Genomic DNA, 56,007 nt, shown 5'->3' on the forward strand with positions numbered 1-56,007 from the left:
TAACGCGAGACTTAATAAATACCTGATAATAGCTGTGTCAGAGATAATGAAAAAACAGTACATTTTAGGGTTTTTACTTTTACTTACTTCTACCATTGGTATGTTGCCTAGTGGCGTTTATGCAAATGAAGAAATTGATACTGATGGTGATGGGGTTCCAAACTCTATTGATTTTTGTCCTAATCTATTAGAAGACTATGATCCACAGTATGGCAATAATATTGACGGCTGCCCAGCTGATTTCGTTCCTTGGTATGATGTTGATTATGATGGAATTCAAGATCACATTGACAGTTGTCCAACAGTAAAAGAAACTTACAATAGATTCCAAGATGAAGACGGTTGTCCTGATTTGTCTCCTGATGTTGGAAAGGTAATTGCTGATACTGATAATGATGGCTATCCAGATTACATGGATTTATGTCCAAACCAACCTGAAACATTCAACGGTGTTGATGATAAAGACGGCTGCCCAGATAATGCTTCTAATTTAAGAGATACTGACAGAGATGGCATATCTGATACATTAGATGAATGCCCACTTGAATCTGAAACTTACAATTTTTACTTGGATGAAGACGGCTGCCCAGATACTGTAGATGATGCATATTCACCATATAATTTTCCAGACACCGACGGTGATGGTATTGATGATAGGTGGGATCAGTGTTTAAATGAGCCTGAAAATTATAATGGCTATCTGGATTGGGATGGATGTTCAGATGTAATTGGTGCATCATCTAATGGATTAATTGACTCTGACTATGATAGTATACTAGATTCAGTAGATATGTGTCCACTAGAACGTGAAAATTTTAATGGATTCCAAGATGATGACGGCTGCCCAGATGAAGTTGAATATGCAATATCTGGAGATACTGACGGTGATGGAATATTAAATCAATTTGATGTTTGTCCATACAATAAAGAAACATACAACAAATTCCAAGATGAAGATGGATGTCCTGATTTTATAGGAGACAATTCTTCTACATATGATAGCGATGGTGATGGAATTGTTGATAATTTAGATCATTGTCCAAACCAACCTGAAACTTACAATGGTATTTTGGATTCAGACGGCTGCCCAGATAAACTAAATACTACACTTGATTCTGACATGGATGGAATCCCAAATACTTTAGATGATTGTCCATTTGAACCTGAAACTTATAATTTTTTCAAAGATGGTGACGGCTGTCCTGATACTACAGATCCAACCATTTCGTCATATGTATTTCCAGATGCTGATGGTGATGGTATAGATGATAGATGGGATGCATGTCTTGATGAACAAGAAAACTATAATGATTACTTGGATAAAGACGGCTGCCCAGATGTTCCAGGAATATCAAAATCTGCATTATCTGATATTGATTATGATTTGATTCCTGACATATTTGATGAATGTCCAACAATTGCTGAACGATATAATGGATTCCAAGATGAAGACGGCTGTCCAGATACTATAGCATATGACTCATTTGGTGATTCTGATTTTGATGGGATTCCAGATAATATTGATCAATGTCCAAATGCTAGAGAAACTTACAATAGATTCCAAGATGAAGACGGCTGTCCTGATACCATTTTTGATAATAAACCAACAGCTGATTCTGACGGTGATGGAATTGTTGACAATATAGATTCATGTCCAAACCAACCTGAAACATTTAATGGATTCCAAGATGAAGACGGCTGTCCCGATAATTATCATTCAACTCTTGATTCTGACAGAGATGGAATTATTGACGTGTCCGATACATGTCCACTAGAACCTGAAACCTACAACTATTATCAAGATGAAGACGGCTGTCCTGACGCTACTGGTTCAAATGTGTCATCATTTACTTTCCCAGATACTGACGGTGATGGCATTGATGACAGAAAAGATGCATGTATTGATGATCAGGAGAACTTTAATGGATATTTGGATTGGGACGGCTGCCCAGATGTATTAGCTGCTCAATCCACAACACCAACAAGAATTGATTCAGATGGAGATGGCTATCATGATGGAATTGATTCCTGTCCAACTGAGCCTGAAACCTGGAACAAGTATAATGATTATGACGGCTGCCCAGATATTGCTCCTGAACAACAGAGATTTGTCCATGATGATGATCTTGATGGCATAATCAATGATAAGGATTTATGTCCTCTAGATCCTGAAGATTATGATGGTGATAGAGACACTGATGGCTGCCCAGACAATTAATGCTAAATTTAATTCACACATTTTAATAGTAAATATATTGATGCTCTAAAGTTATCATATGCTTCCAAAATTTTCTAGTAGGGCATTTCTAGCTCCCATGGCAGGAGTGAGTGATCCTGCTCTTAGATTACAATGCAAAAAAATGGGAGCTGGATTGGTTGTCACCGAATTTACAAATATTCACAGTATTATTGCAAAAGAAAAGCAACTTAAGGAAAATATGCAAACAATACAAAATTTTATTGAATACTCTGAGGAAGAACGTCCTTTATCGATTCAGTTATTTGGTTCTGATCTTGTTGCATTAGAAAAAGCTGCAAAAATTGTAGAGCCCTATTTTGATATAATTGATTATAATATGGGTTGTCCTGCACCGCACATTACTCAACAAATGGCCGGCGGTGCTCTCTTACAAGAAGTAAACCTTACTCAGCAAATTTTTAGTACTTTAGTTAATGCTGTGAAAAAACCTGTAACGTTAAAAATTCGTTCTGGAGTAACAAATGCAAGTCAATTTCTATTTAGAGACATTGCTGAAATTGCAGAAGATGAGGGTATTCAGATGATCACTCTTCATCCCAGAACTGTTAGTCAAGGATATTCTGGAAGCGCTGATTGGAAAATGATCAAAGAACTCAAAGAAATTTCTAACATTCCAATAGTTGGGAATGGTGATATTACTACCCCTGAAGATGCTAAAAATATGATTGACGAAACTGGTTGTGACTATGTAATGATAGGTCGTGGCGCAATGGGAAATCCCTTTTTATTTGAACAAATTAATGATTATTTTAAAACCAACTCTTATCATGAATACTCTTTCAAAGATAGATTGGATTCCTTTTTTGATTATCTTCATCTAACTGTTAGATACAAAATCAAATTTGCAAATATTAAGAGTCAGGCAATGAGATTCACCAAAGGAATGAAAGGAGGTTCTAAATTACGTTCCAAGATCACCATTTCAAAAAACATTGCCGAATTAGAAAAAATTATGACCGATGCGTATTTTGAGTCTTAAATTTATAAAATTATAGTGTTTTCTCTTACGTTTGTTTATGATTTCACCTAAATTAGTATTGAATTTTTAAGTATTTTTGACTATTCTTATATATTTCATAATGTCATTTTATGTATGAAAATTGGAGTTGAATCATAATGGCAACAGCTTATGTTCTCATAAACTGTGAGCTTGGTTCTGAAGAAGCAGTGATTTCAGAATTAAAATCCATTGAAGGTGTTAAGGAAGTACATGGAACTTTTGGTGCGTATGACATTTTGGCCAAAGTTGAATCAGGACAAGTAGAAGCATTACGTGAAACTATTACATGGAAAATTAGAAAAATTCCAAAGATACGTTCAACTCTTACATTAATGGGAATTGAAGGACAACAATAGAATCAAAATCATTTGCTTTTATACTTAAATTGCAATATAATGTATCCCTTCAAAAAACATGTCCCCCAAAGGGATCCCACACTGAGAGGTTAAGATCCTCTCAGTAGTCCATTTCAAATAAAAAATTTTTTTATTTTATAAAAGAAAATAATTAGAGGGCTTCAGAACCACTCTTTTTGGTTGCTATGTTCGTAACATTTTCAACATTTGATACAACAATAATTCCATCTCCACCTTTTCCGGTAAAAGCTGCATCAGTAATTGCGTTTGAAACCTTTTCTACATCTGTATCATCAACAATTGTACTTACAGTTGCAACTGAATTGTAGTCTTTGGTGATTGAACCTGTTCCTCTACCTGATCTGACTTGTTGTCTTATTCCGGAACCTCTACCTTTTCCTTCAAGAATGGTAAATCCTCCTACAAGGTCATTTATTGCCTCAGTGACAGCTCCTATCTTGGTAGCTTGAATAGTTGCCTCAATTCGTTTCATTTTCATTTGTTTTTAACTATTGTTTAAAAAAGATCATATGTTTTTATCTTAATTTTATGATACTATGGAATTATTGGTTATTTCATTATCCACTTGGCTTTTTAATATTAGAATAAATCAAAAATATGAAAAATGACGAAAGAAGATCTCACAGACTCAATTATCTTTTAAAATATTATCTGGTGAATCCCAAAGAAAGTGATCTTTTTTTGAGGGCCAAACAGATGGGCATATCTGATAATACTGCCAAGGACTACATCAGAACCGTAATTATTCAAGCCCAAAAAATTCATTCACAATAAATTCTAAAATTTTCTCTAGAAACAAACTGTATATTTTCATGAAAGAATTCCATAGAAATCTTAAACAAGGTATTCATAAATAATCAATAGGAGGGAAAATACACATGAATGATTCTTTACTTGATGACGTCAAGGCACTTTTAGATAAAGATTTTGGAGATGATAGAATACTCAAGCAAATTTACCGAGCTTGTGAAAATAACGAAGTAATTAGTAATTATGAAAGAACCTATGTTCAAAAACTTGCAGAAAAACATTTAGGAAAAAGGCCCGAAATACTTCGAACACCAACAATAGAACAAAAACCAATAACTCCTGATGTGGCGATACCCCAAACTCAATCTATCCAAAAAATGCAAACATTTCAACAAGAACCACCACGAAAATCCTATTTGAAATCAAAAAATTCGAAAATAATGTTGGGCATTACGGGTCTTGCATTGATAATAATTATCGGAGTTGCAGCATCATTTAGTTTTGATATGTCTCCAAAAGTAGAAACACCAACCACTACTGTTCCAGTTACATTGTCCATTCAATCTGATTTATCATCTTATAACAAAAAAGATTTGATTTCAATTAGTGGTGTGTCCAACACTTCTGGGACTGTAAATCTCTCAATAGAAAATCCAAACAATGAGCTTGTATGGGCAGAACAAGTGTCCCTAAAAAGCAATGGAGCATACTCCACATTAGCTATTGCTGGAGGACAAGGATGGGAAAATTCTGGTACATATACAATCAAAGTAGATAATGGCAAAGAAACAAAATCAATTACATTTGCATTTAAAGCGTAATTTTTTCAAATTCATTCCAATGTGAATCTACCAAATCTCTTAGTTTTTCTACACTAATTTCTTCCATGTATTCACGATAAACAATGTATTTATTTTGTTTATTCTCCTCACTGTAAATATCGATAGTATTCTTAGGAATGATCCCGTCTCTCCATTGACTCATTTCAAAAACCCATACTGTTGAATCTGGATTTGAAAAATCAATGTCGTCACATCCAACAACATAAAGATAGCATTTTGTGGTTTGATTTAATTTCTCATGCAATTTTTCATAAGCAATCATTTGTCCTTTTGCAATGTTGATTTTATCATTATGAAATCCCTTGAATTCTAAGATGACAAACCCTCCTTTGTGCTCTATGAGCCAGTCAATATCCGTTCCACCTGAGGCAATCATTCCATGAACAATTAGATTACCTAATACTTTTCTTCCATGTGTAAATTCTGACTCATCAAAAATCTGGTATTTTGCCTTTGGACTTTTACGAATAATTTGTTGAGATATGTGCTCAGACTGAATTGAATTATCTTTTTTATATAGTGTATCAATTAAATCACTAGTATCATTGGCCATAAATTTTCAAGTTTTTAACTGAATGATAAGCGGATTTGTAAAATTTAGTACAGTTGATGATTTATCTGCATAAAAATTCCTCTCCAGCTCCTTTATACAATACAAAGTACTCTTCAGGATTTTTTCTATCTTTTTTGGCATTTAGTGCATCTTGATACATTTCAAAATGTTCCACCAAGTATAACTGATTACCAGGCTCTGCAAAATAATCAATACTAACCAAATTAAATCCTGTGTCTGGGGTTAATTTTCTCTTCTCATTATCAAATCTATCTTCAGACAATTTCAAAAATATGTGAATTTTGAATTATTGATCATAAATCATTAGATTTTTTTCTTCTAATAAAGCATGCAAATTATGCACTGAACGATAAACATCTGACTCTTTTTTTGCACCAGTACACACTAATTTTCCAGATGCAAATAACAATATCACTGTTTTTGGATCAAGCATTCTATGTATTAGTCCTGGGAATTGTTCTGGTTCATACATGCTTCTTGGTAAAGTTCTTGCCGCTTTTTCTAAGTGAATTTTTCCTCCAAGATTAATTGCGGCAACTATGTTTTGAACTGTAATGACTGCGTCTTTTTTTATTTTGATTTTCCCCTTTCTTAATTTCTGAACAACTGTGTTTACAGCTTTGATTGCCATCTCTTCTGATTTTGCACCAGTACACACCATCTTTCCTGTTCTAAAAATCAATGTTGCAGTTCTAGGACTCTTCAATCTGAAAACCAGTCCTGGAAATTGTTCAGGATGATATTCTGTATCTGGAAATTTTTCTGTAATATCATTAAGATCAATTTTTTGATCTACTGATGCTGAAGCAACAACATTTTCAACACTAACAATTGGTTTTGTTTGAGGCATAACGAGGGACTTTAAATAGCGCCTTTATATATACTAGTCAACTTTTTGAAAAACTTTGAGTCTTAATGATGTCCAATCCATTGGTAACGATATTCTTCATCGATAATCTCTGACACTATCTCTGTGTTTTTGATTTTTGTTTTAGGGATATCTACATCAAAGAATCCTAGTTGGCCTTTGCATGTAATTGGAATTCGCAATGATTTTGCATTTTTCAATCTAAATCCAAAAGTTTTATCATGAAAATTTTTTGATGCTAAATGGAATTTTTGATCCATTTTTATTTCTCTAATTGAATTGTATTTTTTTACATCATAAATTTCAGCTTTTCCAATAATTGCTCCTGTTACAAATTTCTTATTCATCTTTAATCTCTTGCAATCTTCTACTCTAATTTTTAATGGTGCGTGAATCAAAAATTCACCACGAAAATTAGTGTTCCATTTTCGTAATTCGATAGTTTTTTTTCCTGAAATAATTAAATCCGCAAATGGTTGAGAAACTGAAAGACATTTCAAGATTTATTCAGTAGCTGCTTTAATGAATTCACCTGGATTTTTGCCTCTACCTGCAGGCAAATTTGTTATTCCTCCATTCAAACTTTGAGTGATTATTCCTTTACTTGCTAGTACCTGTGCAGTCATGAGTGAGGTATTTCCAGCCATACACACTAACAACGATTTCCCTTTAGAACCGTCTAGTTCTTTATTTAATTCATCTGGGATTTGCTGTGTTGATAATAACTCGTTGATGGTTCTTGCTTTAGGTACAGAAATTTTTGATTTATCCACACCTAATGATTTTGCAAGCATCTCAATTCCCTCTTCTTTAGGAGTGTATTGTGTATGCACCCAGATAATTCTATCATAGTCATTCACTGTTGATGATGCATCTTCTAAAGAAACGGTCATTGGAATCTTATTTTTTGAAATTTGCTCAAAATTCTTTCTGTATTTTCCAATTCCGTCAGCTACTATTATTACAAACTTTTTATTAATTCCTGAACTTGCCATTTGCATTGCAGCGAATAATTCTAGTGCTGTACTTTCACCTATGTCGTGACCCTTATCTACAAAAAACTTCAAAAGGAATTTTGCCTTTTCAAAATCAATTTCATGCTCTGCGGCATATGTGTCTGGTTTGTATAATGACAAGCCTGCAGCTTTTGCCTTGGTTCTAATTCCTGCGACATCTTGACCTGGACTAGGAAAGACAACATGTATTGATTTTTTTTCATATTTTTCAGCCATGTATTGACTCAAACCTCCAGATGTACCACCAGTTCCAAATGAACAAATAATTTGATAATTTTCCAATGAATCTCCACTTTCATGCAATTGTTGATCAATCTCTTTCGCAGTTACAGTTCTATGGATATCGATATTCAATTCGTTATCATATTGTTCTGGACAGAATAAATCATAAATTTTTGCAAGAAACCTTGCCAAATTTATGATGTCTTGTTTTGCCAATAATTTCTCAATTTCTTGAATATTTATATCAAAAATTTCTGGATTAAATCCTAGTTCTGATAACTGTGATCTGATGTTTCCTGCAGTTGCTTTTGCAGCTAACTCATCTGCTTTATTTTCCATTCCTGGTGCTGGACAAATATCCATATCTAAATCCATAATTCGAATATTTTCGTTTCTTAATTCCTTGAATACTCCTTCTTGTAATTTTCTTGATACAAGTGCAACTACTTTCATTCCGATCTTTGATAATTGTCCAAGTGCTATTCCAAAATTTCCTGAAGTAGCTTCAATCACCGTTTGATTTCCTTTTAGTTTTCCAGAAATTATTGCATCATGAATGATATGAGCCGCAGCTCTTACTTTGATTGAACCACTTAGTAATGTAGAATCAAATTTACCATAAACTTTCAAATTATCCCCAAGATCTAATTTGTAGACACTTTTGGCACATTCTTTGAAATCTTCTGTAAGATCAACTAATGGTGTTGGGTTGACAACCTTTGTTTCTTCTATGTGAGGTATTTTATTCCATATTTCTTGTTCAAATTTTTGCAGTAGTGTATTGTCAACGTTATTACTTTGATTTTCGTTCAATTTTCTCTTCAATCTGTTTCGTCTGTAATCTCATATAAAATATCTCATAGGAAAAATAGTGGGAATTCAATTTTTCATTTATACATTTAAAATTCCAATTACCTTACTTGGAATATCTTTTAGTCTACTTACAGCCATTGTTTTTTCATAACCCAAATGTTTTAGATTATTTGCTATTGTGGTCGCTCTTACAGTATTCGGACCTAGACCTAAAGAAACCATATTGATGCCCAATCCTTTGAATTGCTTTGTCATAATTCTGACTGCATCTGGATCTGAAGGCTCTCCATCTGTTAATGTCAAAAAAATATCTGGCCTTTTTGACTGTAAAATTGGGAACATTTTATCATAAACTTCTGCTAGTGGCGTTGAACCATTGGCAACTATTTGAGCTAATCTTTTTGCGGTAATGCTATTCCATTTAACATTATCTGGTTTTACAGACCAGCAAACTACCGATCTGTTTTCTGTACTAAATGCATAAACTGCAAACTTTACTTTAAGATAAGATAAAACTTCACAAAGGGCTAATGTTGCTTTTTTATATTCTATAGCATCTGATGCAATACTTGAAGAATGGTCCAATAATATTACAATTTTTGTTTTAATGGATTTTTTTTCATCTGTAAAAAATGGTTCATTCCCATCAATGTAATTTTCTTCATCAAATTCATCTCCAGTTCTTAGATGTTGTTCTTTCCAACCTGTTTTCCATTCCTTAAATCTCATTTTTAATCCATTTATCAAACTCATGTCAAAAATTACCGTTTCATCTACATTTTTTGTAGAAGGCGTTTGAACTCCTATTGGTTCTGGATTCAAACCTTTGTTTTCTGTTTTTTTATTTTCATCTAGTAATACTTTGTATTCATCATAGACATTGTCGCCTTTTATTATTGATGCCGGATCAATTGAACCAAAATCACCTTCTTTGTTTTTTGAAATTATTTTTAAAACTTTTAACAGTTCTTCTTCTGAAAGTGCCATCCCTGCTTTCATAAAAGGCAATGAAATTGGAATTGTTAAGAGTGAATCAATATCTAAAATTTTAATTATTTCACTTATTTTCTCTTCAAGCCATTCAGTGTCATGGTTTTCTTCGATTGCCTTATTGACAATTTTTTTTCCAAATGCTGCTGCTTTTTTAATTTGTTCAAACTGACTTGATTGGATTTCGCCTTTTATTGTGCCAAACATGAAATATTGATAAAATGCCTCTACAATCCTTGCTTTTCCATAAACCGTATGCAGCTGAGGTCTTGCTACAAGCATGTATGTATAATTGAAGATGATTTCATCATCCATTCCTTTCCAAATTTTTCTACCTATTCTTTCAACTCTTTGTGTTTCCAATGTGTTTAGAATAAATCCAAATGCATGATCATTGCTGAGAATCTTCTTGCAAAACTTTATTCTCATTGCTTCATACCATAACGATGTTCTAAATTGACGATACGTTTGAAAATCATTGCCGATTCTTTTCTCAAGCGGAGTTAGGATTACTTTGTTCTCATTTAATCTAGTTCTTGTTTCTACTTTGTCTGAAATTTCAACAATTATGTTGTCTTTTTCAGACCATCTTCTTATAAGAAAAGTGGCAATCTCTACAATCGATTCTGTTTGGAGTTGAATTGCTTGCATTTAATTTCCAAACATCGACGTTATGATGTCACTTACTTTTTGATATTCTATATTTCCCCATTGTGTGTAAACATTTCCAAAAACAAATTTTGCTGCATCTTTACTGGACATTCCCTTGTCTAACAATTTTGCAAATGCAATTGTTTCCCTCAGACTAGGAGAATAAAACAATTCTTCAACTGCAGCTGCTTGTCTGAGTGTGTTTGCTAATTTTATTGCCTGAATAATTTCTGATTCATGTTTTCCAGAAACATGTTTTTTGACAATCTCTAATTCTATATCTTCTGGAGGATATTCTAATCTAATTCTTACTGGGAACCTGCTTAGTATTTGAGGTGGCAATTCTTTTGTTCCGCTGTGAGTTAATGGATTGATTGTTCCAATCACAAACCAGTTTTCTTTAGCTTTGATTAATTCCCCTGTTGATTCTTTTAGTACAATTTGTCGTCTATCATCCAATGCTTCATCCAGTCTAAGCAAAACATCTGCCTCTGCTGCATTTATCTCATCTAAGTATAGTGTATTTCCTTCTCTCATAGATTTTATCAAAACTCCTTCATCAAAAGTGACAGTTCCATCAGTGAGTGTCTTTGAGCCTACCAAATGACTCTCTCTTGTTCTTAGGCTGAAATTAATTGATTGTAAATTCATATTTTTGCTTTGAGCAAAATCTCTGACAAGCGATGTTTTTCCAGTTCCCTTGGGTCCTATAATGAGTACAAAAAGACCTGCTTCAAATGCCTTGTTTAAAATCTGGATTGAATTATTCCAATCAAGATATTGAACTTCTTCCAAAGTACGTTTTCATTGATTTAAACAATATTTAATATTAGATCTATTTTCCAAATGCTTCTACTTTTGTAAAAGCTTCATCAAGTCTTTGATGTAGTGTCTTATTCCATTCATCAAAACCAGACGGATCTTTTGGATAATTATGATAATGTTCTACTAACCATTGGTTTTGTTTTGATGTGTATCTTAATCCATCTGCAACTGTTTTGTTCATTGCACCTCTGATGATCATTCCAATTTTTCCTAATCCTGTAAAATCTGGATGTTCTCCTTTACTAATCGCTTCAACATCAAGATTTCCCAAAAAGTGTTTCATCCCATAACTGATCTGCTCATTAGTCATCTGTTGCACTAGTCTTCTAAAGAGTTCAAGACCTGCGGTTTTGTATCCATATTCTTTGATATAGTCAAGATTGTATTGCCAAAGGCTAGCTTCTGACACATCATTTGCTTGTAGTGCTTGAGCAACATTATTTCCCAAAATTGTTCCTGCAATTAATGCTGGTCCAATTCCTCCTGCATCAATTGGTTTTGGCATCCATGCAGAATCTCCAACCATCATATAGCCACCTGAAACCATACAATCATTTTGTCGTCTAACTGACACTTGGAAAACTCCTGAGCTATTGTTAATGTCTTGAGGATCTTCAGATAGTTTTGGATTTTTAATAGCTATATTTCTTGCAAGATATTCTTTCATTAATGACTCGACATTATCTTTTTTCCCCAATCTCTTGTTTCTTTTATCTAGTAGTGATTTCTCTACTCCTAAACCAATATTCACTTTGTTTTCTGCTTTAGGAAATACCCATCCATATCCTCCTGGCGCAATGTCCTGGTCTAAATGAATAATACAATAATTCGGATCAAATTCTGAGAGATCTTTCTGTCCTGGCTCAAAATACATAATGTATCTCCCTGTTGACTCTAAATCTCGTCTGTCGATTCTCTTTTCTACTTTGGTTGAGTTCTGAAGTCCATTTCTAAGCATAGATGTAACCCCTGTGGCATCAATTACAATTTTTGCTGTTTTTTTGAAAGGTTGTTTTGTTTTATTGTCAATTCCTTGAACTCCTACTACTTGTTGACCGTCATAAACTAGCCCCGTAAGATTAATTTCATATTGAAAATCAATTCCCATTTTTCTACATCTTTCATTTTGAATTTCAGGAAGTTTTTGACGATTTAGCATATATCCTGCACCATCAAATGGAATGGCAGTTTCTTTGTCTGGTGAAAATGCCATTACACCCTTTACGTCATGCTCAATTTCGGGTTTTGTCCACTTGACCTTGATTCGATCTGACATGTAATCTACAGCTTCTTTAGAACAAGCATCCCCACATACCCAACCTGCTAATGATTTTCTACCAGGTAAAAATTCGGTATTTCTATCAACAACCAAAATTTTTGCATTTTGATTCGAATAATGAGAAATAGCTTGGGCTGTAATTGTACCTGCAAGACCTCCTCCTGCAATTATGACGTCATAATCTACCACGATAATTCGGTCCGTCTATCCGTATTTAAAATAATACCATGATGATGTGTATGGATCTAATGTTGTTATATTTTTGATCGATTAAAATGGGGTCGGTTCGTCGCGGCGTCTTCATAGCTTTAACTCAGACTGGAGCGGCTGTTATTTCCTCATTCCCAAATTGAATTACTCCGTCATTCCTATTTAATCTAGGTGGCAATTTGAAAAATTTCTGTAAATGTTTTAACAGTCTCTTTTTTGTTGTAAATCGGCGTGTGAATTTTTATTTTTATTGTGTCTTTTTCTCTAATTACGACATTTCCTTTGATTAGTTCTTGTTTGTCTAATCTCATGTGAAATCTAGAATCCACTGTTCTTTCTTCAATCTCTTCAATTAACTCGTTGATTTGCTGATGAGAGAGCAGTCCTAAAAGTTTCTTCATGAAATTCTCAGCCTCTTTTTTTACAATTTTTGCATTTAACATGGTGATTGGATTCTCAAAGTATCCTGTGGTTTCATGAATTGTGAAATCTTCTTTTTTTAGATTTAGTAATTCAAACGCCTGGAATATTTTTGAAATATCCTCTGTTGCATGTACAATTACGTCGATTGTTACTTCAATTTTGTCAATCATAATTGTAAAAGAATTACTTGGGTTAATTATGCTTCAAGTAACACTGTTTCTTTATCTGCTGTTCTGATGAGTTTTACTTTCTCAAGACCCACATGTCTTACTCTGATAACTTTCTTAAATGCTGCCATAATATCCGAGTTGATCTTGCTATAACAAGTTGCTTGGACAAACTGCTCGATTGTCATTTCTGGAACTGTCTTGTTAATTACATCTCTTGCAATCAATCTAAGGGCGTGTTTTCTAGATGTGTTTAATTGTCTATGGGTTAGGGCAATAACCTTGATTCTAAAGATGTATCCGTCTTTTGTTTTAATATCTATAATGAAATTAATTTTTGATGAGCCACGTCTAACTAAACTTCGTAAAAATTCTTTTGAATATTCAAATCTCTTGAAAATTGTTGTTGCCTTATCACCATCAACCTTGTCAATTTGAAAATAAATCTTGTATTGGTGTTGTGATGGATCTCCTTTCAAAATATCATAGAGTGTAACTTCTAAAACTCTACCTGATGCATTTTCATCATCAGTAATTGGTACATAAGCAATTGGTACGTTGTTAAATGAATCTGGAGCATTAACAGTGATCCACCGTTTTTCTCTCCACTTGTCTTTTACTCGACCTTTTCTACGTGCCAATTATTATCGACCTTTGAACCCAAAATATAAGGGTATGTCACTAGATCTCTTTCTGATTTCCCATGTAACTCTGCAAAACATAAGGAATTTTGATGTGTCCATCTTTTGTTTGAAAATTCTCCATAATTGCTACCAAAATTCTAGTTGTAGCAATTAGAGTGCTATTTAGCGTGTGCAAATATTGAGTGTCTTCATTTGTTTTATCTCTAAATCTTATTTTCAATCTTCTTGCTTGATAATCCAAACAGTTTGAGCAAGATACGATTTCTCTATAGGCATTTTGTCCTGACATCCACGCTTCAATATCGTATGTTTTTGCTGAAACTTTTCCCATGTCTCCACTTGACAGCAGCATTACTCTGTATGGGATTTCCAAGCTTTGATAAAATTCTTCGGCAACTGATATCATTTTTTCATGTTCATTCCAAGAGTCTTCAGGTCTTGAAAAGACAAATTGTTCAATTTTGTCAAATTGATGTACTCTGAAAATTCCTTTCTGATCTCTGCCATGTGCTCCCGCCTCTTTTCTAAAACATGGACTGATTCCTGCATATCTTAAAGGTAAATCTTTTCCCTCTATGATTTCTTTTGAATGCATTGCTGCCATTGCATGTTCTGATGTTCCAATCATGTAAAGATCCTCATCTTCAACTTTGTAAATTACATCTTCGAAATCGTCTGCAATTACTGCCCCCTCCATTGATTCCCGATTAATCATATAGGGTGGCTGAACAAGTGAATATTCTTTTTTTGCAAGAAAATTCAGTCCATAGTGAATTAATGACTGGTTGAGTCTTACAAGATCGTTTTTTAGATAATAAAATCTAGCTCCTGCTACTTTAGCTGCCCTTTCAAGATCAACCAAATCTAAATTTTCAGAAATATCTATATGATCATTTACTTTAAAATTAAAATTCGGTATCTTTCCCCATTTTCTAATTTCTATGTTGGAACTTTCATCTATGCCTATGGGAACTGATTTATCGACAAGATTTGGAATAGTTAGTGCCAATTTTGAATAATATTTTTTAATACTTTCTTGTTCTGATTCTAATTCAGAAAGTTTAGCTGAAACATTTTTCATTTCTTTTAAAATTCCTGATGTGTCTTCACCTTTCTTCTTCTTTAGTGAAATCTCCGATGCTACTTGGTTTTTCTTTTTTCTCAATTCATCTGTTTTAAGGATAAATTCCCGCCTTTTTTGATCAGATTCTATCAATCCGTTCAAATCAAATTCTACTGATCTTGCTTTGAGCATATCTCGAATAATTTGAGGATTTTCTTTGATTAATTTTGGATCTAACATTATTCTATCACCTTTAATGATACTTGGATGTGCTCAACCACTTCATCAATTGTCCCAATAAGTTGTTTCATATTCTTCTTACTTTCAAAATTAAAAACTAGTTTGTTATCAATATTTTCAACATAAAGACTCAATCCTTCTGGAAAATTTACATTATCTGGTTCTAGTGCTTTTTTGATAGTTTCAGCCTTTTCTTTAGATATGTTATTGAGTACTACTTTTACTTGGCATGTTAACGACATTTACTTCTAAATAATTGAGAAATTCGTCCAATTTGTCTTTAGTTATTTTTGCGCCTGCTGCTGCATTATGTCCTCCTCCAATACCGTCAAATTTCTCCGCACCTGTTCTCATTATTTCGCTGAGATTGATATCTGAATTGCAACTAAACGATTTTCTTGATGAGAACTTTATTGTATTTTCTTCTCCCTTTGTTCTCAAAATTACAATTTTACCTGAATTTTTTGGAGAGCCTGCAATTAATGATGAAATAGTTCCAGTCATTGTTTCTGGTACTATATCTTCACCATTTACCATAACACAAGTCTCACTTTCAGAAATTCGCCACCTCTCATTTGATAATATGCTCATGTATTCTCTGATCATTTTTCTATAGTCTGTCAAAATTGATTCTCCTTCCCTTAGTATCTTATTTCTGTCTCCCATGCATATTGCCATGCCTACCCCAGAACGATTGATTCTTCCACAGGAGTTTAACATGGTGGAAAATTCCCTTCCGTCCCTCAAGAAACTTCTATTATCTTCTCTTGGAAATGTGTATGTATATCCAATTAATTCTGACATTATCTCAGTAGCATTTTTGCCTGATGTGAATTTGGTAATTGATTCGATTACCTGTCTTTTTTCCTCTTCGTTTAATTCTGCTGGAACTCTCCATCTCCCTCCCTCCTTTAACTTGATTCCTGATGAGTTTAGAAGAGAAAGACATGCATCTCTATTCCAGGTCAATCCTTCAATAAATGGCTGTGAAGTAAATGCAAGTGCATCCGGAAGAGGTCTAGTTTCTCTTCCTACTAATAATAAATCTAAATCAATATCTACCAAACCTAGTTCTTTTGCAGTATTTGAAATTTCAAAATTTTTACCAGTAAATGATTTTCTTTCTCCTTGATCTTGTCTATCCCCTAATGCTGAGACAACTGCAATTGCAGACAAGTCTGAATTTTTTTCATCTAGTGCAATTGATGCAAGATATGCCATTCCTCCTGCACAAATCTCTACCCCTCCATCAATTCCATATTTCCATGCATTAATGACATTTTGATTATCTATCTCTTTATCTGGAATTTGGTGATGATCTAAAACAATCCAATTATCTCCTAGTGTAGAATCTAGCTCGTTTGCAAAACCTCCTCCTAAATCTGTTACAACATGAAAATCCCTAGAGTCTTTTTTGAAAGATTCGACCACATTTTTACTAAATTCTTTTGATGTTCTGACAGTACAATTTGCACCTTCTCTGATTAGAGCTTTGGCAATAATGCTGCCCGATGTAAGTCCGTCGCAATCAATATGGGTTGTAACAAAAATTGATTTTTTAGATTTTATACAATCTGAAATTTTATCTTTGAAATATGAAAGTGACTCATCAAGCGATTTTGTCATTACTCTAATTGAGCAACTACGGATTTATATTTCCAGGTTTTAGGAATTCTTTCAATTCTTTTGTAGTAAACTGATAGTCTATGAACTTTGGCTTCTATTAGTTCCAAAGATCTTACATTTCTATTGTCACCCTTGTTTTCTTTTAGGTGCTTTTGAAGACCAACTGCTTTTTTAACCATATTTTCAAGATCTTCTGGCATTTCCGGCCTCAAATCATTTTCCTTTAGAATATCGCCCATACTTTTCTTGGTAATTGGTTTGATGAGAGGAATTGAATGCTGATCTCTTAATTTAATTCCAATTTGACTTGGGGTTAAACCATCTTTAGAATATTTTACAACTAATTCTTCTATTTCTTTAGGACTTTGTGTTATCCATGAAGGAGCACGCAATGTAGCTGGCCTGATGGAATGTGACTTTCCATGTCTATGAGTATGCATTCGTCCCATGATTTGGCTGATTAAAGTACCGAATTAAACGTTACTTTACTGATCTCGTACATTATGTCGAAAATTGGTGTTTAGAATAAAAGTTAAATAAGTCTCTGGCTTCAAAACGAGCAGGTAAACGGTATGAATACAAAAATACTATTAGCAGCATCCTTAGTTGCTGTCTTCACTATGGGATTCTATGCAGAAGATGCAATAGCATTTGCACAATACATGGGAAACGTTGGTAGTGAAGGGGAAACCGGATCTTACACATTAGAAGAAGCACTTGAAATTCAAAGAAGAAGAATCGAAGCTGCTGAAGCAAATCCCGCCTCTGGTTCAGGAACTCCATATCTTGACGCAAGTGGTGTAGTTGGTGCCTCAGTTATCGCAGGTGCAGTGTTCGGTGGTATTGCAGGAGCATTCTTCATTAGAGGAAGATCTGGCAAATACGCAGCAATGGGCAGAGGATAATCAAACCTCACTTTTCTCTTATTTTATTTTCTACGTCTCAGTGGATACTGATCTCGTACTTTCTGATAATAAAAGAAATGTATATATCGCACAAATAGAGCCAAATTATCATGACTCCTATCGTAGGAACTTTCCTAAGCATCCTGTCATCACTTACAGGACAACTGGGACCAAACTATGATCCATTATTCTATGATGTAATGATTTACATCTTCGGAACCATGATGTTCACAATATTCCTTCTAGGAATTATCTCATTCTGGTTACGTGTACACGGATGGGCTTACAAGGACAACCGTGAGAGATGGGTCGATGAGTTGGACAGACACTTTGAAAGAGAAGGCATTGGTCTGATTCCAGACAACGGCAAATACTGGTAAAATTACTACCTTTCTTCTTTTCATTATTTTTAATAATTTTAGAAAACTCTGTTTATTTTCTAAAGTTATGATTTTTTCTAGTTCTCAATTACTAATTTTTTAATTATGGGATTAATCACTAGTTTTCAATTCTGGAAGGTAATCTTTGTCTTTTGATGAATCATAATCTTTTGATGTAAATACTGCTTTGTAGTGATACTTGTCTTGTAATGGGGTTTTGAGACCCATCTCTGATAACCTGTCATTAACATAAATTTCTGTTTTTGACTCTTCCATATCTCTAATTTTAAACTTGGAAATGTATAGGAAATGTCCTATTTCAAAATTAGGGTTTTCAGTCCATTCTGCATATACCGTGCCATCATTAGAAAGCGTGTATATGGCCCTTTGACACCCTTCTGTGATTCCGATATTTGGTTGAACTTCGGCTTTCTGACCATCCAAAATCATTTCAAATGTGAATGATATTTTCCAATCAGTATCAATATTGTCAATACAAGCATTATGTGGTTGTCCACCTATCATTGGGTTTACTACGAAACTAGTAAGCAGTACTGCAATACCACCTATGATGGCACTTATCACAAGAAATTTTATTGTCTTATTTCTTTTGTAAGGATCTCCCATTCCAGGATATTTCATCATGATGATTTTAGACGGATTCCTTAAAGTCCTTTCTCTTACTCAAACATTATCTCAATAGTATCAAATTGATCTTGATGATCTGCAAGAAAATATGTGATTTCATCTGAGTCAATCTCTAGCCATTCTGATTCACCTTTGTAAGGGAGGTAATCTTCTACAAACAAATCATCTGCTCCCGTCATTCTGACAATTACTTTGTCATTTTTTGATTTTAACTCAAAGGGTAATTTGAGAACTTTACCTCGTCTCTGGTTTTGAATGTTAACTTTGAAAATATCTGAACGAAATTCAACTTCTCCAAAAAAATAACTCTGAAAAATATCTAGTTTGATTATTCTAAAACTTAGCACAATTTCAATACTATTTTCTAGAAGATAAAACTTGGTTTCAAATCGATACACTACTCATATGACTAATTATAAAATGAAAAGGAAAAGGTTGGGTTGTTTAGATTACTTGCCAGGGTCGTGTTGCAAACGTAATGACATAACCAACACCTATTATGATTGATTGATATGCGATGTTAGTATATGGGATTGGTTTGATGATTGGATCTCCTTCAACGACTACTGTTTGACCTGGACCAAGTCCTGGACCAACTTTTGCTACATTGAGTTGGGTGTGTACGTGGTATACACCTGCTTCAAGTGCTTTTGCAGATAATGAATAATCGACGACAGCGTTACCTGGAATGTCAAAGACGTTTCCTGGTGGATCTCTTGCTAGCATCTCCCATCTGTTACCTGCGTTGGTTGACTCTGTGAATATTGAGAGCCATCCTCTTAGGTCTCTTTCTACAAGGCTGACTAGTGTTCCTTGAACTGTCAAGGTTTCGCCAGTTTGTAGGGATTGTCTGTTAAAGGTTTCATCCTCAATTCTGATGAAACGACTCTGGAGTTGTGCTTGGACACCGTGTGCATCTGCAGTTGGAATTACGGATTCAACCCAGTTGAAACCTAATGTTCCTAGTGCAAGTACTACAGCTAGTCCAAATACGAAAATTCTTTTTTCGACCATAGTTATCCCTAATATTGAGGAGATAATACACATCGTTATATGTTTTACCTTCATTACGAGGATCGATGCTTGATATAATGTTAATCATCGATGTTATACAATGAAAATACTAAAAAAATAATAAAATTATTTTAATTTACTAAACAACTAATGTTATTTTTTTTAGAAAAAATCAATAACAATATAAAAATTCTAATAAAATTATTCAATTTTCAATCTCTTACTTTATATCCCGAATTCACACCTAGTCTAGCATGGCACAGATGCCCGCATTAATCCCAAAAGAAGTTGAGATTCAGAGACTTAAAAAAATCTGGCTCATCGTTATTGCTATGGGATCTACTGCAGCATCAGTCGAAGTTGATAACTTCGTTGATGGTTCTCTACATCAGACTTCTATCAGAGATAGTGCATTTACACCAGCACACTGGTGGTTGTATTCCCACTTCATCACATTACCACTTGGATGGGGAGCAGCAGCAATCTATGATAGAAAAGTACCAGTTCTTAGAGGTCCTAACAATTCAATGAACACAGGATTGAAGATGACCATTCTTGGTTACCTTGCAACAATGTTTACAATTGGGGTCAATGAGATGTGGCACTTCTGGTTTGTAGAGGAAATATTTGCGGTTCCAAATCACTGGATGTTTAACATGGGTGTAGTAGTTGCATTCATGGGTGCACTTGCATACGTAGTCAGAGTATATGCTAGACTCGTAGAATTAGGTGCAGAAACTCCTGGAGAGAACCCATATGTTGCAGAAATGTACAAGATGGCCTTAGAAGGCAAATTGTACAGCAGATCAATTCCATAGACAAATTGTGCAAAAGCACATTTTTTCTCTTTTATTATTTTAAAAAAAGACGTGGATCGTACTAACACTCCTGTTTAAGAAAGACTTAAAAGAATCTGATTTAGAATAATTCCAGAATGACTCTTCCTAAAGGATTCGGTTCTGGCGGCACTGGTGGATCATCAAGTGCTGATATAGAACGAATGATTGGACGACGCGTTGAAAATATGACTGGTATGATAACAGTTTCATTCTGGGCAGCATTATTGGCTACTTTTGGTGGTACTGCAGCTGGATACTTCTATTATCCATGGGCATATCCAACAGCAAGTGGACACTTTGCATTCATCGTACTCGCAATCATTGAGGCAATAGGTTACATCTTCTGTGTTAAAGTCATGGAAGAAGGTTCCAACAAAAACAGTAATGGTATAGTTGCCGCTAGTATTGCAGGCGCAACCGCATTTGTACTATTCGTATCACTGTACGTTGGTTGGTAATCGAACACTTCATTACACTTCTTTTTCATTTTAATTTTAAACAGCCCAGTTTTGATTACATTTTTTCCTATTTTCTAAAGTCAAAACAACGATCTCCTTCATACTCTAAAATTTTATATACTGACCGTTTCTTTGACATCATATGGTCTGGTTAAGACGATGTACACACTACTTATTCATAGTAGTAGTTGCAGTTAACTCAACACTGTTAACAATTAATGCAGGAGACTACATCTTCTACACTGACTGGGCTTGGACTTCGTACACGGTATTCTCAATATCGCAAACGTTGATGCTTATTGTAGGTGCAACATATTACCTAACATTTACAGGCGTTCCAGGCACAGCAACGTACTACGCTCTAATTATGACAGTATACACATGGATAGCAAAAGCCGCATGGTTTTCGTTAGGATATCCATATGACTTCATTGTAGTTCCAGTTTGGTTACCTTCAGCGATGCTGTTGGACTTAGTCTACTGGGCAACAAAGAAGAACAAGCACTCCTTGATACTGTTTGGCGGCGTACTGGTAGGAATGTCATTGCCATTGTTCAATATGGTAAACCTGATAACAGTAGCAGACCCACTAGAAACGGCATTCAAATATCCAAGACCAACATTGCCACCATACATGACACCGATAGAACCTCAAGTTGGAAAGTTCTATAACAGCCCAGTGGCTTTAGGTGCAGGTGCTGGTGCAGTATTGGCATGTACGTTTGCAGCGTTAGGTTGTAAACTTAACACTTGGACATACAGATGGATGGCCGCTTGGTCAAAGTGGGACTAAATCCAACCTTTTCCTTTTCATTTTATTAATCTCGCTTAGAGTATTCTCTAAATTTCTAAACTTGATTAAAAAATATTGCACAGCTTGTGATCTTTTATTGTCTCTTTTGACAATATGTAATCTTGTGATGATAATTATTGAAACAGCAATATGGTCAGATTCTAGTTACACCAAAACCATTTGTAAAATGGGCTGGTGGAAAACGTCAATTAATTCCAATTCTGAATGAAAATTTACCTAAAACATTTGGCACTTATTTTGAACCCTTCCTGGGAGGTGGTGCATTACTTTTTCATATGCTAACAGAACGAAATGGGCAAAAATGTAGCATTTCTGATCTTAATTCAGATTTGGTATTGTCATACATTACCATTAGAGATAGAATAGACGATTTGATTTCTTCTCTAAAAAGTCATGAAAAAAATTACCAAAAAGATTCCAAATCATACTATTATTCTGTTAGAGAAAGCAATCCAAGAAACGAAATTGAAAAAACATCCCGATTAATCTTTTTGAATAGAACCTGTTTCAATGGATTGTATCGTGTTAACAGCAAAGGTAAATTCAATGTACCTATAGGAAAATACACTAACCCAAATATTGTAAACGAGGATAATCTTCGTTCAGTAAGTAGCATATTGCAATCAAGCAAGGCATCCATCAAATGTCGTGATTTTGAGGCAGTTCTTAGAGATGCCAAAAAAGATGATTTGGTATACTTTGATCCGCCATATCAGCCAGTTAGTAATACAGCAAATTTCACCAGCTATACAAACAAGGATTTTACATTTGATGATCTAAACAGACTAGCAGAACTTTGCACGAAACTGGATTCAAAAGGATGTAGAGTTCTTCTGTCCAATTCCAACTCTAAAGAAGTTGCAGAAATATTTTCCAACGAACCTTGGAAAATAAGTAAGATTCAGGCAAATCGCTCAATTAATTCAAACTCTAAAAAACGAACCGGCCACTTTGAATTACTGATTAAAAATTATTAGAAGCTTCGAACGGGATCTGAACCCGCGACCTTTACATTACCAATGTAACGCTCTACCAGGCTGAGCTATCGAAGCACGAAAATTGTCTGTAGAAAATCCTTATAATTCTTCATTCTGAGCATTATTCTTCTAAACTATTAAATTTCACACAAATTTCTAGACTTTTGGAGGAGTAATCAAGCCTGGCCAAAGTAAGCATTATGTGCTTTTGGACATGCAGGACTTAAGATCAAATAATGGGTGATCCTGTCTCTCAGGAGTTCGTGGGTTCAAATCCCACCTCCTCCATTACTCTATTTTGGATGTTTTATTCCTCTAGAATTTAGGACTTCGTATACATCTGGTAATGAGAAAACAAAACCAACATGTACACAATCTTTTTCATCACATAACTGACAAAACAACTCGCCTTTTTGAACTGCAACTTCTGCGATTCTATTTTTGATATTGTCTTTTAGAATAACTCGATCATCATCTACAGAAATTTTTTCAATCTTGGGTGCATATCTTGCAAAAGTCTTGTCCTTTTGCATCATCTCTTCTAACATGTAAGTTACATAACCTGAAAAACTATTGACCCCTTTCATCGTAAGGTCGTCTTTACTATTTTGATAAACTTGATGGAATTTATCATAAACTGTTTCTGAAACTGTGATTGATTTGAATCCGGCTTTTGGCAATTTACTTTTCCTTACCGTACAATAAAGTACTCAAGTATTTAATGTTTTATTCCACGGGTGCTGTTACCTTGGTGGTTGATTTTACCCGTTGCAGATCAGTTGATGATAATCAAAATTGGATATTACCTAACTGATTATATTTGAGATTTGTATCAGTTTTAGTATGACCAGTCAATATGTAATAATTGGAATTGCAGTCGGTGTTTTCATTGCTGGGATAGGGGTAGGATATGGTGTTTTACAAAGTACATCAACTCCCAACTATATGCAGATGACACCTCAACAGATGCAACAAATGATGAATGATCCTAATATGATGAATCAATGGCATCAAACTATGATGAATGATCCTAATGCCATGAATCAATGGATGGGTATGATGATAAATGACCCACAAGCCATGACACAGATGCACAATACGATGATGGATAATAATCAGCACATGAGTACCATGATGCAACCAATGATGAACCACATGATGAATGATCCTGTAATGAGGGATCAGATGATGGGCATGATGATGAACAATCAGGGGATGATGAACCACATGATGAGTAATCAACAAATGATGAACATGATGGGAATGAACAACTCCATGATGATGGGTAACATGATGGGCAACAATATGATGATGCCTTAATCTTGACTTCTTTCACTACTTTTTCACAATCACCCCACACGTAAATGAAAATTAGTCTTTATACAATACCTGCATGCAAAAACACTATGGGTAAAGGCTATTCCACTGAATCAATTAGAGAAAAACTGATTTCATCTTTGGAAGATTCTGTTACTGGAATGTCTGGAGTAGAGCTTTCTAAAAAAGTTGGAGTCAATAGAATTACCATGTCCAAATATCTCAAAGTTTTTGCAGCTGAAGGATTGCTTCGACAGAAAAATATTGGAAATGTTACCTTGTGGTTTTTAGAACCAGGTCAAGAATCTTTTAATTTCCCTGATGATTATTTCAAAATATCTCCTATCTTCCTAGATTATTTAGTAAAGGGTACTGATGAGCAAACTCATTCTTTAATTCGGAATTGTTTACATTCGGGGGCAACCACTGATCGTTTAATTCTTGAAGTAATTTTTCCTGCAATTGATTATGTGCAAAATTTGTATGATGCTGGAAAAATCGGAACTGCAGAACTTAGTCTCTTAAAAACTACCATTTCAAAATCATTTCAAATTTTTAATCAAATTCCGATAGTATCTGATCCAAAAAAGAATGTGGTAGTAATTGCAGCTGATTCACAAAGTATCCTGATTTCAGAAGCTGCCTCTGCTGCATATCATTCAGATAGCTGGAAGGTTTCTCATCTGGGAGATATGTCTTTCGCAATTGATGTCTTGTTTGATTTAGATTTTCAAAAATTGATTGGAAAAATATGGAAACAAAAACCTGGAATGCTGTTAGTAGTTGTATTCTCAAATTCTGATGAAGGACTAAACTTTTTTGCAAATTCCATTAATCCAATTAAAGACAAATCTGGAAAACATATGAAATTAGCTCTTTGTGGTAAAATATCCAAAAAATCTAAAATTAACTCTGATCTTGTTTCTGAAAAACTTGATGATATTTTACAATGGTCTAAAACAGTTTCTCAAAATTTGAAATAATGAAAAATGGGCCCGATGTGATTCGAACACATGACCTTTCGATTATCAGTCGAACGCTCCAGCCAAGCTGAGCTACGAGCCCACGAACAAATCTCTAGGCAGCAGTCATTTAAGTTTAATTTTCTTTCCACTTGATTGAACAGCCGATTGACGGATCAAAGTCATTTTCAATTTTTTCACCCGCCAACAGTTTTTGTATATTGTTGATCATTGTCTTTTCAGTGGCAGTATCATCTGGTTTCATGGCATTATCAATTCTTCCATGAAAAACTAGTTGTTTTTGACTATTGAATAGAAATGGGTCTGGAGTACACATTGCGCCATACTTCTTGGCAATTTCTTGAGTCTTATCTACTAAATAATCAAACTTGAATCCTTTTTCTTTTGCAGTCTCTTTCATAGCTTCAAAACTATCTTCTGGATAATCAGTAGAGTCATTACTGTTAATTCCTATTATTGCAATTTCTTTTCCAAATTTTTCATACAGCTCATTTAATGCATCAGCTTTGGCTTTAACATATGGACAATGATTACACATGAAAATAACCAAAATTCCTTTGTAATTACTATAATCTGCCAATGAATGTTTTTTGTCATCAATTCCTAATAATTCAAAATCAGGCGCAATACTTCCTGTTTTTAGCTTTACTTGCGATTCTAAAAGTACCATGAACAAACAATCCTGTTTTCAAATAAAATTCTTGCCAAGAAGACAACAATTAAAATCCACACAATAATCAGTCTCCCTGTGGGCCGGTAGTATAGCCTGGTAGTATACCCGCCTTGCACGCGGGGGGTCACGGATTCAAATTCCGTCCGGTCCACTTCTTATTCATACGATCAGTGCTGAATTTCAGACTGCTGGATGGATTTAAATAGGATAAGTTTCCGTTTTTTCTTATGACAAGTGCAGCAGACGCATGGCCGGTATTTATTCCACTCATTGTCGGTTTGACTCCAGGTTTGATTTACTGGTTAGCAATTACCGCAAAGAGAAAATAAAATTACATCTATTTTTTAATCTCTTTTTATTATCTTTATTTTTAGTGTAAACTGGGTGAACTGATGTTACCTTTCTTGTTCACTATATGTTATGTTTAATGAAATTAATCTCAAAAATCAATGAAATTAAGCAATGAGACTTTTTCTACGTTTATTTTTGATTCTGCTTTTAGTTCCTTTCTCATATGCATTTTCAGCAGAATCTACTGACACTGCACCTACACTAACTGTATCTCTTCTGAATAAAACTCCTTTTGTTTATCAGGATTCAGAGGGTTATGCGGTTGTTGTAGGTCTTGTTGAAAATAATGATCCATTATCTTCTGTAACAAATATTCGAATTCAAGTAAAGTTTTTTGACGATTATAATCCTAATCCTTTAGAGATAGTTCAAGGAAGTACAACACTTGAAGTAATTTCAGCAAATGGAAAATCTCCATACTCTATTCGCTCTGAAACTCCAAATCCTAACATAACTCAGGCGTCAGTTTCCCTATTAGGATTTGATTCTTCAGTAGAAAAACAAAAGGGGTTATCCGTATATTCAAGTGATGTGTTTCTTGATTCATCTTTAAGATTTTCAGGAGTTTTGAAAAATACTGGAGCGCCAAATTCTGATACTAAAGTCTACCTTGCATTCTATGATGGTTTTGAACCATCGCGAATTATTGCAGTTTCTACCATTGAACTTGGAGATGTAGAGCCTAATACTGAGGTACCTTTTGAAATAAATGAAAAAATTAATCCTAAATCCGTAGGATTTTTGCTTTTCGCAGAATCCAATATTTTCAATTCTAATTTTGTAGATGTAAAAATTCCTCCTCCTCAATTAATGACAAAATTAGTTTCAATTTCTAATGTTTCTGTAAAAGATACTAAAGGAAACAATCTATCTGAAATTAAACTGGGTTCTACTGTAAACATAGAAAGTCAAACTCTTGTGGAATTTTCTGAGAAAGAAATTCCTGCAGAAACTCCCTATACGTATTATGTACAAATCAAAGAATCTGGAGAACTTCCTTATGTCGAGTTTGTTGGCAAGTTTGATGGTCGATTCATTGGAAATGGGCCTCAGTCTCAATCCATAGATTGGATTCCTGAAAAGAAAGGATTGTTTTTCATTGAAACATTTGTTTGGGATAGAAATAATGTTCCAATATCAGACCAGGGACCATTCGTTCTAATTCTAGTAAACTAGTAGATTTATTTTAAAAGAATTTTAAACATATGCATGTCAAAATATTCTCTTGTTGCAATGGGTGGTACTTTTGATATTATTCATAAAGGACATTTAACATTACTTTCAAATGCATTTGATATTTCTGACAAGGTAATAATAGGACTCACCAGTGATGAGCTTGCAGAAAAAAAGAAAAAAACTCTAATTAATAAATATGAAAAACGACTTGAAAATTTAACTACACTTCTTTTAAAAAAATACTCTCGTAGTTCTTTCCAGATTAGTAAATTGAATAATGATTTTGGACCTGCAGTGCTAGAAAAAGAAGTTGAAGCATTGGTTGTAAGTGATGAAACTAGTAATCAAGGAAATGTTTTAAATAAATTGAGAGAAGATATGAAACTTCCTCCTGTCCAAATTATCACTGTTCCAATGTTTTTGGCAAAAGATGGTAAAAGAATATCTACTACCAGAATAAAAAATTCTGAAATTGATGTTGAAGGAAACTTGCTTTCAATTGACAAGTAGCTTGTCTAACTTTGAGTAATTGTGATAAATCAAAATTTCTGAATTTTACTTCATGGCAATCATTAATCACATGATGAAAAAAATTGATACCGATGTATCAAATCTCAAACAGGGATTACATCCACAAAATCTCTCATATTGGTATGGTAAAATTATCAAGGAAACAATTGAAATGGCACCTCCATGGTTACAAGATAAAATCAAAGTCCATCAAGATCCTATACTTTCAATGAAATTCAATTTAGATATTTCAAAACGTGCAGTCAGATACTTTATGATTGTAGTTGACAATAATTTAGATGAGATGCCTTATTCAACCAAACTTTATTTTCTCAAAGTTCAAGAAATACTGTCCACTGAAATGGATAAATCTTTAGTTTAATATGATTTTTTTATTTTAGGCACAAATTCAAGCTCTAAGTATCTATAATCAATCAAACTTAATTTTGAATATAATGGAACTTTACAAATCAAAGTATTCTGATAAAAAAGATTCACGGAGAACATCAAAACGAGAAAATAACCCTTCTCGCTCTTTTAGAAATTCTAGTAATGACAGAAGCTCAAGATATTCACGAGATGACAAAAGAGGAGAATCAACAACTGTAACATGTGCTGATTGTGGAACTGAATGTCAAATTCCATTTGTTCCAAGAACCAACAAACCTGTTTACTGCAGTGATTGTTTCAGACAAAACAAACCACAAGATTCCAATAATGATCGATATTCACGAGATGACAGAAGCTCAAGATCTTACAATCATCAAGAATTCACTAGAACTGATTCTAGATCTAAAAAATCTAAAGGTGATAAATTCTTAAAAAAACAAGAGAGTTTCTATTCTGGTGGTTCAGAAAAATTCTATGCAACTCTAAAAGAAAAATTATTTGAAATTTTAGGTGGCAAGTCTTGCTCTAGTTGTGGATTTAAAGATGAAAGAGCTTTAGGAATCAGTCACATATTTGATGATTCTCCCGACAGTCTTGGACGTGGAGGGGCTGCTTCTTCATGGGGCAAATATATTTCTGAACCTGAACTTGCTAAAAAGGATCTGAGAGTTCTTTGCTTGAACTGTAATGAAATAAGACAACCTGTATCAAAACCTAAAGAAAATTCTTCAAAATCTAAACCTAAAAAGAGTAGATATTTTCCTAGATAATCCTAAAATCATTATTGATAATTTATTAACACTTTAATTATAATTATTTTAGAATCATATCATGAATGGCGATTTTAAAGCACTAGGAATTTCTTTGATAATCATGGTTGGCATAGTGGCACTATATACCGCGTTTGGCTCCTAGATTATTCTTTAACTATTTCTATAGTTAATCCATCAATTTTTGTAGAAATGATTTTGTGTTTTTTTTCAAGTACAGATTGAATAAAATCCGCAAATTTTTCAACACTCTCTTCATCTTTGAACATAATACTGTGAGCTGATTTATCTTTCAATAAAATAACTAATTCATTTTTTATAATATTCAGAATTGATGTGATGTATGTCTCTTTTCCCTCTTTGATAAAAATAAGACTGCCAAATTTTTGAACTTCATACTTATCATCAAATGTTATGCTGATTTTCATTTATTCTCTAAAAGAAATTCATGTATCTTGTCTTTTGCTTTTTCTCTTTTTTCCTGATGAATTGATAGAAAATCATTAATTTTCTCAATTAAAATCGCTTTTAATTCTCCTGAAAGTAATTTTCCAGACTTATAATCCTCATAAATCGCTTTTAATTTATTATCATCCGGTTCAAAAAATATTCTCAGATATTGATATGCGACATCAATATCTGGATTTCCACCAATCTTTCTATGTTGTTCAATATCTGGCTGGCCTCCAGAAAATGCATGCTTATTGATTTTCTTCTTTACTACATTTGGAGAATCAGTTGTGTATATTGTTCCATTATTATCTGACGCTGACATTTTACCACCTGGACCTTCTAATGAAGGAATCATTATGTTATGAATTAATGCTGGTTTTGGTTTTCCAATCTTTGGCGCAATATCTCGTGTTAATCTAAAGTGAGGATCCTGATCTACTCCTAATGGAATTAAAACTGGTTTATTCTCAATAAAACATGGTGCAGATTGTAAGGCTGTATAGAAAATCATTCCAATATTTGTTTCATTTGTAAATCCAAATGTTGCTTTTGTATTAGAAAAATTAATTTTTTTTGCAACTTGAGCTGCAATTGGATACAATGTTTGAATATTTTTTGTATTGATAATGATTTTTGTTTTATCTGATTTGAAACCTAACGCAATAAAATCAAGAGCGTTTTCATAAGCAAACTTATTCGTCTCCTCTAAAGTGAGATTAGATTTTGAAAAAAATTTTTCGTCATCTGTAAGCTGAAAATACATGTTAGTATCAAATTTTTCTTGAAGCCATTTTGAAAAAACCCATGGAACCAGATGTCCAATATGCGTGTGACCTGAAGGACCCCTTCCAGTATATAGAAAGAATTTCTGTCCTTTCTGATAATCATCCAAAATTCTATTCATTTCTCTATGAGAGAAAAAAATACCTCGCCTGAGCATAAAATGATCCTCTCCAACTACAGTCCTGATTCTTCCTAGCAACTCTGATGAAATTCTTTCAGTTCCAAACTTCTTGATTAATTTATCATAATCTATATCTCCTTCAACATGCCAAGGAGTCACAATAAAGTCGTCAGCTGACATTCAATTTGACTTAGGTTAAGGTTTAAAAAGTCTTTTTCGAACTTTCTGCTGTTGTCACAAGTTTTTCATGAAATTGAAAAAAAAATTATCACTTCGTTAAAAGACAATCCAAAACAAACAATGGAAAAACTTGAGAAATCAACCAATCTTTCTTCTGATCAAATAAGACGTGGAGTTGAGTGGCTCAAACTAAAAGAATTGGCAAATGTAGTTGAATCAACAACTAGTATATTTTCACTTGGGAAAAATGGTCTTGAGGCATTTGAGAAAGGACTTCCTGAAAGAAGATTGCTAAACCTGTTAAAAGATGGTCCAAAAACAATGCAAGATCTACAAAAGGAACTTGGTTCAATTTTTGGTCCTGCAATGGGTCTTGCAAGAAAAAATAATTGGATTGAAACTAATGAAAAAATATCTTTAAAACACTCTCCAATAGAACTGCCAGGAGAGAAAACACTTAAAAAAATTGGAAATGGCAAACAACCAAAAAATGAAATTGATGTTGTTGATTTATCTAGTCTTTTGACAAGACCTGACTTTCTTATCGAAGATATTCAAAAATCAAAAGAAATCTCACTAACCAACCATGCAAAATCAATTGAGCTCTCAGAATCTATTGGTGCAATTGATGTAGAAGCCGAAGTTCCTCAGATTTTTGCTGCAAGGACTCATCCACTCAAAGACACCATTGATGAAATCCGTGAAATCTTTGTGACTCTGGGATTTTCTGAAATTGTCGGTAGTATGTCTCAGTCTAGCTTTTGGAATTTTGATGCACTTTTTACACCACAGGATCACCCTGCCCGAGAATTACAAGATACATTCTATCTTGATGTGGTCTCTGCAAAAAAGATTGGGACGCCTGAACAAATCAAAAATGTTTCAGCATCTCACAAGAAGAACTGGAGATATCTCTGGGATGTCAACGAAGCAAGAAAGATGGTTCTTCGAACCCACACAACATGTGTTACAATCAAACATCTGGCAGAAACAAAACCTGATGAAGCAAGAGTATTTTCAGTTGGTCGTGTATTTAGAAACGAAAAGGTAAGCTATAAGCATCTTGTAGAATTTAATCAGATTGAAGGTGTTGTTGTTGGAAAAAATGCAACACTACGTGATTTGATGGGAATTCAAAGAGAATTTTATAAAAGAATTGGAATTACAAAAATTAAATTCTGGCCAACATTTTTTCCATACACTGAACCATCGTTACAAACAATGGTGTATAATGATAGGTTGGGAAAATGGGTTGAGTTATTTGGAATGGGAATCTTTAGACCTGAAGTTACAAAGCCCCTTGGAATAAACAAACCTGTCTTGGCATGGGGTGGTGGAATTGAGCGAATTGCTATGCTAAAGTATGGTCTAGATGATGTTCGTGAATTTTACAACAACAACCTAAACTGGTTAAGGAGTGTAAATAAATGCCAGTAGTCGAAATTTCATATTCTAATCTGCAAAAACTGATTGGCAAGTCATCAAAAAAACAAATCTCTGAATCATTACCCTTTCTTGGTCTAGATGTTGAATCTGAAGAGGGTGATTTGGTTAGAGTTGAATACAGTCCAAACAGACCAGACTATTCAACTGATTTTGGAATTGCTCTTGGAATGCAGGGTTTACTTGGAGTAAAAACTGGTGCAATTAAACTAAATATAAAAAAATCAAATTATTCAATCAAGGTAAATTCCACAGTATCAAAAATAAGACCATTTGTTACAGGAATTATTGCAAAAAACGGCAAAATTGATGACAAATTTATCAAGAAGCTAATGGCAATGCAAGAGGATCTTCACTTTGGAATTGGTCGAAAAAGAAAAAAGTCATCAATTGGAATACATGATCTAGACAAAATTTCATTTCCGTTAACGTATACGACCACAAACAAAACTCATTCTTTTATTCCTCTAACAGCTACAAGTAAAATGAGCATATCTGAGATTCTAGAAAAAACAGTTGTTGGAAAAGACTATGGGAATTTGCTCAGAAATTCTTCTCAGGTTCCAATTCTCTTGGATTCGAATTCTGATACTGTGTCATTTCCACCAATAATAAACGCCGCCGTTACCACTATTACTCCTAAATCAAAGAATCTCTTTGTTGAAGTTACTGGAATCAATAAAAATGATGCAGAAGATATGTTGTCTATTGTTGCAACAATTCTTCAAAGCGCAGGATTTTCTTTGTATGGTGTAAAGATTACAGGAGCTAACAATTCATCGCCCAAATTAGGATTAAGAAAAATTACAATATCTCCTAATTTGATCACTGAGACTTTGGGTCTTTCATTGAGTTCTTCAAAAATAATAACAGCATTGAAAAAATCTCGATTAGATGCAGTATCTAAAGGAAATAATATAATCTGTACAATTCCTGCATACCGATTTGATATATTTGGTCCTATGGATTTAGTCGAAGAAGTTGCCTTAGGTTATGGGATACAAAACTTGGAACCTATACTTTCTCCATCACAAACAATTGGCCAAACAAATCTAATTTCTAACAAACTCAAATCTTTGTCACTAACTGTTGTAGGATTAGGTTATCTTGAAGTTCTCAATTCAAGCTTGACTAGCAAGCGAATTTTGTATGAAATGACAAACAGAGAATCAAAGAAAATAATTTCTGTACTTGACTCAAAAAGTCAAGAGCATACCATTCTACGAAATTCTATCTTACCAGGATTAATTGAAAATTTGTCCAGAAACATTCATGCAGTATATCCTCAAAAATTATTTGAAACTGGAACTATATTTTCAGATGACAATGTGATTGATGAAAAAGTAAGCTTTGCTGGAATCAGTGCACATCAAGATGCAAACTTTACAGAGATTAAATCTGTTTTACAATCTGTACTAAAAACTGCATTTAATTTTGAAATTGAAACAAAAACTTTTGAAGATCCAATATTTGAAAATGGTCGTTCTGCAGCAGTTTTTGTAAATGGCAGACAAATGGGAATTATTGGTGAAATTAGTTCCAAAACAATTGAAAACTATAAGATTCGTGTTCCTGCAGTAGGCTTTGAAATTGTATTGTCTGGATTTGTTTTTTAAGTGATTTTAGACCTAATCCTATGATTTGATCTCTATAGTTTTTAGTATAGTTTGACTTTATGTCTATTGCCCGAGAGCAAGCATACAGACGGATTAGGATGAGATGATCGTTATGATACCAGTGATTTCTAATTCACCCAGGTATGCTACATTATGGGCAACCCCGGTTTCAGAACGCGAGGAGGCTTATGGCTATACCCATGATTTTGTGCGAGTCAGAACCGGGGAACAATCCTCTTTCAAAAACGATAAAACATCCCTTGACAAAGAAAAATGAAATGGTAAACTATTGGTTAGCAAAGCAAGAACCGAGTGGTCCAAGGGGATATAATTTTGAACAGCTTAAAAAAGAAAAATCAACTGTATGGGACGGTGTTCACAATAATCTGGCATTAAAACATATGCGAGAAATGAAACCTGGTGATCTAGCATTTTTTTATCATACAGGGGATGAAAGACAAGCTGTTGGAATAATGCAGATCACTTCAAAACCATATTCTAATCCAAAAGAAGATGTTGAACGTTTCATTGTTGTTGATGTAAAATATAAAAAATCATTGAAAAATCCAGTAACTCTTGATGAAATGAAGAAAAATAAAAAATTCCAAGATTGGGAACTTCTTCGAATCTCAAGGCTATCTGTCATGCCAGTCCCAAAACCCATTTGGGATGAAATTTTAAAGATGTCTCAAGGCTAACAAAAAACGGTTTATTGATATAGTCGACTTATCTCATAAAAAATATGGCAACAGCTTATGTTTTAATAAACTGTGAACTAGGTTCTGAGGAAGCTATTATTCAGCAACTCAAAGGCTTAGAAGGTGTAAAAGAAGTTCATGGAACTTTTGGTGCATATGATATTTTGGCCAAAATTGAATCTGATACTGTAGAAAAACTAAGAGAAACAATCACCTGGAAGATCAGAAAAATTGAAAAGATTCGTTCAACTCTTACCCTGATGGGTATTGAAGGCCAAACATAAACACCCTTTTTTCTTATTATGATTTTACATTTTATTTTTGTCATAAAAGAAGAAGATCGTGAAAAACGAAAATTCGAGTTTGAATATATTAAGAAAATGGGTCAATTTTACAAAGTATGGATTAAAGAAAAATTTGGACGAGATTATGAAATTCAATGTGATGAATTGATTACTACACCCAGAAGTATTCTTCAAAGACTAGATATTCCTACATTTATCCGTGATCATGAACAACGAGGAAAAGACATTTATCATTTTTACCTAACACATTTCAAACCACTGTGGACTGATTGCACTTGTGATGGATATAATGCAGAAAATTTCGGATTGGTATATTGGCAACCACTTCAAGGAAATGATCCATTATTTCTTGCAGAGAAAAATTGTACCAGTGTATCTCATGTTTTACTTCACGAGTTTTTACGAATTCTTGGACACAAAAAATTCATACAAGAAGTACATGATATTTGGACAAAACATCTCTTTGAACAATTAGAGTTTGAACAATACGGTGAAGACTTTCAAAAAACTGATGATAAACCCATGTTTCTAACAATGGATACTTCTCAATTAAATTTGTAAATATTTTTTAAATTAACACTTTGTTACAGAATAAATATTGTTTTCAAAGTTAGCTGTTTTGAAATCTAATTTATTTTCAGGATCATTTGTTCTCGATTTACTTAGGTTCTCGAGTTCTACTAGTGCATCTCCTCTAAATCCCACTGAAGAGCCGTAAATTGCATCAGCTAACATTGTTCCATGATCTCCTTTTTTAATGTCATCAACCATATCGTAAAATCTAATGGTTTCTTTTTTGTTAACAGGATTGCCTGTTGCTTTGTTATATGCAACTGAAATATACATTCCATTATTTTTTACTGCAACAGGAATCTTGTGATTTTTTCCTGATGCACCAGGAATTGTTTCATTAACCAAAACCTCACATTTATGATACATACTAGAAACATATGCGTAGAATCTATATTGTGCATATTTTCCAGCGTTATCTTCCTCACAACCAACAAAAACTTTGTGTAATAATTCTAAAGCATCATCATTCATACTTTGTAATCTGTCATCAATTCTACCTCTTTCAAGCAGATCTGATTTACATTCTTTAGCAATTAAAACTAGAATAAAATCTGGTAGATTGTAATTCTTTAATGCAGCAACAAACGCCCCTGCCTGTGACATTCCAAATTTTGGAAAACCCTTATTGACCATATTTACAATTCACCTCAAAAAACATACTACTCCCCAACAATGAAATAAAACATGCTTTTCGCTTATAATTGTTAAGGAATTTTTGCGCCTATTTCATCATTTTTAATTAATTTTTAATTGTAAATATTAAATTCAGGAAAAACTCCATGTTTTTTGTGAACATCGATACTACTCCTGAACTTGTTTCAAATGTTTATTCAAAAATAAAAGAAAATATTGCAAAATATAGAAAAGTTGTAGGAAGACCTCTAACCCTTACTGAGAAAATTTTATCTGGACATCTTTATGAAATTCCTGACAATACTATTGCTGGTGGAAAAGATTATGTTTTTCTAAAACCTGATCGAGTTGCATTACAAGATGTTACAGGTCAAATGGTAATGCTTCAATTTATGCAGGCCGGATTAAAACAGTCAGCTTTACCAACAACTGTTCACTGTGATCATCTGATAAGAGCTGAAGTTCAAGGCGATGTTGACATGAAGGTTTCTCTTGATGAAAATAGTGAAGTTTTCAAATTTTTACAATCAGCTGCTGCAAAACATGGATGTGGTTTTTGGAAACCCGGTGCTGGAATCATACATCAGGTAGTTCTTGAAAATTATGCATTTCCAGGTGGATTAATGATTGGGACAGATTCGCATACTCCGAATGCTGGAGGATTGGGAATGATTGCAGTTGGTGTAGGTGGATTGGATGCAGCTGAAACAATGGCAGGATTACCTTGGGAATTACTTTATCCAAAAAAAATTGGTGTTAAATTAACTGGGGAACTAAATGGGTGGACAGCACCTAAAGATATTATCTTAAAAGTTGCTGAAGAACTAACTGTTTCTGGAGGAACTAATTCAATTGTTGAATACTTTGGTCCTGGTACAAAATCTATTAGTTGTACTGGAAAAGCCACTATTACAAATATGGGTGCAGAAATTGGAGCGACTTGTTCAATTTTTCCATATGATGAAAGAATGGAAACTTATCTAAAATATACAAACAGAGAAAAAATTGCTGAATTAGCAAATCAAAATAAAGAATTACTTGTTGCTGATCCTGAAATTGAATCCAATCCGGAAAACTTTTTTGATCAAATAATTGAAATTAATCTTTCTGCATTGGAGCCTCATATTGTTGGGCCTCATACTCCTGATTTAGCAAGATCAATTTCAGAATTAGGCGATGATGTAAAATCAAATGATTACATTGATCCAATATCTGTTGCACTAATTGGAAGTTGTACAAATTCATCTTACGAAGATATGTCTAGAGTTGCAAGTATTGCAAAACAAGCAAAGGAAAAAGGAATCAAATCAAAAATTCCGCTATTAATTACACCTGGTTCTGAACAGATTCGTGGAACTATTGAACGAGATGGTCAAATGGATTCTCTTAAAGAAATTGGTGCAACCGTTCTAGCAAATGCATGCGGTCCATGTATTGGACAATGGAATAGGCCTGAATTAAAAAATGAAGAGAAAAATACTATCGTTACTACATTTAACAGAAATTTTCCAGGAAGAAATGATGGTCATCGTAATACTCTGAATTTTATTGGAAGTCCTGAGATGATCATTGCATTGGCTTTAGGAGGTAAATTATCCTTCAATCCGTTAAAAGATGAACTTACAGCATCTGATGGAACAAAATTCAAACTAGATCCTCCAAAACCTGCACCAGAAGTTCCTGAAAATGGCTTCAAGATTCCTGAAGGAATTTTTATTGCACCTCCTGAAAATTCAGATGATGTTGAAGTAATTATTGATCCTAACAGTAAAAGATTGCAACTTTTAGAACCCTTTTCAAAATGGAATGGACAAGACTTTGTAGATTTGCCAATATTGGTAAAAGCTAAAGGAAAATGTACGACTGACCATATTTCTCCTGCTGGGGCATGGTTATCCCTTAGAGGACATTTAGACAATCTCAGTGATAACATGCTTCTGGGAGCAGTTAATGCCTTTAATGACGAGGTTGGTAAAGGTAAGAATATTCTCAATAACCAACTTGAATCATTTTCAAAGATTGCAAGACAGTTTAAAGAAAAACAAATGAGATGGGTGATAATTGGTGATAATAATTATGGAGAAGGCAGTAGTAGAGAACATGCTGCAATGTCTCCTAGATATCTGGGATGTGCGGCAGTAATCACCAAAAGCCTTGCTAGAATTCATGAAACAAATTTGAAAAAACAAGGAATTTTGGCACTTACATTTAGTAATCCTGATGATTATGAAAAAATTCTGGAAGATGATAAAATTAGTCTTCTTAAATTAAATGAGTTGGAACCACATAAACAAGTAAAATGTATTATTTCTCATAATGATGGAAATACAGATGAAATTTTGCTAAACCATTCGTACAATAAATCTCAGATTGAATGGTTCAAAGCTGGTTCTGCACTAAACGTTCTAAGAAACAGGTAATGAAATTTTACGTGGGGCCGACCGGAATCGAACCGGCGACCTACGGGTCACTACAGCTCCAAACTTACATCATCCGTGAGTCAGTTTAGCTTAGTTAACCTTTGGAGCCCTTAGCGGTGATCTTTTTCGTAGACACTGTCGCCCTACCAGGCTAGGCTACGACCCCACAAACAAGAATGAAAAAGACTTGAATTTTAAGTTATTTTTAACCAAGATTTATTTGCAATCAACATCAATTTGTAATTGTTAGTTTATCATGATCAAACCAATTTACTTTGCATTAGGCGCAATTCCTGTAATTGTGGCGCTTTTAATTTCAGTTCCACTACTTACGAAAAATGAAATTCCTATATCTGCTGCACATTCTTTTGATAAAATTGATATTGAATATACAAAACATCAATTAAAGAAAATATCATATGGGATTACGGAGCGAGTTGGAGCCCAAAAAACAGAAATTCTTTCTATAAAAAATGATGGTGATGTCAAGTATTCTGTAACAGAACATGGATACATCCAACCTGATATTCGTTCAAAACTGGATAAAGACAAACTGGATAAACTAAAAGCCTTGATCAAAGAAACTGGTTTTATTGCAATTCCTTCTGAATCATTCTCTATACTAGAAAATGTAACCGAGTATCAAAAATCAAATGTGAAAATTACTCTCAATGGACACGTAAATCAAATTCATTGGCCTGAACAGAATGCAACATCTGATTTTATTCCTCCAATAATCACTATGGTCGAATCAGAACTTGATCAGATAATTTCTCAAATTGGTGAATAGGTACAAATAGTCTTTAGTGAAAATTAGAATATGCTTCCATTATCTGGTGAACGATTTGATGCTAAAGGAATAATCTCAGATAAAATAAACTCTGTTAACACTTTACGTGGTTCATCAACTGTTAAACGTGGTTTTGCCCATATGCTAAAAAATGGAGTGGTGATGGATGTTACAACTGTAGAACAAGCTCAAATTGCAGAGGAAGCTGGAGCAGTATCTGTTATGGTTTTGGATAAACTTCCATCCGAAGTCAGAAAAGCCGGTGGGGTTGCACGAACTGCAAGTATTAGAATTATTGAAGAAATAATGAATTCTGTAACAATTCCTGTAATGGCAAAATGTAGAATTGGCCATGTCAATGAAGCATTAGTTCTTCAGGAAACTGATGTTGATATGATAGATGAATCAGAAGTTCTAACTCCTGCTGATGAATTTCATCATATTTGGAAATGGGATTTTACAACACCTGTTGTCAATGGTGCTAGATCTTTGGCTGAAGCCTTAAGGAGAATTGAAGAAGGTGCATCAATGATTAGAACAAAAGGGGAACCTGGAACTGGAAATGTTGCAGAAGCTGTTACTCATATTAAAAAAGTCAATGATGAATTAAGAACAATTAAAGCAATTTATGATTCTGGAGATAATCAAGATTTAGTTAGAATTGCAAGAGAATTCAAAGTATCTTATGATATTGTTCAGCAAACTGCAAAACTTGGTAGATTGCCAGTGGTAAATTTTGCTGCTGGTGGAATTGCAACTCCTGCTGATGCTGCATATTTGATGTCTCTTGGATGTGATGGAATTTTTGTAGGTTCTGGAATTTTTAATGCAGACGATGCCAAAGAAAGAGCAAGAGCAATAGTTTTAGCTACTACTTTTTGGAATGAATCTGATAAAGTCAAAGAAGCTCAAAAAATGATAGATGAAAGACAATCTATGATAGGCTTGGATGTCAAAACATTAGAATTACGTATGCAAGATCGTGGAGGCTCATCATGAGTCTAAATGTAGGTGTTTTATCTATACAAGGTGATGTTCAAGAAAATCTTTTGTCAGTTAAAGCTGCAATAGATGAATTAGGAATCGATGGTAAAGTGCTCGGTGTCAAAACACCTGAAGAAATATCAAAATTAGATGGCTTGATAATTCCTGGCGGTGAAAGTACTACCATTGGCCAACTTTCTTTAGTAAATGGTTCGCTAAAGGTTCTAAAAGAAAAAATTGAAAATGGGATGCCTGTACTTGGAATTTGTGCTGGAATGATTATGCTATCAAATTCTGCAAGTGATCGAATTATTGGCGAAACTGATCAACCTCTTTTGAATATTCTTGATATTAAATTAGAGCGAAATTCTTTTGGACGACAAAAAGAATCCTTTGAAGCTGATGTATCTTTAGATTCGATAGGCATTCCAAAATTCACTGGCGTGTTTATTAGAGCTCCCTCTGTTTCGGATGTTGGATCTGATGTAGAAATTCTATCAAAATTCAACGATCGCATAATTGCAGTCAAAAAAGGCAATGTGATTGGTACGTCTTTTCATCCTGAACTTACTAAAGATTTTTCATTACACAAGTATTTTATCAATCTTGTAAAATCATTAAAAAATTAACAAAAAATGATGATTTGTAAGCAATTCTTTTTAATCATTGACTAGTCGAGCTATAAAATGAATGAAAAATTTGTGTTGTTTGGTGTTTTAATCGCTATTTTGATGGGTGGTTCCTTTGGAATATTTTCTATTGAGGATTCCTTTGCTGAAGATAATCTTTCTGTAAGTAGAGAAGATTCTGAAGCATATAAAAAACAAATTGAAAAACAAGAAGAACAAAAACAAAAAGCTGAAGAAAGAAAACAAAAACTAGAAGAAAAACAAGAAGAACAAAAACAAAAAGCTGAAGAAAGAAAACAAAAACTAGAAGAAAAACAAGAAGAACAAAAACAAAAAGCTGAAGAAAGAAAACAAAAACTAGAAGAAAAGAAAATTAAATTAGATTCTAATAGAAAAAAACTTGAAGAAAAATTATCTGAAAAGATAAACAAATATGAAGAAAAATTGAGGGAAATCAAAGAAAAATATCTCAACCGATTCAATTCTGATTTTTCAGGTGATACAGAAAAATTTTCAACTGCTGCATTAAATCTAGACAATGAAATAAATAAAAAATCAGAAGAAATCCGTAAAAAACTTGAGGAAAAACAAGAAAAATTAGATTTTAGAACGCAAAGGATTCTTGAGAAAATTAATGATGGTGATTATTTAGGTGATAAGATTAGCTCATCCACTAAAAATGAAACTTATGAACTTGTTTTTGATTCTGTAACTGCAACAGGAATTCATAACAATACGCAATCATCATTTCTTGAAGGTAATATGATCTTCAAGATATTTGATAAGAGTAAATCAAATCTAAAATTAGAATTACAAGAATGTCACATTCTTGTGGATAATGTTCCTTACAATTGTGGTTTTGGTAAAGCTAGAACCATCACTTCTGGAGATTCTGGTGTTAAAGATTCATTAGTTATTCTTGCATTCTTGGAAGATGCTGTTATTGAAGAAGTTCACTCTACCCTCAAAATTTCATTAAGTGCTGATTCCCCTATAGGTGATATTGATGATTCATCACAAGTTTCGATTCTAGGACCTCAAAGCAAAATTTCTGGCATGTGGTTTTTAGATGGAACTGGAACTTTAACTAGAACTGTTTTAACAATTGATGATTCAACGGATGATGAAATTACTGTTGAATTAAATGAATCTATTGGTGTTAGCGGGAATTAACAATGCTTAGAAAAAATTTATTTTTTTCACTTGGTTTTATTCTCTCAATTTTATTAATTTCATGTCCTTCACTCTCTTTTGGTGAAAAGGATACTGTATCTGTTGAATCATTTGATGTCCATTATGATATTGAAAATGGAATTCTTGAATCAATTTTCTTAGATCCTGATTTTATAGAATTACTCATAACAATGAATACATCATCGGATGGTACTTTTGAAATTACAATTCCGAGAAATCTTTTAGATGCAAAATTTGATGCATCTGATGATGTTTTTTTCATTTTAGTTGATGGATTTGAAACTGATTATGTAGAAATAAATTCTGATTCAAACTCTAGAACACTTGTAATTCCATTTTTTTCTGGTGACTCTGTAATTGATATTATTGGAACAAATGCATTTAATCCGTTTTCAACAGAACCTGAAATCCCATCATGGATTAAGAATAATGCAGGATGGTGGGCTGATGGACAAATTGATGATACTGCCTTTATTCAAGGAATTCAATATTTGATTACTGAGGGAATAATGGCTATTCCTCAAACTGAATCTGGAGTATCATCTGGAAATAAAATCCCATCATGGATTAAGAATAATGCAGGATGGTGGGCTGATGGACAAATTGATGATACTGCCTTTATTCAAGGAATTCAATATTTGGTAACCAATGGTATTTTAGATGTCTAACTAGGCTCTTAATCCAACAAATTATGCATGGATTTCAAATCTTTCTTAAACGGTTCCAAAATTTCTGGAATTTCTACCTTGATTGAATCTTTTAATGATAGACTCTGAGATTTTTTCTCATTCCATACTTTTGAATTAAAATCAATAATTTCTTTAGTAATGCTACTTTGTTCTTCAAGGTTTTCTGCTTCGATTTGCTTTTGCTTGTGAATACTTTCTTTTGAATACAAAGTTTTCCACAAATGTTCTGTGATAAATGGAGTTATTGGCGCTAATAACTTCAAAATGGTTGACAATGTTTTATGTAAAGTAAAGATTGCTCCATCTCTTTCTTCATCAGAGAATCCTATTCCATACGCTCTTGCTTTGACCATTTCAATATAGTGTGCTGCAAACAAATTCCATGTAAATTCTCTAATAGCAATTGCTGGGATGAAAAAATTATATTCTTCATATCCTTTCTTACATTCTTTAACTAGCTTGTCTAATTCTGATAAAATCCATTTGTCTGACGCAGTAGTTTTTCCGGATTCAATAACTGGAAAACTGGACAAAAATCTTGAGACATTCCACAATTTACTGAGAAATTTTTTGGTGGATTCTATTTTTTGCTCATTACATCTAAAATCATACCCGTGATTGATTTCACTTGCACTCCAAAATCTGAAAGTATCCGCACCCAGTTTTTCAATTACAGGCAAAGGATCAATCGCATTTCCTTTACTCTTACTCATCTTCATTCCCTTTTCGTCAAGACCATACCCCATTACCCAAGCTTCGTTCCATGGTTTCTTCCCTGTAAGTTGCTCACACCTAAGTAGCGTATAGTATAACCATGTCCTGACAATATCTTTCGCTTGAGGTCTTATTGATGTAGGATATACCTTGTTGAAAAATTCATCATCCCTGTTGTATTTGCTAATGAATAATGGTGATACACTAGAATCCATCCATGTATCAAATGTGCGCTCCTCTCCAACAAATTCAGTTGAATCGCATTTGAGGCAATTATTAATTGGGCATTCTTCGTTCCATGGTTTGTAATATTTTCCAGGCTCAGGAATGTGTGGTTCTGAGCATTTTTTGCAGTACCATATTGGGATTTCAGTACCATAATACCGTCTTCTAGATATTGGCCAGTCAATATTGATAGATTCTAGCCAATTCATTAGAATTTGCTTATGCATTGGTGGATAAAATTCAATTTCCTGTCCAAGCGTTTTTATTTTTTCAACTGATTCTTTTTGTTTAAGATAATACTCTTCCATTGGGATAATTTCAATCGGTGTTTTACTTCTCTCTGAAACAGGTGTTCTGTGACTAATCTCTTCTATCTTTTCTACAAATCCTCTAGATTCCAAGTCTTCTATGATCTTTGTTCTAGCTTGTTTTGGTTTCAGTCCAGTATATTCTCCTGCAACCTCGGTCATTTTTCCATCTAATCCAATTGCCACAATCTCCTCTAACTTTAGTTCTCTAAACAATGCAACATCATTTTGATCACCATAACTACATACCATTACTGCACCAGAACCAAATTCTTGCTGAGCAGAATGATGTGTTCGTAGCTCAACTTCTGCATTAGTAATTGGAACAATTACTTTTTTTCCTATATGCTTAGTGTATCTTTCATCTTCAGGGTTTACAATGATTGTTCTACATGCACAGAGTAATTCTGGTCTTGTACTTGCAATGATTATTTCTTGGTCTGTGTCTTTAATTTTAAATTTCATGTACACTAATTTTGTAGATAGATCCTCGTATGTGATTTCTGCATCTGCAATTGTTGTTCCAGATACCCAATCATAATTATTCGGTCTATTTGCAAGATATACTTGTCCTTTTTTCCACAAGTTGATGAATGTTGATTGTGTTAGCGTTCTGTATTCTTCTGAATCTGTTCGGTAATAATTTGCAAAATCTCCACTAATCCCCAAACTTTTCATAATCAGAACCATTTCAGCTTCTAAATCGTCTAACGCATCTCTGCACAAATTCAGAAATTCTCCTCTGTCAGTTTCTCTCATTCTGATATTGTGTTTCTTCTCAGTGTACAATTCAACTGGTAATCCATTTCTATCAATCCCTATAGGAAAGTAGACATTTTTTCCTGCCATTCTTGCTGTGCGTGCAATCATATCAATTTGTGAATAATGAGCAGCTGCTCCGATATGCCATGGCCTTCCTGAAGGATATGGTGGTGGAGTATCTATGGTATAGTTGTCTTCAGTTGGTAAAAAGTCATAAATTTTTTCATTCTCCCATTGTTTTAGAATTTCCTTCTCTAATTCTGGATTCCATGCTTTTTCTGATATTTTAGGTTCCATTTCTTAATTATCTTGAAATATTTGAAATGATGTGAGATCCTTTATTGTAACCTTCATAGATGTAAACACCTACTGCTTCTACATTCGATGGCATTTTTGGCGCTAATAATTTTATAATCTCACTTGACAGATTCTCTACTGTAGCTTCTCCTTCTAAAAGATAGGTTGTGTTCTTTGGAACTTGTAATTCAAACATTCCTTTGGGACCTTCAAATTGAATGTGGTAATGTGAATCGTCTTCTTTCTTTAGATATTTTCTGTTGATAAAAAATTTATGATCAAATACATTTACAACTTCTTTGATGATTTTTTTAGCCTCTCCAAAATCTAAAAGTAAGTTATCTTTCATCTGCCCTACAAGTTCAACCATTACCGAAGATGTATGTCCATGTAAAATAGAACATTTTTCAACCAATGGAAGAATATGTGCATAATCAAATGAGAAAGATGCATCTTCTAAAAATATTGAACCTGTTTGTGGTGTTTTATCATAAAATACCACATCTTGTAATTCTTTAATCTGTGCAACATATTTTGCATGGCCTATTGCCATTACTTTTTCTTGAGGAAAGTCTTCTTTGATTTGCTTGTATTTTTCAATATCTTCATCAGTATCAATTACTTCGATCAATCCTTTTTCAGTTTTAAAATCTACTGAGACCTCAATTCCATTTTTTAATATAATCTTGTGATTGTATTGGTATTCTTCTTCAAGAAATGTTAGCATTTGAGCTACTGTTAATTCAGTTCTCGTTTTGAGCAAATTACCCTTTTTATCGATATATCTAAAATCTGAATCTAAAATTGTCGGACTTGCTGTCATTTGAAGTCATCTGGCTTTGGATATAATATAAATTCTGTAATGATGGTCCTAAAATTCCTCATTAAATCTATGCTAAGGAATTTAGGATTTTGGCAAGATTGATGTCATTTTTTGTTATTCCTCCAGCATCATGTGTTGTTAATTCTATGGTGATTCGATTGTATACATTAAACCATTCTGGATGATGATTCATTTTTTCAATCTCCATAGCTGCTCTAGTCATAAAACCAAATGCCTGGTTAAAATTTTCAAATTTAAATTCTTTATGTAATTTTTCGTTAACAATGATCCAACCGGGCAAATTCTTTAATTGTTCATCAATTTCTAATTGCGATAGTCGCATTGAATTGTCTTAATATAACGTTAAATTAAAAGATTGATTCAATACCTTCCTATGGAGTTTGTGTTGTAATGGCTATGAATGAATTGAATAAAAAATTACTTGAAAATATTAAAGATTCTATTTCCGAGACTGTTCAAAAAAAGAAAATTGGAATTGCATTTTCAGGAGGTGTAGATAGTACATTAATTTCAAAAATCTGTTACAACATGAATTATGATGTTGTTTTATTGACGATTGGATTTTCTGAATCACATGATATTTTATTTGCCAAGCAAGTCAACGAATATCTAAAATACCCTCATCATATTCTAGAAATTGATTCTAAAACTTTTCCTGATGTTTCTTTAAAAATTAAACAAAAAATACAAACCGAAAATTTATCTTGGAATGAAAACTGTATTGCATTTTATTATGTTTCTAAACTGGCAAATAGACTAGAACTTGATACTGTAATTACAGCTAATGGTATAGATGAATTATTTTGTGGCTACAACGCCTATAGAGAAGCATTTTCAGAAGGAGAATCTAAAATTCATGAGGTAATGATTACAAAATTAAACAATGAATTAAAAATGATGAAGGCCGTGAATCTCATCGCATCTGAATTTGGAGTAAAAATACTTCAACCTTTACTCTCTTCAAAATTTATCGAGTATGCAAAAACTATCCCGATATCTGAAAAAATTCATGATTCTGAGGATTTGTACCGAAAACACATCATAAGAAAATTAGCAAGTGACATTAAAGTCCCAGAACTTTCTTGCACAAAACGAAAGAAAGCATTACAATATGGATCAAAAATTCATAAAGCCTTGCTAAAAACTAGATGAATTTTCTAATTGTATTTTGAACAGATTTTTCTACATTCTTTATAATTGCAGAAGATGCACCCAGATGTTTTTCTGGTGAAAATATTGAATCAATTTCTTTATCAGTTAATTTTGAAGAAAATGCTTTGTCCTTTTTGATTGCATCGATATACTGCATTCCCTTATCATTTGCCTCAAATGCAACTCTTTGAACATCCTTGTATGCTACAAATCTGGGTATTCCTTTTTTGATTAGTGCTTCTAAGACAAATTCAGCAAAAATTTGTCCTTTGGTTATGTACAAATTATCTACAATCCTTTTTTCATTAACCATCAAGTTTGAAACAATTCTAGTCATGGTTTCAAGCATTTCATCAACCAAAATGGATACTGTTGGAATTACAAATCTTTCATTAGCTGAATTTGACAGATCCCGTTCATGCCATAATGGAATATTCTCAAAAGAAACCGCAACTTGACTTCTTACTAATTTAGATAATGATGATACTCTTTCACTTTTGATTGGATTTCTTTTAACAGGAACCGCACTACTTCCCATTTGACCTTTCTTGAATTGTTCTGCTACTTCAGCAATCTCTGTTCTTTGTAAGTTTCTAATTTCTATTGCAATTTTTTCTAAAGTTGCTCCAATTAGTGCTAATTCAAATACATATTCTGCATATCTTTCTCTTGGAATGACTTGTGTTGTAACTTCTGCTGGAAATAATTTCAATCTTTTAGCTACTCTTTTTTGTACCTCAAGTGATTTTGCACCCATTAGTGATCCTGTTCCAACAACCCCTAATGTCTTACAAATTAAAATTCTCTTTTTAATTTCTTCTATTCTTTCTACATGTTTTGCCATTTCAGCTGCCCAATTTGCAAATTTTAATCCAAATGATATGATACTTGCATGCTGTCCATGAGTTCTTCCAACAGCTGGAATTTTTTCGTATTTTATTGCTTTTTTTGCAAGAATTGATGCCATCTTTGCAACCTTTGGTTCAATGATTTGTAATGCATCTCGCATTTGCATTGAGTTACTTGTATCTACCAAATCATTACTTGTTAATCCATAATGTATCCATGGTCTGGCATTTTTACTACATTTTTCACTTAATGATTCTACAAGAGCTGCAGTGTCATGATCACTTTTTACTTCTAACTGTTTAATTCTTTTAGCCGAAATTTTTCCAGACACTGCAATTTTGAATATTTCTTTACCTACACTTTTTGAGATCATCCCTATCTCACTTTGTGAAATTGCAGCTGCTCCTTCAATCTCTAGTTGGTAATCCACTTTCTTCTGTTCACTAAAAATAATCAACATTTCTTTTGTTCCATAACGACCACTATCAATAGGTAAAATTGCCAATAATCTTACTCTTTTTACACCGAAAATAAATCTACTTGTGAACGATTAATTCACTCTATCTCGTAATTCATGGCAATCACACAAACAACCTTTCTTACATTTCATTCTCTTACAGTCAGCACACACTTTTTTGTTCCAATATGGTGCAGTATTCATACTAGTATCTCTGGGTTGCCTTGAAATTTCCTTTTTTTATCTGAAAGAGGATTTTGATTAAATAAAGTGTCCAAATACCCATTAAAATAAAATATAAAATACTCATATCTGGTTCTTCTGAAATTACATCTTTTTCAATCTCTTCTGGTTGATCAAATGGCGTTACATACACAATTCCGAGAAAAATTGGAATCCCGACTAATACAATTAATGGTATTGCCATGATTTTTTAATTATATGGACTATAATTTGAATAAATTTTTGCTACAGAATGAAAATACATGTCTTTGATATCCTCTTCAACACAAACTGCTAATAAATTAACAATGTCTGATGCTGTAATTATTCCAACTATATTACCATCATCAATAACAGGTAATTTTCTTATGCCTCTATCATGCATCAAATCTGCTGCAGCTCTAACTGATTCATCTGAATTTATTGAAAATAGCGGTGATGACATAATTTGTTTTATTGGAGTGCTGATTTGATATGCATGAGCTGCAACTTTTACCGCAAAATCTCTATCCGTAACAATTCCAATTGGCGTGTTATCTTCCATGATGATGACTGCCCCAACTTTAGAATCTTCCATCATTTTTGCAGTTTCATTCACTGTTAACGATGCATCCACAGAAATTACTGATTTTGTCATTACGTCTGCTATTGTTGTTGTTTTTGCATCTGTCATTTTACAAATATGTTTTCTATAATTACATATTTTATAGTCGCCTAGAATATCAAAGATGAAAATCATCCTAGGCAATATCAACTAAATTTAAATAAAAAATTCTCTAGATTTTGACTATGGGGACTCAAATTAAGAAAATTCTTGTTCCTTTAGATGGTTCTTCTAATTCTTTTCGAGGTCTTGATTTTGCTATTCATATGGCAAGAGAATGCCATGCAACAATAACTGGTTTGTATGTTGCAGGAATTGCTAAACCTCGAACTAATGATCCAATCACTCCTTTAGAGAAAATTTTATTGGATAATGCCCAAAAAATTATGAAAAAAGCCAAGTTAAAGTCAGCACAAAAAGGAATTCTCTTTTTTGACAGAGTAACATATGGTGATGACGGAAAAAGAATTGTTGAAACAGCAGAAAAACACAACTTTGATCTTATTGTAATCGGATCTAGAGGTATGGGTGCTGCAAAAGAGATTTTTTTAGGAAGTACATCAAATTACGTACTTCATAAATCCAAAAAACCTGTACTCATAATAAAATAAGTTATCATAAAAAAAATCTTTAGATTTTAAACATCTATTCCTGTTATTGTCCAATCTAATGCTCTAAGAACACCTTGATAATATTTCATAGCATCCATAGAACCACATTCTACCAATCTTTTTTCAATTTCTTTTCTATATTCCTCAATTTCTTTTTCAGTTTTCATGAATATTTTATCACAAAAATATTCGACTCATTAATCTTTTGATTCTAAATTAATCCTTTTTCTAACCTTGAAGGAATTCTAACTTCTTGATCTTTTTCGTACAGCTGCATTTTTCTTCGATGATCTGGCCTCTTGTGTCTTTGCTTTTGATTTTGTAACCTTCCCTTCAGGTTTGATACTTTTTCCACTTCGTCTGGCAGCACGAGAAGCTTCTGCTCTAATTTTTTGTTCTTCCTTTTGCTGTTCAATTTCTTTTTCAGTTAGTTTTTTTCTTGCCACAAAGAATGAATTATTTTATCATAGATAAATTGGATCATCCATTTCATATTTCACACTTATTTTCAAAATCTCATTTCGATTCTTCTGATGATTTAAATTGGATTGAAAAGAATTTTTACCAATACTCATGTCTTCTACTACACCAAGAAAAATTGGAGAAAACCAATATCAAATTGATGTCGATTCAAATTTTGGAATGAAAGTTCCTGTTAGGATTTACGCTGATGAACCATTATTACAAAAAATGTTATCTGATAGAACTATTATGCAGGCACGAAATGTAGCCTCAATTCCTGGAATTGTGGGACATAGTGTTGTTTTGCCTGATGGACATGAGGGTTATGGTTTTCCAGTAGGTGGTGTAGCCGCAATGGATGCTGAAGAGGGAATGATTAGCCCTGGTGGTGTAGGATATGATATCAATTGTGGAGTTAGGTTACTTCGTTCAAATTTAGATGAACAAACAGTTCGTTCTAAACTAAAAGAACTTGTAAATGATCTTTTCAGCTCTATTCCTTCAGGAGTGGGTTCTAAAGGTGCTGTAAAACTTACTCATTCAGAACTTGATGAGGTTTTGGTTAAAGGTGTGAATTGGGCAATTGATCATGGTTATGGCTCATCAAATGATTCAGATGTTTGTGAAGAAAATGGGCAAATTCAAAATGCTGATCCAAACAAAGTTTCTGATAAAGCAAGGAAAAGAGGTGCTCCTCAACTTGGTAGCTTGGGTTCTGGAAATCATTTTCTTGAGGTGCAAAAGGTTTCAGAAATACATGATGAAGAAGCTGCAAACAGAATGGGAATTAAAGAAGGAACAATAACCGTTTTAATTCATTGTGGTTCTAGAGGTTTTGGTCATCAAGTTTGTAGTGATTATCTTAGAGTTTCAGAACAAGCCATGCAAAAATATGATATTGATTTGCCTGATAGAGAACTTGCATGTGTTCCAAACAACTCTGAAGAAGGTGAATCCTATAGAAAAGCAATGTTTGCAGCACTAAATTTTGCATGGAGTAATAGACAAATGCTCACTCACTGGACTAGGAATTCTTTTGAACGTGTATTTCACCAAACAGAATCTGATCTTGATATGAAGTTAGTTTATGATGTTGCCCATAATATTGCAAAAGTGGAAAAACACAATGTTGATGGAAAGGAAAGAAAACTTGTTATACATAGAAAAGGTGCAACTAGAGCATTTCCTGCAAACCGTCAAGAGATTCCTTCCAAATATCGTGATTTAGGCCAGCCTGTTTTAGTTCCTGGCTCTATGGGAACTTCAAGCTGGATTTTACTTGGTCAACCAAATTCTATGAATTTGAGTTTTGGCTCTACTGCTCATGGTGCTGGTAGGACAATGTCTAGATCTAAAGCCAGACGGAACTATACTGAAAATGATGTTAAAAAGTCTCTTAATGACCAGGGAATATTTATCAAAGCATTAACACGAGATGGGGTTGTGGAAGAAACTCCTCAAGCATACAAAGATGTTGATGCAGTAGTTAACGTATCCCATAATTTAGGAATAGCCACAAAAGTAGCAAAATTAGTGCCTATTGGTGTGATTAAAGGTTGAGCGAAGAAGATTTTGAACTTGAAAGATTAAAGGCAAAACGACTTGCTGAAATGCAAAAAAATATTTCTTCCAGACAAGCGACTAATGAATCTCCAGACACTAAAAAGAAAATTATTACGAAACCTAGAGATTCACTTGTAAAAATTCTTGGATTTCGAGGATTAGAAGTTTTAGAAAACGCTGAAACCCAATTTCCAAATGAAACAAAACTTATTGTAGAAAAATTATCTGAATTAATTAAAACAGGTGAAATTAATGAAACACTTGATGGCGGAAAATTATTGATGTTGTTTAGATCGGTCGGACTCAATGTTAGGATGGAAACTAAAATCAATGTTGAACAAGATGGGAAATTTGTATCATTAAGTGACAAACTTAGTAGCAAATCATCTCAAAATAGTGATGAAGAATGAATATTGTTTTAGAAATCGGAACAAAAAACTACATTGATGATCTCTTGTCAATTAAAAAATCCCTCTCACACATGGAAAGTCTTCTGGCATGTTACAATGGATATGCTCTTAGCGAACCCTCTTCAAAATTTGGATGGACTTTTTTTAAACTAGCTTTTAAACCTGAATTCCAAACTGGTATTGAAGAAAAGTTTTCTGATATGATAGAAAAATACCAATGGAGCAGTTCCCCACAAAAATTTACGAAGTTTATGACAGATTATTTTCTTTCTAGAGGATGTAATGTTAAAATAAAATTGTCTGACTAGACTCTTCTTCCTCTTTTTCCACCTTTCTTTCTGGTGGTATCATGAGGAATAGGTGTTACATCATCAATTCTTCCAATCTTAAATCCGCCTCTTGCCAAAGCTCTAATCGCAGCTTGTGCTCCTGGACCCGGTACTCTGGAACCAACTCCGCCAACCGCACGAACTCTTATGTGAAATCCTGTAAATCCTTTGGTTCTTGCAGATTCTACCACTGCATTTGCGGCTTTCATTGCAGCAAATGGTGATGATTCATATCTATCGGCATTAACATGGATTCCGCCTGAACTAATAGCAACAGTCTCTGCACCAGTAAGATCAGTCATGTGAATAATTGTGTTATTGTAACTACTGTAAATATGGGCAATTCCCCATTTATCAGGTCCTTCTTTCTTAGCCTCTGGTTGAGCTTTAGTTTCTACGTCAGTTTCTACTTCCTCAACTGGTATTTCTGCCTCTTCAACTGAAACTTCTTCAACCTGTGCTTCGATTTCTGACAATGTCTACTCACACCTTAAAGGGTTTAAAAAACATTGATTTTCTAACTTTGCCTACATTTGGTTACTTTACTAGAAAATGATGATTATTCATATACTATTTCTATCATGTTTTCTTTAATGGCATCAATTCTCGTATTGGCAATTGGTATTGGAATAACCGTTGCATTGGTAGGTTCTGTAATGTTTCAAATTCTTATACCGCTCAATGAAGATGTTTTATCCCCTCTTGAAGAAAAATGTCAACAGATTGCTAATGAAGGATATAAAATTCACTCACTTTATCCTGATTCAAATCCTGAAGATCTTCTTGAGTCTGATATGAAACGATTGATGTATCTTGATGATGTGTGGATTAAAGAATGTGTTTCTGTTCTTCCTGCCGATTCAATATTTAACATTGTAAATAATGTTGATCGCAATTTTTCCTATGGTGAATAGCCATCAAAAATGTTTCCAACCTAAATCTTTTAGAGTCACATAATCTTTTTCTGCTTTTACAAATACCCCTTTTCCCGAAGTTACTTGCCCAATTTGTATAATCGGTGTTTTAAGTGATCTGGCATTTTTTATAATAATTTGTTTATATTTTGGCGATACTGTAAATACAAATTCATATTCCTCTCCTCCATGAAAAACTAACGAATTCAAATCTAATTTATGGGATTTTGCATAATTTTCTAAATCATTACCTGCAGGTATATTGTTGATTAGAAATTTCTTTTTACTTTGTTTTGACATTTCATTTAGAGTTGTAGATAATCCATCACTGGAATCCATTGATGATGAAAAATATTTTTTATTTTTTAATCCAAATTTGAGCTTTGGTTTTGGATTAATCATCGATTTTATTGATTTTACTGCAAATTTTCCACTCTCTTTTCTTTTACCAAGAAGCAAATCTAATCCAACAGATGTATATCCAAACGGTCCAGTTACAAAAATCAGATCTCCCTTTTTAGAACCTTTTCGAGTTACTATATTCTTTGAATTTCCAAAAAGTGTTACATTGAACACAATTTCCTTACCTGCATTTGTATCTCCACCCAAAATTTTTATTCCATATTCACTAGATGCTTTTTTGAAACCCTTTACAATGTCTAAAATTTTTGAACGAGAAATCTTTTTTGGTAAATTTACTGAGATTATTCCATATTCTGGTTTTATTCCTTTAGCTGCAAAATCACTTACACATGCAATTATGCTTTTCCTTGCAGCATCTGTTAATTTCATTTTAGGTGGGATATCTGTACTTTCTACTAATGTGTCTGTCTTAGATATGATTTTGATTTTTCCTAAATTGAATATTTCTACATCTTCAGAAACAAATTCATTGTTTCCTAATCCCTTTTGAAAAATTTTGATTATTGAAGATTCATCTAACTTTATCATAACTTTGTTTCACTATTTCTAATGTTTTCTTTGTAATTTTTTTACATTTGTCTTCATTATTTGATTCTGCAGAAATTCTTATGATGTCTTCAGTATTTGATTTTCTGATCAAAATCCAGCTGTCTTCGTCAATAATTCCTTTAATTCCATCCTGCGTGTTTACTTCAGAATATTCTTTTGAAAATTTATTTTTTATCTCTTCTATTACTTTATCATGAAAATTTGAATCCACATTAGTTTTTTCTCTAATTTGAAAATAATTTTTCATGTAATTTAATATTTCATTAAATTTTGGACTTCCTAACATGGATGCAATTAAACCACTTGTCAAGATTCCTTCCCTACAATAGTTGAATTCCGGTAAAATAAAACCTCCACTGCTTCCTTCCCCTCCTGCTTGAGCATTAGTTTTAAGCATCATTTCTATGACATTCGCTTCTCCTACTTTTGATCTTTTAACAGAACCCCCTTTTTCTTTGATGAATTTTTCTATTGAAACGCTTGTATCGATACTCAAAACAAAATCTTTGTATCCCAATTCAAGAGATTTTGCGACTCCCAATCCTAATGTTACATCTGGAGTTTGTTTTTCTCCATTTCTTACTACTACTAAGCGATCTCCATCTAAATCAAATGCAAATCCAATTTCTTTTTTCATAGATGCTGCAATTAATTCGAACAATTCATCTGATGTAGGATCTGGTCCTCTAGAACATTGTGAAAGATCTTCATTTAATACCTCTACATTACATCCTGATGTCCTTAGCAAATCTGGCGCAAATCCCTTTGCTGCGCCTCCGCCAACATCTATCACTATATCTGGAGAATTCTCAATGTCTCCTATGATTTTTTTTGCGTCTTCGATATATGTTGATGTAATGTCCTGTTCAATTCCAATTTTTGATTTTGAATTTTCCTGATGCTCAATTATTTTAGGGAGTTCATGTTCATTAATTCCTCTTCCTTCAATAATGAATTTCATTCCATTCCATTCTATTGGATTATGAGACGAAGAAACTACCAACCCTGCACCATACTTTCTTGCTTCTCTAAAAACTACGGGGGTTGGTACAGTTTCTAAATTATACACATTAATTCCATTTTTCATCAGTTCTGCACTGGCAGTATTTTTTATCATAGAGCCTGAAGGTCTGGTGTCTTTTCCAATTACACATTTTTGTGATTTGATTAAACTTGAAAAATTATTACAAAATTCTAACACATCTTTTAGATTGAGATCTTCTCCAAATATTCCTCTCACTCCAGAAATTGTTTTCTTCAATTAATCCAACTCGGAAAGGCTTTTTATTAACTCTGATGGATTTATCCAAAAGTGCCTTGGTAGCTCAGCCTGGTAGAGCGAACGCCTCGTAAGCGTTAGGTCGTGGGTTCGTACCCCATCCAGGGCTTTGTTTTGTTATTTTTAAAATCAATTTCATTTTTTAAATATTTATTCATCAAAGGCTTCAATATCTATTTCTAATTCTTTTCCTAAACCTTCCCACCACTGTGTTGTTTGTTCCGTCATGCTCCCCTGATAAAATACATTGAATCGTCCTTTATAGATCTGTCGGTTGAATAATTACTGATCATTTCTTAACAATTTCTAAAATATCTACTCTTCTTTTTCATCTTGTTTTCTTTTCATTTTTCTATATATGATTATCAAAAGTGTACCTCCAGCACAACCCCAAAATAATTCTGATGTGCCATTTTTTATCCCATATGGTTCGAATACCCCTACAAACCCAAGCGACATTATTGCTACAAGAACTAA

Annotated in this window: 69 protein-coding genes and 6 tRNA genes (1 of these 75 only partly in view); 37 read left to right on the forward strand and 38 right to left on the reverse strand. The window is 33.5% G+C overall.

The genetic code is table 11. The features are described from left to right. The first annotated feature begins 46 nt into the window (after positions 1–46). The 3 genes from OO712_RS01315 (at position 47) to OO712_RS01325 (ending at position 3,616) form a co-directional block, all read left to right on the forward strand. Complete coding sequence (locus tag OO712_RS01315; RefSeq protein ID WP_264953755.1) at positions 47–2,218, forward strand: thrombospondin type 3 repeat-containing protein; 2,172 nt, start codon at positions 47–49, stop codon at positions 2,216–2,218. Positions 2,219–2,276: 58 nt separating this feature from the next. Continuing rightward, positions 2,277–3,239, forward strand: coding sequence for a tRNA dihydrouridine synthase DusB (dusB, locus tag OO712_RS01320; protein ID WP_109877014.1), 963 nt, complete (start codon positions 2,277–2,279; stop codon positions 3,237–3,239). Positions 3,240–3,376: 137 nt separating this feature from the next. Further along, positions 3,377–3,616 carry an Lrp/AsnC family transcriptional regulator gene (locus tag OO712_RS01325; protein WP_109877013.1) on the forward strand — a complete coding sequence of 80 codons (240 nt, stop codon included), beginning with the start codon at positions 3,377–3,379 and terminating at the stop codon, positions 3,614–3,616. Positions 3,617–3,767: 151 nt separating this feature from the next. Here the strand turns inward: OO712_RS01325 and OO712_RS01330 are convergent, their stop codons facing one another. Continuing rightward, positions 3,768–4,109, reverse strand: coding sequence for a P-II family nitrogen regulator (locus OO712_RS01330; protein WP_200829076.1), 342 nt, complete (start codon positions 4,107–4,109; stop codon positions 3,768–3,770). 125 nt (positions 4,110–4,234) lie between these two features. On the opposite strand from OO712_RS01330, the gene OO712_RS01335 reads away from it, so the two are divergent. Beyond that, positions 4,235–4,411 (forward strand): hypothetical protein, encoded by a 177-nt coding sequence (locus OO712_RS01335; RefSeq protein ID WP_200829075.1) that lies wholly within the window; start codon positions 4,235–4,237, stop codon positions 4,409–4,411. 104 nt (positions 4,412–4,515) lie between these two features. Further along, positions 4,516–5,208: a hypothetical protein gene (locus tag OO712_RS01340; protein WP_109877011.1), complete on the forward strand. Its 693-nt coding sequence runs from the start codon at positions 4,516–4,518 to the stop codon at positions 5,206–5,208. Here OO712_RS01340 and OO712_RS01345 read toward each other — a convergent pair. The 14 genes from OO712_RS01345 to OO712_RS01410 form a co-directional block, all read right to left on the reverse strand. Then, a complete protein-coding gene (locus OO712_RS01345) occupies positions 5,198–5,782 on the reverse strand; it encodes a hypothetical protein (protein ID WP_109877010.1) in 585 nt (194 codons plus the stop codon). The genes OO712_RS01340 and OO712_RS01345 overlap by 11 nt on opposite strands. A 61-nt stretch (positions 5,783–5,843) precedes the next feature. Beyond that, positions 5,844–6,065, reverse strand: coding sequence for a hypothetical protein (locus tag OO712_RS01350; RefSeq protein WP_109877031.1), 222 nt, complete (start codon positions 6,063–6,065; stop codon positions 5,844–5,846). 24 nt (positions 6,066–6,089) lie between these two features. Next, a complete protein-coding gene (locus tag OO712_RS01355; protein ID WP_048115071.1) occupies positions 6,090–6,653 on the reverse strand; it encodes a TATA-box-binding protein in 564 nt (187 codons plus the stop codon). Between the two features lie 62 nt (positions 6,654–6,715). Next, positions 6,716–7,171 (reverse strand): ASCH domain-containing protein, encoded by a 456-nt coding sequence (locus tag OO712_RS01360; protein ID WP_109877009.1) that lies wholly within the window; start codon positions 7,169–7,171, stop codon positions 6,716–6,718. Positions 7,172–7,174: 3 nt separating this feature from the next. Further along, a complete protein-coding gene (locus OO712_RS01365; RefSeq protein ID WP_109877030.1) occupies positions 7,175–8,722 on the reverse strand; it encodes a pyridoxal-phosphate dependent enzyme in 1,548 nt (515 codons plus the stop codon). Between the two features lie 78 nt (positions 8,723–8,800). Next, positions 8,801–10,363 carry a vWA domain-containing protein gene (locus OO712_RS01370; protein ID WP_109877008.1) on the reverse strand — a complete coding sequence of 521 codons (1,563 nt, stop codon included), beginning with the start codon at positions 10,361–10,363 and terminating at the stop codon, positions 8,801–8,803. Then, a complete protein-coding gene (locus tag OO712_RS01375) occupies positions 10,364–11,158 on the reverse strand; it encodes an AAA family ATPase (RefSeq protein ID WP_109877007.1) in 795 nt (264 codons plus the stop codon). Between the two features lie 40 nt (positions 11,159–11,198). Continuing rightward, entirely contained in the window at positions 11,199–12,656 is a 1,458-nt protein-coding gene (locus OO712_RS01380) for an NAD(P)/FAD-dependent oxidoreductase (RefSeq protein ID WP_109877006.1), read from the reverse strand. Positions 12,657–12,844: 188 nt separating this feature from the next. Continuing rightward, a complete protein-coding gene (locus OO712_RS01385; RefSeq protein ID WP_109877005.1) occupies positions 12,845–13,270 on the reverse strand; it encodes an RNA-binding domain-containing protein in 426 nt (141 codons plus the stop codon). Between the two features lie 26 nt (positions 13,271–13,296). Next, entirely contained in the window at positions 13,297–13,908 is a 612-nt protein-coding gene (locus OO712_RS01390; RefSeq protein ID WP_109877004.1) for a 30S ribosomal protein S3ae, read from the reverse strand. A 40-nt stretch (positions 13,909–13,948) separates the two neighbouring features. Next, positions 13,949–15,214 carry a serine--tRNA ligase gene (serS, locus tag OO712_RS01395; protein WP_109877003.1) on the reverse strand — a complete coding sequence of 422 codons (1,266 nt, stop codon included), beginning with the start codon at positions 15,212–15,214 and terminating at the stop codon, positions 13,949–13,951. Further along, complete coding sequence (locus OO712_RS01400) at positions 15,214–15,456, reverse strand: KEOPS complex subunit Pcc1 (RefSeq protein WP_109877002.1); 243 nt, start codon at positions 15,454–15,456, stop codon at positions 15,214–15,216. Before OO712_RS01400 ends, serS begins: the two co-directional genes overlap by 1 nt. Further along, positions 15,419–16,840 (reverse strand): RecJ family nuclease, encoded by a 1,422-nt coding sequence (gene recJ / locus OO712_RS01405; RefSeq protein WP_109877001.1) that lies wholly within the window; start codon positions 16,838–16,840, stop codon positions 15,419–15,421. Before recJ ends, OO712_RS01400 begins: the two co-directional genes overlap by 38 nt. After that, the gene (locus tag OO712_RS01410) at positions 16,840–17,289 is read right to left on the reverse strand and encodes a 30S ribosomal protein S15 (RefSeq protein WP_109877000.1); all 450 of its coding nucleotides are present in this window, start codon (positions 17,287–17,289) and stop codon (positions 16,840–16,842) included. Before OO712_RS01410 ends, recJ begins: the two co-directional genes overlap by 1 nt. Positions 17,290–17,412: 123 nt before the next feature. Here OO712_RS01410 and OO712_RS01415 point away from each other — a divergent pair, with 123 nt between their 5' ends. After that, a complete protein-coding gene (locus OO712_RS01415; protein ID WP_109876999.1) occupies positions 17,413–17,745 on the forward strand; it encodes a hypothetical protein in 333 nt (110 codons plus the stop codon). Between the two features lie 110 nt (positions 17,746–17,855). Continuing rightward, positions 17,856–18,125: a hypothetical protein gene (locus OO712_RS01420; RefSeq protein ID WP_014963880.1), complete on the forward strand. Its 270-nt coding sequence runs from the start codon at positions 17,856–17,858 to the stop codon at positions 18,123–18,125. Between the two features lie 111 nt (positions 18,126–18,236). Here OO712_RS01420 and OO712_RS01425 read toward each other — a convergent pair whose 3' ends face one another. From OO712_RS01425 to OO712_RS01435, 3 genes are all read right to left on the reverse strand, one after another. Continuing rightward, positions 18,237–18,770, reverse strand: coding sequence for a hypothetical protein (locus tag OO712_RS01425; protein ID WP_306307576.1), 534 nt, complete (start codon positions 18,768–18,770; stop codon positions 18,237–18,239). Positions 18,771–18,805: 35 nt separating this feature from the next. Beyond that, positions 18,806–19,120 carry a hypothetical protein gene (locus OO712_RS01430; protein ID WP_109877028.1) on the reverse strand — a complete coding sequence of 105 codons (315 nt, stop codon included), beginning with the start codon at positions 19,118–19,120 and terminating at the stop codon, positions 18,806–18,808. Positions 19,121–19,217: 97 nt separating this feature from the next. After that, entirely contained in the window at positions 19,218–19,787 is a 570-nt protein-coding gene (locus tag OO712_RS01435) for a methane monooxygenase/ammonia monooxygenase subunit B (RefSeq protein ID WP_109876998.1), read from the reverse strand. A 254-nt stretch (positions 19,788–20,041) separates the two neighbouring features. Here OO712_RS01435 and OO712_RS01440 point away from each other — a divergent pair, with 254 nt between their 5' ends. The 4 genes from OO712_RS01440 (at position 20,042) to OO712_RS01455 (ending at position 22,875) form a co-directional block, all read left to right on the forward strand. Then, positions 20,042–20,605, forward strand: a complete 564-nt coding sequence (locus tag OO712_RS01440) for a methane monooxygenase/ammonia monooxygenase subunit C (RefSeq protein ID WP_048097271.1) — start codon at positions 20,042–20,044, stop codon at positions 20,603–20,605. A 116-nt stretch (positions 20,606–20,721) separates the two neighbouring features. Next, a complete protein-coding gene (locus OO712_RS01445; RefSeq protein WP_109876997.1) occupies positions 20,722–21,084 on the forward strand; it encodes a hypothetical protein in 363 nt (120 codons plus the stop codon). A 142-nt stretch (positions 21,085–21,226) separates the two neighbouring features. Beyond that, a complete protein-coding gene (locus OO712_RS01450; RefSeq protein WP_109876996.1) occupies positions 21,227–21,877 on the forward strand; it encodes an ammonia monooxygenase family protein in 651 nt (216 codons plus the stop codon). Positions 21,878–22,014: 137 nt separating this feature from the next. Beyond that, positions 22,015–22,875: a DNA adenine methylase gene (locus OO712_RS01455; RefSeq protein WP_109876995.1), complete on the forward strand. Its 861-nt coding sequence runs from the start codon at positions 22,015–22,017 to the stop codon at positions 22,873–22,875. 1 nt (position 22,876) lies between these two features. Here OO712_RS01455 and OO712_RS01460 read toward each other — a convergent pair. Continuing rightward, a tRNA-Thr gene (locus OO712_RS01460) sits at positions 22,877–22,950 on the reverse strand. A 91-nt stretch (positions 22,951–23,041) separates the two neighbouring features. Between OO712_RS01460 and OO712_RS01465 the strand changes: the two genes are divergently transcribed. Then, a tRNA-Leu gene (locus tag OO712_RS01465) sits at positions 23,042–23,163 on the forward strand. Between the two features lie 5 nt (positions 23,164–23,168). On the opposite strand, the gene OO712_RS01470 is transcribed toward OO712_RS01465, so the two are convergent. Continuing rightward, positions 23,169–23,555: a hypothetical protein gene (locus OO712_RS01470; RefSeq protein WP_048115112.1), complete on the reverse strand. Its 387-nt coding sequence runs from the start codon at positions 23,553–23,555 to the stop codon at positions 23,169–23,171. 163 nt (positions 23,556–23,718) lie between these two features. On the opposite strand from OO712_RS01470, the gene OO712_RS01475 reads away from it, so the two are divergent. Together OO712_RS01475 and OO712_RS01480 are read left to right on the forward strand one after the other, a co-directional pair. Further along, entirely contained in the window at positions 23,719–24,195 is a 477-nt protein-coding gene (locus tag OO712_RS01475; protein ID WP_109876994.1) for a hypothetical protein, read from the forward strand. A gap of 86 nt (positions 24,196–24,281) precedes the next feature. Next, positions 24,282–25,175: a helix-turn-helix domain-containing protein gene (locus tag OO712_RS01480; RefSeq protein WP_109876993.1), complete on the forward strand. Its 894-nt coding sequence runs from the start codon at positions 24,282–24,284 to the stop codon at positions 25,173–25,175. Positions 25,176–25,182: 7 nt separating this feature from the next. On the opposite strand, the gene OO712_RS01485 is transcribed toward OO712_RS01480, so the two are convergent. Beyond that, a tRNA-Ile gene (locus tag OO712_RS01485) sits at positions 25,183–25,257 on the reverse strand. A 33-nt stretch (positions 25,258–25,290) separates the two neighbouring features. Beyond that, positions 25,291–25,845 carry a thioredoxin family protein gene (locus tag OO712_RS01490; protein ID WP_109876992.1) on the reverse strand — a complete coding sequence of 185 codons (555 nt, stop codon included), beginning with the start codon at positions 25,843–25,845 and terminating at the stop codon, positions 25,291–25,293. A gap of 80 nt (positions 25,846–25,925) precedes the next feature. On the opposite strand from OO712_RS01490, the gene OO712_RS01495 reads away from it, so the two are divergent. From OO712_RS01495 to OO712_RS01515, 5 genes are all read left to right on the forward strand, one after another. Continuing rightward, a tRNA-Ala gene (locus OO712_RS01495) sits at positions 25,926–25,999 on the forward strand. 311 nt (positions 26,000–26,310) lie between these two features. Further along, positions 26,311–27,375: a hypothetical protein gene (locus OO712_RS01500; protein ID WP_109876991.1), complete on the forward strand. Its 1,065-nt coding sequence runs from the start codon at positions 26,311–26,313 to the stop codon at positions 27,373–27,375. Between the two features lie 33 nt (positions 27,376–27,408). Then, a complete protein-coding gene (locus tag OO712_RS01505; RefSeq protein WP_109876990.1) occupies positions 27,409–27,885 on the forward strand; it encodes a phosphopantetheine adenylyltransferase in 477 nt (158 codons plus the stop codon). Between the two features lie 52 nt (positions 27,886–27,937). Next, on the forward strand, positions 27,938–28,267 hold the full coding sequence (locus OO712_RS01510) for a hypothetical protein (RefSeq protein WP_109876989.1): 330 nt from the start codon (positions 27,938–27,940) through the stop codon (positions 28,265–28,267). Positions 28,268–28,340: 73 nt separating this feature from the next. Next, positions 28,341–29,045 carry a CxxC-x17-CxxC domain-containing protein gene (locus tag OO712_RS01515; RefSeq protein WP_109876988.1) on the forward strand — a complete coding sequence of 235 codons (705 nt, stop codon included), beginning with the start codon at positions 28,341–28,343 and terminating at the stop codon, positions 29,043–29,045. A 146-nt stretch (positions 29,046–29,191) separates the two neighbouring features. On the opposite strand, the gene OO712_RS01520 is transcribed toward OO712_RS01515, so the two are convergent. After that, positions 29,192–29,473, reverse strand: coding sequence for a hypothetical protein (locus OO712_RS01520; protein WP_109876987.1), 282 nt, complete (start codon positions 29,471–29,473; stop codon positions 29,192–29,194). Then, positions 29,470–30,582: a tryptophan--tRNA ligase gene (locus OO712_RS01525; RefSeq protein ID WP_109876986.1), complete on the reverse strand. Its 1,113-nt coding sequence runs from the start codon at positions 30,580–30,582 to the stop codon at positions 29,470–29,472. Before OO712_RS01525 ends, OO712_RS01520 begins: the two co-directional genes overlap by 4 nt. Positions 30,583–30,633: 51 nt before the next feature. Here OO712_RS01525 and pheS point away from each other — a divergent pair, with 51 nt between their 5' ends. The 5 genes from pheS to OO712_RS01550 all read left to right on the forward strand — a co-directional run bounded on the left by pheS (position 30,634) and on the right by OO712_RS01550 (position 35,205). Further along, positions 30,634–32,019 carry a phenylalanine--tRNA ligase subunit alpha gene (gene pheS, locus OO712_RS01530; RefSeq protein WP_109876985.1) on the forward strand — a complete coding sequence of 462 codons (1,386 nt, stop codon included), beginning with the start codon at positions 30,634–30,636 and terminating at the stop codon, positions 32,017–32,019. Beyond that, on the forward strand, positions 32,010–33,641 hold the full coding sequence (pheT, locus tag OO712_RS01535) for a phenylalanine--tRNA ligase subunit beta (RefSeq protein WP_109876984.1): 1,632 nt from the start codon (positions 32,010–32,012) through the stop codon (positions 33,639–33,641). Before pheS ends, pheT begins: the two co-directional genes overlap by 10 nt. A 278-nt stretch (positions 33,642–33,919) precedes the next feature. Further along, the gene (locus tag OO712_RS01540; protein ID WP_109877027.1) at positions 33,920–34,339 is read left to right on the forward strand and encodes an EVE domain-containing protein; all 420 of its coding nucleotides are present in this window, start codon (positions 33,920–33,922) and stop codon (positions 34,337–34,339) included. A 44-nt stretch (positions 34,340–34,383) separates the two neighbouring features. Further along, positions 34,384–34,623, forward strand: a complete 240-nt coding sequence (locus OO712_RS01545) for an Lrp/AsnC ligand binding domain-containing protein (RefSeq protein ID WP_014963852.1) — start codon at positions 34,384–34,386, stop codon at positions 34,621–34,623. Between the two features lie 18 nt (positions 34,624–34,641). Then, positions 34,642–35,205, forward strand: a complete 564-nt coding sequence (locus OO712_RS01550; protein WP_109876983.1) for a hypothetical protein — start codon at positions 34,642–34,644, stop codon at positions 35,203–35,205. Positions 35,206–35,217: 12 nt separating this feature from the next. On the opposite strand, the gene OO712_RS01555 is transcribed toward OO712_RS01550, so the two are convergent. Next, positions 35,218–35,850 (reverse strand): hypothetical protein, encoded by a 633-nt coding sequence (locus tag OO712_RS01555; RefSeq protein ID WP_109876982.1) that lies wholly within the window; start codon positions 35,848–35,850, stop codon positions 35,218–35,220. A gap of 155 nt (positions 35,851–36,005) precedes the next feature. Here OO712_RS01555 and OO712_RS01560 point away from each other — a divergent pair, with 155 nt between their 5' ends. After that, the gene (locus OO712_RS01560) at positions 36,006–38,270 is read left to right on the forward strand and encodes an aconitate hydratase (protein WP_109877026.1); all 2,265 of its coding nucleotides are present in this window, start codon (positions 36,006–36,008) and stop codon (positions 38,268–38,270) included. Positions 38,271–38,282: 12 nt separating this feature from the next. Here OO712_RS01560 and OO712_RS01565 read toward each other — a convergent pair. Continuing rightward, a tRNA-Trp gene (locus tag OO712_RS01565) sits at positions 38,283–38,436 on the reverse strand. Positions 38,437–38,526: 90 nt separating this feature from the next. Between OO712_RS01565 and OO712_RS01570 the strand changes: the two genes are divergently transcribed. The 5 genes from OO712_RS01570 to OO712_RS01590 are packed head-to-tail and all read left to right on the forward strand — an operon-like array spanning position 38,527 to position 42,535. Next, positions 38,527–39,060, forward strand: coding sequence for a hypothetical protein (locus OO712_RS01570; protein WP_109876981.1), 534 nt, complete (start codon positions 38,527–38,529; stop codon positions 39,058–39,060). A gap of 30 nt (positions 39,061–39,090) precedes the next feature. Next, on the forward strand, positions 39,091–40,059 hold the full coding sequence (gene pdxS / locus OO712_RS01575; RefSeq protein ID WP_109876980.1) for a pyridoxal 5'-phosphate synthase lyase subunit PdxS: 969 nt from the start codon (positions 39,091–39,093) through the stop codon (positions 40,057–40,059). After that, positions 40,056–40,673: a pyridoxal 5'-phosphate synthase glutaminase subunit PdxT gene (gene pdxT / locus OO712_RS01580; protein ID WP_109876979.1), complete on the forward strand. Its 618-nt coding sequence runs from the start codon at positions 40,056–40,058 to the stop codon at positions 40,671–40,673. Before pdxS ends, pdxT begins: the two co-directional genes overlap by 4 nt. A 57-nt stretch (positions 40,674–40,730) precedes the next feature. Continuing rightward, positions 40,731–41,846, forward strand: a complete 1,116-nt coding sequence (locus tag OO712_RS01585; RefSeq protein ID WP_264953767.1) for a hypothetical protein — start codon at positions 40,731–40,733, stop codon at positions 41,844–41,846. Positions 41,847–41,848: 2 nt separating this feature from the next. After that, on the forward strand, positions 41,849–42,535 hold the full coding sequence (locus OO712_RS01590; protein ID WP_109876976.1) for a hypothetical protein: 687 nt from the start codon (positions 41,849–41,851) through the stop codon (positions 42,533–42,535). A gap of 8 nt (positions 42,536–42,543) precedes the next feature. Here OO712_RS01590 and OO712_RS01595 read toward each other — a convergent pair whose 3' ends face one another. The 3 genes from OO712_RS01595 to OO712_RS01605 all read right to left on the reverse strand — a co-directional run bounded on the left by OO712_RS01595 (position 42,544) and on the right by OO712_RS01605 (position 46,028). Then, positions 42,544–44,862 (reverse strand): valine--tRNA ligase, encoded by a 2,319-nt coding sequence (locus OO712_RS01595; protein ID WP_109876975.1) that lies wholly within the window; start codon positions 44,860–44,862, stop codon positions 42,544–42,546. Between the two features lie 7 nt (positions 44,863–44,869). Beyond that, the gene (locus tag OO712_RS01600) at positions 44,870–45,685 is read right to left on the reverse strand and encodes a 6-pyruvoyl trahydropterin synthase family protein (RefSeq protein ID WP_109876974.1); all 816 of its coding nucleotides are present in this window, start codon (positions 45,683–45,685) and stop codon (positions 44,870–44,872) included. A gap of 67 nt (positions 45,686–45,752) precedes the next feature. Beyond that, positions 45,753–46,028, reverse strand: a complete 276-nt coding sequence (locus tag OO712_RS01605) for a 4a-hydroxytetrahydrobiopterin dehydratase (RefSeq protein ID WP_109876973.1) — start codon at positions 46,026–46,028, stop codon at positions 45,753–45,755. Between the two features lie 74 nt (positions 46,029–46,102). On the opposite strand from OO712_RS01605, the gene OO712_RS01610 reads away from it, so the two are divergent. Next, positions 46,103–46,858 (forward strand): asparagine synthase C-terminal domain-containing protein, encoded by a 756-nt coding sequence (locus OO712_RS01610; RefSeq protein WP_109876972.1) that lies wholly within the window; start codon positions 46,103–46,105, stop codon positions 46,856–46,858. On the opposite strand, the gene purB is transcribed toward OO712_RS01610, so the two are convergent. From purB to OO712_RS01625, 3 genes are all read right to left on the reverse strand, one after another. Further along, complete coding sequence (purB, locus tag OO712_RS01615) at positions 46,851–48,212, reverse strand: adenylosuccinate lyase (RefSeq protein ID WP_109876971.1); 1,362 nt, start codon at positions 48,210–48,212, stop codon at positions 46,851–46,853. The two genes, OO712_RS01610 and purB, sit on opposite strands and share 8 nt — an antisense overlap. Before the next feature lie 157 nt (positions 48,213–48,369). Then, on the reverse strand, positions 48,370–48,591 hold the full coding sequence (locus OO712_RS01620) for a hypothetical protein (protein ID WP_109876970.1): 222 nt from the start codon (positions 48,589–48,591) through the stop codon (positions 48,370–48,372). A 6-nt stretch (positions 48,592–48,597) separates the two neighbouring features. Further along, positions 48,598–49,059: a CBS domain-containing protein gene (locus tag OO712_RS01625; protein WP_109876969.1), complete on the reverse strand. Its 462-nt coding sequence runs from the start codon at positions 49,057–49,059 to the stop codon at positions 48,598–48,600. Between the two features lie 116 nt (positions 49,060–49,175). Between OO712_RS01625 and OO712_RS01630 the strand changes: the two genes are divergently transcribed. Continuing rightward, on the forward strand, positions 49,176–49,601 hold the full coding sequence (locus tag OO712_RS01630) for a universal stress protein (RefSeq protein ID WP_109877025.1): 426 nt from the start codon (positions 49,176–49,178) through the stop codon (positions 49,599–49,601). 26 nt (positions 49,602–49,627) lie between these two features. Here OO712_RS01630 and OO712_RS01635 read toward each other — a convergent pair whose 3' ends face one another. Both OO712_RS01635 and OO712_RS01640 read right to left on the reverse strand, forming a co-directional pair. Then, positions 49,628–49,768 (reverse strand): hypothetical protein, encoded by a 141-nt coding sequence (locus tag OO712_RS01635; RefSeq protein WP_200829074.1) that lies wholly within the window; start codon positions 49,766–49,768, stop codon positions 49,628–49,630. Between the two features lie 78 nt (positions 49,769–49,846). Next, positions 49,847–50,047: a hypothetical protein gene (locus OO712_RS01640; RefSeq protein ID WP_109876968.1), complete on the reverse strand. Its 201-nt coding sequence runs from the start codon at positions 50,045–50,047 to the stop codon at positions 49,847–49,849. Between the two features lie 127 nt (positions 50,048–50,174). Between OO712_RS01640 and OO712_RS01645 the strand changes: the two genes are divergently transcribed. From OO712_RS01645 to OO712_RS01655, 3 genes are read left to right on the forward strand one after another with little or no spacing between them, the layout of a single operon-like run. Then, positions 50,175–51,623: an RtcB family protein gene (locus OO712_RS01645; RefSeq protein WP_109876967.1), complete on the forward strand. Its 1,449-nt coding sequence runs from the start codon at positions 50,175–50,177 to the stop codon at positions 51,621–51,623. Next, the gene (locus OO712_RS01650) at positions 51,620–52,036 is read left to right on the forward strand and encodes a DNA-binding protein (RefSeq protein ID WP_109876966.1); all 417 of its coding nucleotides are present in this window, start codon (positions 51,620–51,622) and stop codon (positions 52,034–52,036) included. Before OO712_RS01645 ends, OO712_RS01650 begins: the two co-directional genes overlap by 4 nt. Continuing rightward, positions 52,033–52,344 carry a hypothetical protein gene (locus tag OO712_RS01655; RefSeq protein ID WP_109876965.1) on the forward strand — a complete coding sequence of 104 codons (312 nt, stop codon included), beginning with the start codon at positions 52,033–52,035 and terminating at the stop codon, positions 52,342–52,344. Before OO712_RS01650 ends, OO712_RS01655 begins: the two co-directional genes overlap by 4 nt. On the opposite strand, the gene OO712_RS01660 is transcribed toward OO712_RS01655, so the two are convergent. Then, complete coding sequence (locus tag OO712_RS01660) at positions 52,341–52,841, reverse strand: 30S ribosomal protein S11 (protein ID WP_109876964.1); 501 nt, start codon at positions 52,839–52,841, stop codon at positions 52,341–52,343. The genes OO712_RS01655 and OO712_RS01660 overlap by 4 nt on opposite strands. 117 nt (positions 52,842–52,958) lie before the next feature. Here OO712_RS01660 and OO712_RS01665 point away from each other — a divergent pair, with 117 nt between their 5' ends. Then, complete coding sequence (locus OO712_RS01665; RefSeq protein WP_109877024.1) at positions 52,959–53,279, forward strand: hypothetical protein; 321 nt, start codon at positions 52,959–52,961, stop codon at positions 53,277–53,279. 3 nt (positions 53,280–53,282) lie between these two features. On the opposite strand, the gene thiL is transcribed toward OO712_RS01665, so the two are convergent. Both thiL and OO712_RS01675 read right to left on the reverse strand, forming a co-directional pair. Further along, positions 53,283–54,230, reverse strand: a complete 948-nt coding sequence (gene thiL, locus OO712_RS01670; protein ID WP_109876963.1) for a thiamine-phosphate kinase — start codon at positions 54,228–54,230, stop codon at positions 53,283–53,285. After that, positions 54,214–55,512, reverse strand: a complete 1,299-nt coding sequence (locus OO712_RS01675) for a phosphomannomutase (protein WP_109876962.1) — start codon at positions 55,510–55,512, stop codon at positions 54,214–54,216. The genes thiL and OO712_RS01675 overlap by 17 nt, the downstream gene beginning before the upstream one ends. Positions 55,513–55,565: 53 nt before the next feature. On the opposite strand from OO712_RS01675, the gene OO712_RS01680 reads away from it, so the two are divergent. Next, positions 55,566–55,639 (forward strand) — tRNA-Thr (locus OO712_RS01680). A gap of 206 nt (positions 55,640–55,845) precedes the next feature. Here OO712_RS01680 and OO712_RS01685 read toward each other — a convergent pair. Beyond that, positions 55,846–56,007: the 3' portion of a hypothetical protein gene (locus OO712_RS01685; protein ID WP_109876961.1), read on the reverse strand. Its footprint extends 27 nt past the window's final position; the window shows 162 of its 189 coding nt (coding positions 28–189); its start codon lies off the right edge, out of view — the gene reads right to left on this strand; it ends in the stop codon at positions 55,846–55,848.

The sequence above is a fragment of the Nitrosopumilus zosterae genome, assembly GCF_025998175.1.
GTDB lineage: Archaea > Thermoproteota > Nitrososphaeria > Nitrososphaerales > Nitrosopumilaceae > Nitrosopumilus > Nitrosopumilus zosterae.

Bases quoted from the DNA above. Each gene is read 5' to 3' on its own strand.
- OO712_RS01620 (WP_109876970.1), bottom strand. From the start codon at position 48,591: ATGGCAATACCATTAATTGTATTAGTCGGGATTCCAATTTTTCTCGGA.
- dusB (WP_109877014.1), top strand. From the start codon at position 2,277: ATGCTTCCAAAATTTTCTAGTAGGGCATTTCTAGCTCCCATGGCAGGA.
- OO712_RS01475 (WP_109876994.1), top strand. From the start codon at position 23,719: ATGACCAGTCAATATGTAATAATTGGAATTGCAGTCGGTGTTTTCATT.
- OO712_RS01330 (WP_200829076.1), bottom strand. From the start codon at position 4,109: ATGAAACGAATTGAGGCAACTATTCAAGCTACCAAGATAGGAGCTGTC.
- OO712_RS01450 (WP_109876996.1), top strand. From the start codon at position 21,227: ATGGTCTGGTTAAGACGATGTACACACTACTTATTCATAGTAGTAGTT.
- OO712_RS01610 (WP_109876972.1), top strand. From the start codon at position 46,103: ATGAATGAATTGAATAAAAAATTACTTGAAAATATTAAAGATTCTATT.
- OO712_RS01645 (WP_109876967.1), top strand. From the start codon at position 50,175: ATGTCTTCTACTACACCAAGAAAAATTGGAGAAAACCAATATCAAATT.
- OO712_RS01570 (WP_109876981.1), top strand. From the start codon at position 38,527: ATGATCAAACCAATTTACTTTGCATTAGGCGCAATTCCTGTAATTGTG.
- OO712_RS01520 (WP_109876987.1), bottom strand. From the start codon at position 29,473: ATGAAAATCAGCATAACATTTGATGATAAGTATGAAGTTCAAAAATTT.
- OO712_RS01585 (WP_264953767.1), top strand. From the start codon at position 40,731: ATGAATGAAAAATTTGTGTTGTTTGGTGTTTTAATCGCTATTTTGATG.
- OO712_RS01510 (WP_109876989.1), top strand. From the start codon at position 27,938: ATGGCAATCATTAATCACATGATGAAAAAAATTGATACCGATGTATCA.
- OO712_RS01525 (WP_109876986.1), bottom strand. From the start codon at position 30,582: ATGTCAGCTGACGACTTTATTGTGACTCCTTGGCATGTTGAAGGAGAT.
- OO712_RS01325 (WP_109877013.1), top strand. From the start codon at position 3,377: ATGGCAACAGCTTATGTTCTCATAAACTGTGAGCTTGGTTCTGAAGAA.
- OO712_RS01355 (WP_048115071.1), bottom strand. From the start codon at position 6,653: ATGCCTCAAACAAAACCAATTGTTAGTGTTGAAAATGTTGTTGCTTCA.
- OO712_RS01435 (WP_109876998.1), bottom strand. From the start codon at position 19,787: ATGGTCGAAAAAAGAATTTTCGTATTTGGACTAGCTGTAGTACTTGCA.
- OO712_RS01315 (WP_264953755.1), top strand. From the start codon at position 47: ATGAAAAAACAGTACATTTTAGGGTTTTTACTTTTACTTACTTCTACC.
- OO712_RS01410 (WP_109877000.1), bottom strand. From the start codon at position 17,289: ATGGGACGAATGCATACTCATAGACATGGAAAGTCACATTCCATCAGG.
- OO712_RS01625 (WP_109876969.1), bottom strand. From the start codon at position 49,059: ATGACAGATGCAAAAACAACAACAATAGCAGACGTAATGACAAAATCA.
- OO712_RS01500 (WP_109876991.1), top strand. From the start codon at position 26,311: ATGAGACTTTTTCTACGTTTATTTTTGATTCTGCTTTTAGTTCCTTTC.
- OO712_RS01445 (WP_109876997.1), top strand. From the start codon at position 20,722: ATGACTCTTCCTAAAGGATTCGGTTCTGGCGGCACTGGTGGATCATCA.
- OO712_RS01545 (WP_014963852.1), top strand. From the start codon at position 34,384: ATGGCAACAGCTTATGTTTTAATAAACTGTGAACTAGGTTCTGAGGAA.
- OO712_RS01590 (WP_109876976.1), top strand. From the start codon at position 41,849: ATGCTTAGAAAAAATTTATTTTTTTCACTTGGTTTTATTCTCTCAATT.
- OO712_RS01345 (WP_109877010.1), bottom strand. From the start codon at position 5,782: ATGGCCAATGATACTAGTGATTTAATTGATACACTATATAAAAAAGAT.
- OO712_RS01440 (WP_048097271.1), top strand. From the start codon at position 20,042: ATGGCACAGATGCCCGCATTAATCCCAAAAGAAGTTGAGATTCAGAGA.
- OO712_RS01515 (WP_109876988.1), top strand. From the start codon at position 28,341: ATGGAACTTTACAAATCAAAGTATTCTGATAAAAAAGATTCACGGAGA.
- OO712_RS01665 (WP_109877024.1), top strand. From the start codon at position 52,959: ATGGCATCAATTCTCGTATTGGCAATTGGTATTGGAATAACCGTTGCA.
- OO712_RS01505 (WP_109876990.1), top strand. From the start codon at position 27,409: ATGTCAAAATATTCTCTTGTTGCAATGGGTGGTACTTTTGATATTATT.
- OO712_RS01400 (WP_109877002.1), bottom strand. From the start codon at position 15,456: ATGTCGTTAACATGCCAAGTAAAAGTAGTACTCAATAACATATCTAAA.
- OO712_RS01655 (WP_109876965.1), top strand. From the start codon at position 52,033: ATGAATATTGTTTTAGAAATCGGAACAAAAAACTACATTGATGATCTC.
- OO712_RS01635 (WP_200829074.1), bottom strand. From the start codon at position 49,768: ATGAAAACTGAAAAAGAAATTGAGGAATATAGAAAAGAAATTGAAAAA.
- OO712_RS01595 (WP_109876975.1), bottom strand. From the start codon at position 44,862: ATGGAACCTAAAATATCAGAAAAAGCATGGAATCCAGAATTAGAGAAG.
- OO712_RS01605 (WP_109876973.1), bottom strand. From the start codon at position 46,028: ATGCGACTATCGCAATTAGAAATTGATGAACAATTAAAGAATTTGCCC.
- OO712_RS01540 (WP_109877027.1), top strand. From the start codon at position 33,920: ATGGTAAACTATTGGTTAGCAAAGCAAGAACCGAGTGGTCCAAGGGGA.
- OO712_RS01370 (WP_109877008.1), bottom strand. From the start codon at position 10,363: ATGCAAGCAATTCAACTCCAAACAGAATCGATTGTAGAGATTGCCACT.
- OO712_RS01340 (WP_109877011.1), top strand. From the start codon at position 4,516: ATGAATGATTCTTTACTTGATGACGTCAAGGCACTTTTAGATAAAGAT.
- pheT (WP_109876984.1), top strand. From the start codon at position 32,010: ATGCCAGTAGTCGAAATTTCATATTCTAATCTGCAAAAACTGATTGGC.
- OO712_RS01425 (WP_306307576.1), bottom strand. From the start codon at position 18,770: ATGATGAAATATCCTGGAATGGGAGATCCTTACAAAAGAAATAAGACA.
- OO712_RS01555 (WP_109876982.1), bottom strand. From the start codon at position 35,850: ATGGTCAATAAGGGTTTTCCAAAATTTGGAATGTCACAGGCAGGGGCG.
- recJ (WP_109877001.1), bottom strand. From the start codon at position 16,840: ATGACAAAATCGCTTGATGAGTCACTTTCATATTTCAAAGATAAAATT.
- thiL (WP_109876963.1), bottom strand. From the start codon at position 54,230: ATGATAAAGTTAGATGAATCTTCAATAATCAAAATTTTTCAAAAGGGA.
- pdxT (WP_109876979.1), top strand. From the start codon at position 40,056: ATGAGTCTAAATGTAGGTGTTTTATCTATACAAGGTGATGTTCAAGAA.
- serS (WP_109877003.1), bottom strand. From the start codon at position 15,214: ATGTTAGATCCAAAATTAATCAAAGAAAATCCTCAAATTATTCGAGAT.
- OO712_RS01335 (WP_200829075.1), top strand. From the start codon at position 4,235: ATGAAAAATGACGAAAGAAGATCTCACAGACTCAATTATCTTTTAAAA.
- pdxS (WP_109876980.1), top strand. From the start codon at position 39,091: ATGCTTCCATTATCTGGTGAACGATTTGATGCTAAAGGAATAATCTCA.
- OO712_RS01600 (WP_109876974.1), bottom strand. From the start codon at position 45,685: ATGACAGCAAGTCCGACAATTTTAGATTCAGATTTTAGATATATCGAT.
- OO712_RS01385 (WP_109877005.1), bottom strand. From the start codon at position 13,270: ATGATTGACAAAATTGAAGTAACAATCGACGTAATTGTACATGCAACA.
- OO712_RS01630 (WP_109877025.1), top strand. From the start codon at position 49,176: ATGGGGACTCAAATTAAGAAAATTCTTGTTCCTTTAGATGGTTCTTCT.
- OO712_RS01480 (WP_109876993.1), top strand. From the start codon at position 24,282: ATGGGTAAAGGCTATTCCACTGAATCAATTAGAGAAAAACTGATTTCA.
- OO712_RS01420 (WP_014963880.1), top strand. From the start codon at position 17,856: ATGACTCCTATCGTAGGAACTTTCCTAAGCATCCTGTCATCACTTACA.
- OO712_RS01490 (WP_109876992.1), bottom strand. From the start codon at position 25,845: ATGGTACTTTTAGAATCGCAAGTAAAGCTAAAAACAGGAAGTATTGCG.
- OO712_RS01415 (WP_109876999.1), top strand. From the start codon at position 17,413: ATGAATACAAAAATACTATTAGCAGCATCCTTAGTTGCTGTCTTCACT.
- OO712_RS01550 (WP_109876983.1), top strand. From the start codon at position 34,642: ATGATTTTACATTTTATTTTTGTCATAAAAGAAGAAGATCGTGAAAAA.